The 57,671-nt window shown below is 43.6% G+C and carries 46 protein-coding genes and 1 tRNA gene (1 of these 47 running past the window's edge); 20 read left to right on the forward strand and 27 right to left on the reverse strand.

Annotated features, from left to right (window positions below):
• Window positions 1-423: 423 nt before the first annotated feature.
• The 3 genes from B9T16_RS00790 to mgtE form a co-directional block, all read right to left on the reverse strand.
• Window positions 424-511 (reverse strand) — tRNA-Leu (locus tag B9T16_RS00790).
• The gene (locus B9T16_RS00795; protein WP_410243897.1) at window positions 472-1,107 is read right to left on the reverse strand and encodes a hypothetical protein; all 636 of its coding nucleotides are present in this window, start codon (window positions 1,105-1,107) and stop codon (window positions 472-474) included. Before B9T16_RS00795 ends, B9T16_RS00790 begins: the two co-directional genes overlap by 40 nt.
• 4 nt (window positions 1,108-1,111) lie before the next feature.
• Window positions 1,112-2,488 carry a magnesium transporter gene (gene mgtE, locus B9T16_RS00800; protein ID WP_126277524.1) on the reverse strand — a complete coding sequence of 459 codons (1,377 nt, stop codon included), beginning with the start codon at window positions 2,486-2,488 and terminating at the stop codon, window positions 1,112-1,114.
• Window positions 2,489-2,956: 468 nt separating this feature from the next.
• Between mgtE and B9T16_RS00805 the strand changes: the two genes are divergently transcribed.
• The 7 genes from B9T16_RS00805 to B9T16_RS00835 all read left to right on the forward strand — a co-directional run bounded on the left by B9T16_RS00805 (window position 2,957) and on the right by B9T16_RS00835 (window position 10,634).
• Window positions 2,957-4,795: a putative bifunctional diguanylate cyclase/phosphodiesterase gene (locus tag B9T16_RS00805; protein WP_317269080.1), complete on the forward strand. Its 1,839-nt coding sequence runs from the start codon at window positions 2,957-2,959 to the stop codon at window positions 4,793-4,795.
• Window positions 4,795-6,918: a PAS domain-containing protein gene (locus tag B9T16_RS00810; RefSeq protein WP_410243898.1), complete on the forward strand. Its 2,124-nt coding sequence runs from the start codon at window positions 4,795-4,797 to the stop codon at window positions 6,916-6,918. Before B9T16_RS00805 ends, B9T16_RS00810 begins: the two co-directional genes overlap by 1 nt.
• 93 nt (window positions 6,919-7,011) lie before the next feature.
• Window positions 7,012-7,200: a hypothetical protein gene (locus B9T16_RS00815; protein WP_006619405.1), complete on the forward strand. Its 189-nt coding sequence runs from the start codon at window positions 7,012-7,014 to the stop codon at window positions 7,198-7,200.
• Between the two features lie 18 nt (window positions 7,201-7,218).
• Window positions 7,219-8,025 (forward strand): 2-succinyl-6-hydroxy-2,4-cyclohexadiene-1-carboxylate synthase, encoded by an 807-nt coding sequence (gene menH, locus B9T16_RS00820; RefSeq protein ID WP_410243899.1) that lies wholly within the window; start codon window positions 7,219-7,221, stop codon window positions 8,023-8,025.
• Window positions 8,026-8,062: 37 nt separating this feature from the next.
• Window positions 8,063-8,920 (forward strand): ParA family protein, encoded by an 858-nt coding sequence (locus B9T16_RS00825; protein ID WP_152088447.1) that lies wholly within the window; start codon window positions 8,063-8,065, stop codon window positions 8,918-8,920.
• A 3-nt stretch (window positions 8,921-8,923) separates the two neighbouring features.
• Complete coding sequence (locus B9T16_RS00830) at window positions 8,924-9,682, forward strand: hypothetical protein (RefSeq protein ID WP_410243900.1); 759 nt, start codon at window positions 8,924-8,926, stop codon at window positions 9,680-9,682.
• Between the two features lie 10 nt (window positions 9,683-9,692).
• A complete protein-coding gene (locus tag B9T16_RS00835; protein ID WP_410243901.1) occupies window positions 9,693-10,634 on the forward strand; it encodes an o-succinylbenzoate synthase in 942 nt (313 codons plus the stop codon).
• 36 nt (window positions 10,635-10,670) lie between these two features.
• Here B9T16_RS00835 and B9T16_RS00840 read toward each other — a convergent pair whose 3' ends face one another.
• The 6 genes from B9T16_RS00840 to B9T16_RS00865 all read right to left on the reverse strand — a co-directional run bounded on the left by B9T16_RS00840 (window position 10,671) and on the right by B9T16_RS00865 (window position 19,079).
• Window positions 10,671-11,144 carry a HEPN domain-containing protein gene (locus B9T16_RS00840; RefSeq protein WP_410243902.1) on the reverse strand — a complete coding sequence of 158 codons (474 nt, stop codon included), beginning with the start codon at window positions 11,142-11,144 and terminating at the stop codon, window positions 10,671-10,673.
• Complete coding sequence (locus B9T16_RS00845) at window positions 11,141-12,214, reverse strand: DUF262 domain-containing protein (protein ID WP_410243903.1); 1,074 nt, start codon at window positions 12,212-12,214, stop codon at window positions 11,141-11,143. The genes B9T16_RS00840 and B9T16_RS00845 overlap by 4 nt, the downstream gene beginning before the upstream one ends.
• A gap of 44 nt (window positions 12,215-12,258) precedes the next feature.
• Window positions 12,259-14,769, reverse strand: a complete 2,511-nt coding sequence (locus tag B9T16_RS00850) for a sigma 54-interacting transcriptional regulator (protein ID WP_006619399.1) — start codon at window positions 14,767-14,769, stop codon at window positions 12,259-12,261.
• A gap of 290 nt (window positions 14,770-15,059) precedes the next feature.
• Window positions 15,060-16,958, reverse strand: coding sequence for a ribonuclease J (locus tag B9T16_RS00855; protein ID WP_410243904.1), 1,899 nt, complete (start codon window positions 16,956-16,958; stop codon window positions 15,060-15,062).
• A gap of 141 nt (window positions 16,959-17,099) precedes the next feature.
• Window positions 17,100-17,993, reverse strand: coding sequence for a 4-hydroxy-tetrahydrodipicolinate synthase (gene dapA, locus B9T16_RS00860; protein WP_014276358.1), 894 nt, complete (start codon window positions 17,991-17,993; stop codon window positions 17,100-17,102).
• A gap of 69 nt (window positions 17,994-18,062) precedes the next feature.
• Window positions 18,063-19,079, reverse strand: a complete 1,017-nt coding sequence (locus B9T16_RS00865; RefSeq protein ID WP_410243905.1) for an aspartate-semialdehyde dehydrogenase — start codon at window positions 19,077-19,079, stop codon at window positions 18,063-18,065.
• 356 nt (window positions 19,080-19,435) lie between these two features.
• Between B9T16_RS00865 and tig the strand changes: the two genes are divergently transcribed.
• The 4 genes from tig (at window position 19,436) to B9T16_RS00885 (ending at window position 24,283) form a co-directional block, all read left to right on the forward strand.
• Window positions 19,436-20,836, forward strand: a complete 1,401-nt coding sequence (gene tig / locus B9T16_RS00870; protein ID WP_006619395.1) for a trigger factor — start codon at window positions 19,436-19,438, stop codon at window positions 20,834-20,836.
• A 192-nt stretch (window positions 20,837-21,028) separates the two neighbouring features.
• Complete coding sequence (gene clpP / locus B9T16_RS00875) at window positions 21,029-21,742, forward strand: ATP-dependent Clp endopeptidase proteolytic subunit ClpP (RefSeq protein WP_006619394.1); 714 nt, start codon at window positions 21,029-21,031, stop codon at window positions 21,740-21,742.
• A 12-nt stretch (window positions 21,743-21,754) separates the two neighbouring features.
• A complete protein-coding gene (gene clpX / locus B9T16_RS00880) occupies window positions 21,755-23,092 on the forward strand; it encodes an ATP-dependent protease ATP-binding subunit ClpX (RefSeq protein ID WP_006619393.1) in 1,338 nt (445 codons plus the stop codon).
• A 468-nt stretch (window positions 23,093-23,560) separates the two neighbouring features.
• The gene (locus tag B9T16_RS00885) at window positions 23,561-24,283 is read left to right on the forward strand and encodes a hypothetical protein (RefSeq protein WP_410243906.1); all 723 of its coding nucleotides are present in this window, start codon (window positions 23,561-23,563) and stop codon (window positions 24,281-24,283) included.
• A gap of 108 nt (window positions 24,284-24,391) precedes the next feature.
• Here the strand turns inward: B9T16_RS00885 and gyrB are convergent, their stop codons facing one another.
• The gene (gene gyrB, locus B9T16_RS00890; protein ID WP_410243907.1) at window positions 24,392-26,329 is read right to left on the reverse strand and encodes a DNA topoisomerase (ATP-hydrolyzing) subunit B; all 1,938 of its coding nucleotides are present in this window, start codon (window positions 26,327-26,329) and stop codon (window positions 24,392-24,394) included.
• A gap of 121 nt (window positions 26,330-26,450) precedes the next feature.
• Between gyrB and miaA the strand changes: the two genes are divergently transcribed.
• Window positions 26,451-27,416, forward strand: coding sequence for a tRNA (adenosine(37)-N6)-dimethylallyltransferase MiaA (gene miaA / locus B9T16_RS00895; protein ID WP_152088451.1), 966 nt, complete (start codon window positions 26,451-26,453; stop codon window positions 27,414-27,416).
• Window positions 27,417-27,573: 157 nt separating this feature from the next.
• Here miaA and B9T16_RS00900 read toward each other — a convergent pair whose 3' ends face one another.
• The 3 genes from B9T16_RS00900 to B9T16_RS00910 form a co-directional block, all read right to left on the reverse strand.
• Complete coding sequence (locus B9T16_RS00900; RefSeq protein WP_410243908.1) at window positions 27,574-28,023, reverse strand: hypothetical protein; 450 nt, start codon at window positions 28,021-28,023, stop codon at window positions 27,574-27,576.
• Between the two features lie 386 nt (window positions 28,024-28,409).
• On the reverse strand, window positions 28,410-30,536 hold the full coding sequence (locus tag B9T16_RS00905; protein ID WP_410243909.1) for an FUSC family protein: 2,127 nt from the start codon (window positions 30,534-30,536) through the stop codon (window positions 28,410-28,412).
• Window positions 30,520-33,549, reverse strand: coding sequence for an EAL domain-containing protein (locus B9T16_RS00910; protein ID WP_410243910.1), 3,030 nt, complete (start codon window positions 33,547-33,549; stop codon window positions 30,520-30,522). Before B9T16_RS00910 ends, B9T16_RS00905 begins: the two co-directional genes overlap by 17 nt.
• Before the next feature lie 185 nt (window positions 33,550-33,734).
• Here B9T16_RS00910 and B9T16_RS00915 point away from each other — a divergent pair, with 185 nt between their 5' ends.
• The 3 genes from B9T16_RS00915 (at window position 33,735) to B9T16_RS00925 (ending at window position 36,604) form a co-directional block, all read left to right on the forward strand.
• On the forward strand, window positions 33,735-34,412 hold the full coding sequence (locus B9T16_RS00915; RefSeq protein ID WP_410243911.1) for an ATP-binding cassette domain-containing protein: 678 nt from the start codon (window positions 33,735-33,737) through the stop codon (window positions 34,410-34,412).
• Window positions 34,402-35,208, forward strand: a complete 807-nt coding sequence (locus B9T16_RS00920; RefSeq protein ID WP_410243912.1) for an ABC transporter permease — start codon at window positions 34,402-34,404, stop codon at window positions 35,206-35,208. The genes B9T16_RS00915 and B9T16_RS00920 overlap by 11 nt, the downstream gene beginning before the upstream one ends.
• Window positions 35,209-35,311: 103 nt before the next feature.
• Complete coding sequence (locus B9T16_RS00925; protein WP_410243913.1) at window positions 35,312-36,604, forward strand: M16 family metallopeptidase; 1,293 nt, start codon at window positions 35,312-35,314, stop codon at window positions 36,602-36,604.
• 406 nt (window positions 36,605-37,010) lie between these two features.
• Here the strand turns inward: B9T16_RS00925 and B9T16_RS00930 are convergent, their stop codons facing one another.
• Together B9T16_RS00930 and topA are read right to left on the reverse strand one after the other, a co-directional pair.
• A complete protein-coding gene (locus B9T16_RS00930) occupies window positions 37,011-37,280 on the reverse strand; it encodes a hypothetical protein (RefSeq protein ID WP_410243914.1) in 270 nt (89 codons plus the stop codon).
• 127 nt (window positions 37,281-37,407) lie between these two features.
• Complete coding sequence (gene topA, locus B9T16_RS00935; protein WP_410243915.1) at window positions 37,408-40,161, reverse strand: type I DNA topoisomerase; 2,754 nt, start codon at window positions 40,159-40,161, stop codon at window positions 37,408-37,410.
• Window positions 40,162-40,367: 206 nt separating this feature from the next.
• Here topA and rpmB point away from each other — a divergent pair, with 206 nt between their 5' ends.
• A complete protein-coding gene (gene rpmB / locus B9T16_RS00940) occupies window positions 40,368-40,604 on the forward strand; it encodes a 50S ribosomal protein L28 (protein ID WP_006619330.1) in 237 nt (78 codons plus the stop codon).
• A 116-nt stretch (window positions 40,605-40,720) separates the two neighbouring features.
• On the opposite strand, the gene egtD is transcribed toward rpmB, so the two are convergent.
• Window positions 40,721-41,767: an L-histidine N(alpha)-methyltransferase gene (egtD, locus tag B9T16_RS00945; protein ID WP_014276351.1), complete on the reverse strand. Its 1,047-nt coding sequence runs from the start codon at window positions 41,765-41,767 to the stop codon at window positions 40,721-40,723.
• Between the two features lie 115 nt (window positions 41,768-41,882).
• Here egtD and cas6 point away from each other — a divergent pair, with 115 nt between their 5' ends.
• A complete protein-coding gene (gene cas6, locus B9T16_RS00950) occupies window positions 41,883-43,010 on the forward strand; it encodes a CRISPR-associated endoribonuclease Cas6 (RefSeq protein ID WP_410243932.1) in 1,128 nt (375 codons plus the stop codon).
• A gap of 12 nt (window positions 43,011-43,022) precedes the next feature.
• Window positions 43,023-44,705, forward strand: coding sequence for an ABC transporter substrate-binding protein (locus tag B9T16_RS00955; protein ID WP_410243916.1), 1,683 nt, complete (start codon window positions 43,023-43,025; stop codon window positions 44,703-44,705).
• A gap of 117 nt (window positions 44,706-44,822) precedes the next feature.
• Here B9T16_RS00955 and fni read toward each other — a convergent pair whose 3' ends face one another.
• From fni to B9T16_RS00975, 4 genes are all read right to left on the reverse strand, one after another.
• Window positions 44,823-45,854, reverse strand: a complete 1,032-nt coding sequence (gene fni / locus B9T16_RS00960) for a type 2 isopentenyl-diphosphate Delta-isomerase (RefSeq protein ID WP_410243917.1) — start codon at window positions 45,852-45,854, stop codon at window positions 44,823-44,825.
• Between the two features lie 45 nt (window positions 45,855-45,899).
• Complete coding sequence (gene pyrR / locus B9T16_RS00965) at window positions 45,900-46,433, reverse strand: bifunctional pyr operon transcriptional regulator/uracil phosphoribosyltransferase PyrR (protein WP_410243918.1); 534 nt, start codon at window positions 46,431-46,433, stop codon at window positions 45,900-45,902.
• A 95-nt stretch (window positions 46,434-46,528) separates the two neighbouring features.
• Window positions 46,529-47,530 carry an adenosylcobinamide-phosphate synthase CbiB gene (gene cbiB, locus B9T16_RS00970; protein WP_410243919.1) on the reverse strand — a complete coding sequence of 334 codons (1,002 nt, stop codon included), beginning with the start codon at window positions 47,528-47,530 and terminating at the stop codon, window positions 46,529-46,531.
• 39 nt (window positions 47,531-47,569) lie between these two features.
• Window positions 47,570-48,013, reverse strand: a complete 444-nt coding sequence (locus tag B9T16_RS00975; protein ID WP_006619337.1) for an Rrf2 family transcriptional regulator — start codon at window positions 48,011-48,013, stop codon at window positions 47,570-47,572.
• Between the two features lie 405 nt (window positions 48,014-48,418).
• Here B9T16_RS00975 and B9T16_RS00980 point away from each other — a divergent pair, with 405 nt between their 5' ends.
• On the forward strand, window positions 48,419-48,811 hold the full coding sequence (locus B9T16_RS00980; protein WP_006619338.1) for an AbrB family transcriptional regulator: 393 nt from the start codon (window positions 48,419-48,421) through the stop codon (window positions 48,809-48,811).
• Window positions 48,812-49,030: 219 nt separating this feature from the next.
• On the opposite strand, the gene B9T16_RS00985 is transcribed toward B9T16_RS00980, so the two are convergent.
• On the reverse strand, window positions 49,031-49,942 hold the full coding sequence (locus tag B9T16_RS00985) for an AAA family ATPase (protein ID WP_006619339.1): 912 nt from the start codon (window positions 49,940-49,942) through the stop codon (window positions 49,031-49,033).
• Window positions 49,943-50,455: 513 nt separating this feature from the next.
• Between B9T16_RS00985 and B9T16_RS00990 the strand changes: the two genes are divergently transcribed.
• Window positions 50,456-50,917, forward strand: a complete 462-nt coding sequence (locus B9T16_RS00990) for a helix-turn-helix domain-containing protein (protein WP_071941263.1) — start codon at window positions 50,456-50,458, stop codon at window positions 50,915-50,917.
• Window positions 50,918-50,957: 40 nt separating this feature from the next.
• On the opposite strand, the gene B9T16_RS00995 is transcribed toward B9T16_RS00990, so the two are convergent.
• The 6 genes from B9T16_RS00995 to ltrA all read right to left on the reverse strand — a co-directional run.
• On the reverse strand, window positions 50,958-51,980 hold the full coding sequence (locus tag B9T16_RS00995; protein ID WP_006619341.1) for a bifunctional riboflavin kinase/FAD synthetase: 1,023 nt from the start codon (window positions 51,978-51,980) through the stop codon (window positions 50,958-50,960).
• 74 nt (window positions 51,981-52,054) lie between these two features.
• A complete protein-coding gene (locus B9T16_RS01000; RefSeq protein ID WP_317266535.1) occupies window positions 52,055-52,897 on the reverse strand; it encodes an ABC transporter permease in 843 nt (280 codons plus the stop codon).
• 87 nt (window positions 52,898-52,984) lie between these two features.
• Entirely contained in the window at window positions 52,985-53,902 is a 918-nt protein-coding gene (locus B9T16_RS01005) for an ABC transporter permease (RefSeq protein WP_410243920.1), read from the reverse strand.
• A 56-nt stretch (window positions 53,903-53,958) separates the two neighbouring features.
• A complete protein-coding gene (locus B9T16_RS01010; protein ID WP_006619344.1) occupies window positions 53,959-55,050 on the reverse strand; it encodes a PotD/PotF family extracellular solute-binding protein in 1,092 nt (363 codons plus the stop codon).
• An 88-nt stretch (window positions 55,051-55,138) separates the two neighbouring features.
• Window positions 55,139-56,284 carry an ABC transporter ATP-binding protein gene (locus B9T16_RS01015; protein WP_410243921.1) on the reverse strand — a complete coding sequence of 382 codons (1,146 nt, stop codon included), beginning with the start codon at window positions 56,282-56,284 and terminating at the stop codon, window positions 55,139-55,141.
• A 125-nt stretch (window positions 56,285-56,409) separates the two neighbouring features.
• Window positions 56,410-57,671, reverse strand: the 3' portion of a protein-coding gene (ltrA, locus tag B9T16_RS01020; RefSeq protein WP_410243922.1) for a group II intron reverse transcriptase/maturase. The gene runs 505 nt beyond the window's last position; the window shows 1,262 of its 1,767 coding nt (coding positions 506-1,767); its start codon lies off the right edge, out of view — the gene reads right to left on this strand; the stop codon is at window positions 56,410-56,412.

Raw genomic sequence — 57,671 nt, forward strand, 5'->3', positions numbered from 1 at the left:
AGCCATAGATAAATCCCACTGCGATCGCACTCATACCTTTCTATGGTTAGCACTGGTAGCTTTAGGCAATATCCTGCAAAATTGAACCCATACCCTCCCCCTAACCGAAACAAACACTCTTGGGGGTGCGACCGACGTGATAGCAGTCAATGGTGAGGAACGAACCGATAGGCTTGCCATTGACGGGTATCACAAGGGAGTTACCCTGTCTGTGTTTGGTTAGGGKGAGATAGTAGGCATTTGACAGATTGATTAAGTTGTGCTTATTGATTAACCCGTCAATAATTAAGATTTGTTGCTAAGGGATATACACTAATCGTCCCGTGTGCTAAGACTGAATGGAGTGCATATTAAGTGTAACGGTACGACTATCGGGTTAGTTAATTTCCTCCTATCGCAATAATGATAAGGGTTTAAGTTAAACGGAGAGGGTGGGATTTGAACCCACGGAAACTTTCGGTTTGTTCGATTCTAAGTCGAATTATCTAAGCGATCGCTGATGGCTACTTCCACCTGTCGAGGTAAATCAGCGATCGCCACAGAAACTTTGTCCTGTAACTCATTTAACTGTTGCTGTTGGAGGGCTCCCCATTGGGGTAGTTGATTGATAAACTGCTGTAAATCGACAATCACATGGGTTAAACTCTCGACTTGTTCTAACTCAGGTCGCTGCTGGAACTTTCGCACCACCAATTCCAACTCTCCCTGAATGGCATCGATCGCCTGTTCGAGGGCGTTTTGGCGCTCTAAAATATTCTGGAGAGTACCATTAAGGGTAGTTAAGTTATCGGTGAGCGCCGCCATGTCTAAATTAGCGGTAGATTTTAGGGTGTTGATATTAGCAGAAACAGCATTAGCCTCAGCAATATGATGTAACTGTTCGATCGCCTGAGTGTTCAAGTCAACATTAGCTTTGACATTGAAAGTAAGCGATCGCATATATTGCTTTAACAGATAGCGGTTAACTAGACCAATAGCTAGGAAAATCAATAGGGGAATGCCGCCATATAATAGCGATCGGCCGGTGAAAGTTGCCACAGTTCCCACCACAGTCACGGCTAAACCGACATATTCAGCTATTTCTAGTAGATTACGGTAATTCAACATTCTGTTAATTGAGACTATTACTTTGCAAAATCATCCGAGCTAAATTCAAATATATTAACACCCCCAACACATCAACGGCGGTGGTAATAAACGGCGCAGACATCAAAGTTGGGTCTAATTTGAGCGACCGGAACAAAAAAGGCAAAGCCGAACCGGCTACAGAAGCCAACATGGAAATCGCCAATAAACTCATACCAACTGCGATCGCCACTGCTATTTGACCGGGGACAATAAATACACTAGCCCATATAGTCGCCAAAGTCCCCAAAACTAGACCCAGTAAAGCACCCGCCATAGCCTCCCGCCGAATTACCTGGAAAGATCCCAAAGACCAAATTTCATCGGTATTCATCCCCCGAATTACCACAGTGGAAGACTGAGCGCCGACATTTCCCCCGGTTCCGGTCAATAGGGGGATAAAAAACGATAAGGCCACCACGTCTTGGAGAATATCTCTCTGGGTCTTGAGAATAGAGGCGGTAATACTATTGGTCACTAACAATACTAACAGCCAGACCACCCGGCGGCGGGCTACTGTGAGTAAACTTACCTGAAAATAGTTATCTCCGTCCGCCTGTAAGCCACCCAAGGCGTAGATATCTTTGGTGGTTTCCTTCTCGAGGATATCCAAGATATCATCCACGGTGATAATTCCCACGAGTCGCTTTTCACTATCGACCACAGGAACTGCTAGGAAATCATATCGCTTAATGATGCGCGCGACTTCTTCTTGGTCTGTATCGGTTTGTACAGAGACAAAATCTCGGCTGAGGATTTCACCCACGGTTTGATTTAACTGAGCGGTTACTAAGTCCCGCAGGGAGAGAATACCAATTAAATGGCGATCGGAGTCGGTAACATACAAAGAATAGACGGTTTCGGTAACATGGGCTAAACTGCGAATACGCTCCAAACTCTCACCTACGGTGTACTCTTCCTTGAGGGAAATGTATTCAGGGGTCATAATTCGCCCGGCTGTGTCAGCCTCATAACCTAGTAACAAGGCTGTGGCTTGGCGTTCAGATAGACTCAGTTCGGCAACTAAGCGACGCACTACGGCGGCGGGTAATTCGTCAAATAGCCTAGCGCGATCGTCCGGGGACATTTTATCGACAATATCTATCACTTCCTGGCGTTTGAATTTTTCGCACAATGACTGCTGAACGCTAGAGTCGAGTTGCTCATAAACCTTGATCGCCTCATCTTTCGATAATAGGCGAAAGGCAATGACCTGCATGGTTTCGGGTAATCCCTCAATGGCTTCGGCAATGTCTGCTGGTTGGACTGGAACTAAAATAGCCTTGGCAGTTTGCAGATCTCGGCGTTCTAACAATACTTGTAGTTGCGATCGGACTAATTCCCTCAGTTCTTTACGCGACATGGTAGACAGGGGAACGGATGGTTGAGGGTTTTCAGTCAAGGGATGATCTCCAAAACTGCTACTGAATCTTAACTTAATTCTCCTATTGTCTGTTAGAAACAGCTTTACATACAAGTTGTCTGATCTCAAAGGGCTAATCCCATGGTTCCCCCCATTTTTGATATCTTAATCACTGCCACATCCTGAAAGTCTGTCTTTGGGTATACAGTGCCATGGAAATTTGGGTATACAATTTTATCAAAAACTGAGTGCCATAATGCGGCTGTGCCCATATCACATAAATAATTCGGAAACCCAAATCTTAGTATTTTTTTAACATTTGGTGTACAATCGCCAAGAGTAGCTTCTCATACACCTATTGCATCTCGGAATCTGACTCATCCTAGGGGTCTGCTGATTGGGTCTAGCTGAACCGAGAAACGTTACAGGGTTCGGTCAGTCGTCGTTTACGGAACAAAATTAGTGGCTATGAATGATTTGGATGCCTATAGGGGGCAGTTAGTTCCTCAACTCCATATTGATGAGAGTGTTGTGGCTGGGGGTGGTTCTTGTGGTGAGCATGATTCTGCACAGAATTTGAGCTTACCGATGATAGAACACTTAAAGTTATTGGCGACAGCGGTTTGCTCTGCTGAGGACTCTGTGGTGATTACTAGCGCCAATCTGGAATTTCCTGGACCTGAAATTGTGTTTGTCAATAAAGCATTTACCAGAATGACTGGTTATGGTCCCACAGAGGCGATCGGTCAAACTCCCAGAATTTTGCAAGGAGAAAAAACAGATCGCACGATTTTGGAAAGGATGAAACTGGATCTGAAAGCTGGAGGGGTCTTTTATGGTCAGACAATTAACTATCGCAAGGATGGAAGGGAATTTGTCAATGAGTGGCATATTGAACCTATATATAACGATCGCCAAGAGATAACCCACTATTTAGCTATTCAAAGAGATGTGACTGAACGACAAAATCAACAGAATCGCCTCATCTACGAGGCTAACCATGATAGCCTAACGGGTCTATATAACCGAGGCTACTTTAGAACTGAACTTCAGAAAGCCATAGACCGCACACAAGACTGTCAAGACTATTTGTTTGGTCTGTTGTTTATGGATCTTGATCGCTTTAAATTGATTAATGATAGCTTTGGACATCAAGCGGGAGATCAACTACTGATTGAAATTGGCGATCGTCTACAAAGCTGTATCCGTCCCCAAGATATTCTATCTCGGTGGGGAGGAGATGAATTTGCGATTCTGATTGATGATATCCAAGACCTATCTGAAATTTCTCAACTCACTCATAAAATTCAACAGACAATCAAAAAACCTATTCTGCTCGGGGAAGAGAACCTCGAAACTGTTACCAGTCTTAGTATTGGTATCGCTCTGAGTAGTATGGGGTATAATTGCAGCGAGGATATGCTCCGAGATGCTGATACGGCTTTATATAGAGCGAAAGAGCGAGGGAAGGGAAGTTATGCAATTTTTACCCAAGCTATGCACCACCAAGTCCGACAGCAACTACAGCTAGAAACGGATTTGCGTTATGCTCTCAAACGTCAGGAATTGATACTCAACTATCAGCCAATTATCTCGATGACAACTAATCGGATTGTGGGTTGTGAAGCCTTGCTTAGGTGGGAACATAAAACTTTGGGCTGGGTTTCTCCGGCTAAATTTATTCCTATTGCTGAAGAAACTGGGTTAATTTGTCCCCTGGGAGATTGGGTAATTGAACAGGCTTGTATTCAAGCTAAACAATGGGAATCTATTTATCAAGATTTACCACCATTTATTAGTGTTAATCTGGCGACTAAACAACTAACACAGCCGGGAATTGTCGAGAAAATTCAGGAAATATTAGAAGCGACTAAATGCTCTCCTGAATTGATTAAGTTTGAACTGACAGAAACGGCGATCGCTGAATCGACAGAAGTGGCGGTTACTACTCTCCGAAAAATTAAAGATTTAGGGATTAGATTATGTATAGATGACTTCGGAACCGGACATTCCTCCCTCAGTCGCCTCTCATGTTTTCCTATTGATACCCTGAAAATAGACCGCTCTTTTATTAAGGGTATCAATGCTTCGGAACATCAAACTAAAATTGCCTATGCTATTGTGAAGCTGGCTCAATCCCTAGGAATGGAAACTATTGCTGAAGGGATTGAAAACTTGGAACAATTTTGTCAACTAAAATCTTGGGGATGCGAACTGGCTCAAGGGTTTTTGATGGCTGAACCTATAGCCTCAGAAACTTTCCAAGAAGTTCTTAACCAAAACTTGATTTACCCCATGGAGTGCTAATGACCGCTGAACTAATTGTTAATAACTATCCTGAAGATTTATTCAACGCCTATCAAACGGCGATCGCTGAGTTACGTTTACTTAAAAATGAACTTCGTCAAACTCAGCAAGAATATGCGGAACTGCAAAATATTATCGATCGCACTAACCCGGTTAGTATGATTGATAAACATGGGACGGTTTTAGATGCTAACCTACCTTTTATTGAGATGTGGGGTAAGTCTTGGGAACAGGTGATTAATCACCCTCACCCTTTGTTTGAATCCCCTTATTATTCCCCTACTTTTTGGGAAGAATTATGGTCAGTGGTTAATCAAGGTAATATTTGGGAAGGAGAAATTCAACATCATATTGCTAACGGACAACACATTTGGGTAAAAACAACTATTGTTCCTGTGGAAGCATCATCGGGATTATGTCCTTATCGCTATTGGGTAATTACCAATAAAGATGACACTCAACCGCAGATAGAACAACAACTGCTACAGTTATCCTGGGTTGCTACTCAGACTGATAATGCTGTAATTATTTGTGATTGTGATGGTTATATTGAGTGGGTTAATACCGGATTTGTAACTATTACTGGATATTTCTTTGATGAGGTACAAGGTCGCAAGCCTGGTTCGTTTTTGCCGGGTGCTGACACTAACCCAGATACTATCTTGGAGATTGCTAAAGCACTCAAACAACATCAACCTTATCAAGGGGAAATTCTGAACTATAGACGCGATGGAGAAGCCTATTGGCTGTCTATAAGTATTACTCCTGTTTTTGATAAATGGGGAAATTTGACTAAGTTTATTGCTGTGGAAAGTGATATCACTGAACGCCAAAAAATTGCCTCGGCTTGGAGAGAAAGTGAGGTGAGAAATCGCAGCCTGATTGAGGCTATTCCTGATTTGATATTTAGGATAAATTCTCAGGGAGTAATTCTTGACTACTTCCCGGCTAAAAATTCCCCTAATCCCGGTTTACCACCAAATATTGTGGGACAGACAATTGATGCCGTTTTTTCTCAAGATTTGGCTGAATGGACGCGCCATTATTTAACTCAAACCCTCAATACTAGACAAATTCAGCAGGGGGAATATGTGCTATCGGTTTCGGGTAGCTATCACCATTATGAAGCGCGTTATGTCCCTAGTGGTGATGATCAGGTCTTGGCGATTGTTAGGGATATTAGCGATCGCAAAGCTATGGAAGTTAGCCTCAGACTTGAACAGATACAACAACGCCATAAAGCGATCGAGTTATCCCAAACTATACAAGAATTAAAACGCACCCAAACACAATTAATTCAGGCTGAGAAAATGTCCGGCTTAGGACAAATGGTGGCAGGGGTGGCCCATGAAATTAATAATCCTTTGGGGTTTATACATGGGAATTTGATGCACCTAGAAACCTGCACTCAAGATTTAATTGAACTGGTGAAATTATATCATAAAAACTACCCTCAACCTGTTGAGGAAATTATTAATTTTGCCCAAGAAATTGATTTGCAATTTATGCTTGATGATTTACCTCATGCTTTGGATTCAATGAAGTTGGGAACTACTCGGATTCAAGATATTGTTGTCTCTTTAAGAAACTTTTCTCGCCTCGATGAAGCTACCCGCAAGGCTGTAGATTTACATGAGGGTATCGAAAGCACTTTACTGATTTTACAAGGTCGCATCAAAATGCACCCAGGTTCGGAAATTCAAATTCTTAAAGATTATGGCGCATTACCTAAGTTGGAATGCTATCCTAGTCAATTGAATCAGGTATTTATGAATATATTGGCTAATGCGATCGATGCTTTAGCAACTCAACCAGATCCTGGTATAATTACCATCAAAACTACAGTGGAAAAAGCTAATTCTCCCGACCAACTAGACTCTATTGTTATTAAAATTGCTGATAATGGTCCGGGAATTTCTGAATCTATCCAAAGACAGATTTTTAATCCATTTTTTACGACTAAGCCTGTGGGTCAAGGGACGGGTTTGGGATTGTCTATTTCTCATCAAATTGTAGTCGAAAATCACGGCGGAAAATTAGAGTGCAATTCGCAGGTAGGTAGCGGTACAGAATTTGTGATTACCCTCAGCATACCTGAACAGCAAAAATCTGTTACTCATTAATTTCTAGGAAATACTAAATTTTTGTGAAATTTCAGGGAATTGACCATAATTTTCCTATAATGGATAATTAGACTTTTTAGACCTGATTTGGTTATGCAATATTACTTCACTGGCTTTATTGTTATTTTCTTCCTGGTTTGCTATGGCTACAGTTACGTTATTGTGAAATTGGCTAAGGATCGCGGCGACCAATTTTTGCTTTATGGAATGCTGGGGGGTTTATTTGGGTTTATGGCTTTTTGTGCGGCGGCGGTTCCCTTTTTGCATTGGATATTTGACTAACAAATAGGAGTCGATTAAATGCCACAATGGCAGGTGGGGTGTTATAGTTTTTATGGTGAATTACACGGCGATCGCACTCAGCCTATAATTTTGCTATTACATGGCTTTATGGGAAATTGCCGAGACTTTGACCCGGCTATACCCTCCCTTTCTCAGCATTTCTCCTGCTTAACTATTGATTTACCAGGACAAGGAAAAACTCAGGTATTAGCAGGAGATGAAGCCTATCAAATACCAGCGATCGCCTCCGGTTTAATTGGTCTTTTGGATTACCTGAAAATTGATAATTGTGTCCTGATTGGATATTCTATGGGAGGTCGTTTAGGACTCTATTTGATTTTACACTATCCCACACGATTTAAGCAAGCAATTCTGGAATCAGCATCACCGGGACTGAAAACGGAAATTGAGCGATCGCAGCGGCGTTTATCAGATAATCAAATAGCCAATAAACTACAAAATAGTAACTTTCAAGACTTCCTCAACTGGTGGTATAGTTTACCCCTATTTACATCCTTTAAAAACTCGCCCAATTTTGATAAAATTATAGGCGATCGTCTCAAAAATAACCCTACAGAATTAGCGAAAATCCTCATAAATTCGGGAACCGGAACCCAGCCACCACTCTGGGATAAGTTATCTCAAAATCAGATACCTTTACTATTATTAGTGGGAGAATTTGACCATAAATTTCAACAAATTAACCGAGAAATTACGGATTTATGTACCTTCGCAACCATAAAAATAGTTCCCGGCTGTGGTCATAACATCCACGGCGAAAATCCCCAAATTTGGGTAGACTTAATCCTTGACTTTATTTCCTAAATATGACAATCTTTAACAAACCCTTAAATAACCAGGTATGAAAACTATTGCTGTTTACCATAATAAAGGTGGAGTAGGTAAAACCACCATAGCCATTAACCTAGCCGCCTGTTTACAAAAACAAGGTCACAAAATACTACTTATCGATTTAGACTCTCAAGCCAACTCCACCTTTGCGACTGGCTTAATGAAATTTTTATTTGTGGAAGATGATGATTTAAGAGATCGCAATGTTTCCCATGTTATCGAATCAGGTGATTATCACTTTATTCCTGATGTCGTCAGAAAAACCGACGGATTTAATCAACCCGAAATTGATGTAATACCCTCCCATATTAACTTAATTGAAAAGCAATATAAACTCAACCAAGTTGCATCTAATAAAACCCGTTTAGTCACCAAGCTAAGGCGAGTTAAAGAAGATTATGATATCGTGATTATTGATACTCCTCCCTCGCGGGATATTTATGCAGAAATTGCCTTAATTGCGGCGGATTATTTAATAATCCCATCAGACCTGAAACCCTTTGCTAATCAAGGATTACCTACAGTTTTAGAATTTATTGGTCAAATTGATGAATTTCGTGCCTTAATTGGTAAAAATGATTTGGCAATTTTGGGGATATTGCCATCTAAAATATCCACCAATTCGCGATTTTTTAATTATGTCTTCCCCAAGCAAAAAGAATCCCTGTTAAATTCCCATAATGTACCGATTATGAATAGCATAATCTTTGAAAGAACAGTTTTGTCTCAATGTACCAACCAGACTATAACTATGGGAGATTTAGAGATACCGGACCCCCAATCTGTGCTAGAATTTGCGCCAGATTCACCAGCAGCGATGGAATTTGTACAGTTGACAGAGGAAGTTTTAGAAAAGTTAGGTAAATAAATCATGATCAGATTTTCTTTGGTGGATGTTAAAAGCATTAATTCTCATGTACCTCGGTCTAATTTTTCCGAATCTGAATTAGAGGAGTTAGCCGATAATATTTTAGAATGTGGGGAAATTATTAAACCCTTAATCCTGAAAATGCAAGGGTTAGAAAATTATCAAGTTATTTCAGGTAATTTAGAATATTATGCGGCGGTGAAAGCTAGGGAAAAAGACCCCCGCAAAGCTGAGATGGTTAATGCTTTTGTGATTGCTGACAAACATGAAGCTAAGGTATTAAAACAGGTGGAGTTAATTGAGCGTTTTACGGTAACTCCTAGCTTGGTAAATAATCAGATAGGGGAAACTGTAACATTAACGACATCTCCATCTCCTCATTTAGAGTCTCGGTTAAATAATCTTGAACAACGACTAGAAACCTATGTGAGTCAAATTCAGCAGGAATTGAGGGATTATCAACAACAAAATGAACGGCGATTTAAAGCTATAGAATCTCCCCAACCTTCCCCAATGAGAGAGTCAGAGTCGCCAAATCAACCCATTATTAACCCTCTCGATTTATTCAATAGTTTGACTCAGGAGGAGTTATTGAGGCGATTAAATCGGGCTAATATTAGTAATTCTAAAAACTTAGCTAAAGGTATTTGTGAAGCGAGGGAAAAACTGGGTAAATTTATCAATTATCAACAAGTGATTGCTAATGTTAAGGGTTTAGCAGACAAAACTATGATTAAAATTATTGATGCTTGGTCTAGTTAAATGCAATTCAATGACTATCAAATTTAAGTTTAATAAATACTCCCGTAGATTTAAACAGCCTTTAAAAACTCATCACGGACTCTGGGGGGTTAGGGAAGGGATTATTATTGAGTTAATGGACGAAAAGGGTAAAGTTGGCTGGGGAGAAATTGCGCCTCTTAGTTGGTTTGGGTCGGAAACTCTCAGGGAGGCTATGGATTTTTGTGAAAGTCTACCTGGGATAATTACAGAAAATCTGATTTTTTCGATTCCTATGAGTCTCCCAGCTTGTCAGTTTGGCTTGGAGTCGGCTTTAACTCAATTACAGGGAAATGATGAGGAAATACCTAAGCTAGAAAATAGCGGACTGCTTCCTACAGGAAAAGCGGGTTTATCTGCTTGGAAAGATTTAGTTAATAGGGGATATACAACTCTCAAGTGGAAAATCGGGGTTGATAGCATTGATAATKAGTTGAATTGGTTGGAGATATTAGCCAGCCAAATGAGTGAAATTCAAGGGTTATCGCTGCGACTCGATGCGAATGGTGGGTTAAATTTTGCGGAAAGCGATCGCTTGTTAGATATTTGTGATAGAATCAACCTGCGAGATACTAGCTTTAAAATAGAGTTTTTAGAGCAACCTCTAGGTGTTAATGAGTTAGAGGGAATGTTAGCCTTAACTAAAGGTCATTTAACCTCCATAGCCTTAGATGAATCTGTCGCGACCCTCACCCAAATCAATCAATGTTATCAACAAGGTTGGCGAGGTATTTTTGTGATAAAACCTGCTATAGTAGGTTCCCCAAAGCAGTTAAGGAAATTATATCATACCCTAGGGATTGATGGGGTATTTTCTTCGGTATTTGAAACCGAAATCGGTCAAAAAGCGTCACTACAATTAGCCGCAGAATTATGTCAATCTCATCGCGCGGTAGGATTTGGTATTAATCACTGGTTTGTCGATACTGACTAACTAAAAAATAATTAATCATCCCATAATTATCACATTTTAAACAGATTTACCCTCACACAATTCCTCAAGCATATCAACAAGTTTAACTGCATTTTGATAGTAGGCTTTAATTCGTACATAAGTGATTCCCACATTGTCACCATGAGCAATTTTATTTCTATTAACAACAATACTATTAATAGCATCTTGAATTTCACCTTGGACAAACTTACCAAGTTCATCTGACCATTCAGGGTTAAAAGAACCAGCAATATTCAAAATTTTTTGCATATTAGGATTTTGAAAGCCTGATAGTTGCTTTTCTATATAATTGGCGACAAAAGGTGATGCTTTATCCTTAGCATATTGGCTATAGATAGAACGGACAGAAACCTCTAAAAACCCTGATACACGAATACACAAATACCTAGACCAATGGGACTGCATTTCCGTATCCTCTGGAAGTTGAGATATCTTTTTAAATAAGTTATCAAGCTGCTGTTTGTAACGCACAACTGTTACATTTTTCATTGTACATTTTCAAAAGCATCGATAGCTTGACTGAGACGAATTTGTACAGTTGATTTCTCGGTAGTACGGGAACTGTTGACAGTTACATCCAAGAAATTTTGACTTGTTAAAAGATTTTGATAATTAGTATCGAGTGATTCTTTATCCTTAATAGAACCCTTTTCTAATCGGCGAGCCAAACCCACCATAATACAGTCAAAAACTGCTGCATTAATCTGATTTTTAGGTTTAAAAGCTCGAACCCCCCAAATGTCATAAGCAGTTTCAATGGTGTGAATAAAAGCTAGTTGAATTTCTGATTTATCATACCTATGAAGATGGCGATTTTTACCAATAAAATTATTTAAGAAACCTTTCATCGGTTTTTGATAGTTATCACCCTCAAAATAGAGAGCCAGAAAACGCAAAATCATTTCCTGATCTCGCATACGTTTATCAGGTTTTGGGGAACCATATATATCTCGCCAATACTGATGATAATTAAGTTCTGCTAATAAATTATTAAACTCTCCGTGATAGATACAGGCGCGAATTTCTTGAGGTTTTAATTGTTGACCACCAGTATTAAGTCGCTCAAAAATATAGTAAATACTGCTATTATCATCTGAGGGTTCATCCTGTTTAACAATGGTAGCAGGTATAATGGAATCATCGAGTCTACGTCTATCCTCTTCCGAGAGAGTTTGATAAGTTAATCCGTCAAACTTATGAGCTACTTTGGTTAAGGAAAATTCCTTTTGATTAGGTTCAAAAACACCATCATAAAAGTATTGAATAGTCTTTAACCTTTGTTGACCATCAATAACTAGAAGTTTTTGAGTATCTTGTTCTTTAGCGAGAAAAATTCCCGGTACTGGTAGACCCAATAACAGGGACTCAATAAAACGAGATGCTTCTCTATGGTCCCAGACATATCCTCGTTGAAATGTGGGTACATATATGCTGCCATTTTTCATCCGTTTAACTAAACTATCAACGGGATAATCAGCACCATAACTGGTTATTGAATACTTAAAGGTAAGTAGTTCTTCGTCACTATCTTCTAAATTGTGGCTGGGATTTTTTGGCATATCTAATTAGCGATATATTGGGTATAGTAGCAGTTCTTACTATCCTAAAACCCTACAACAATTTGCCATGATATGAAGCCTAAAATAAGGGTGGCTAAATGTTGAGGTAATAGGGTTTTGATGGGTTGGCGGGCAATTTTTTGAGTTAGTAAAATGGCGATTAATATCCCGGATAATAAGGTGGTTCCCTGCAAAAATTCAATGACTGCTGGGTGAGCAACCCAAACGGGGAGACTGGAACCATCTAAGCCAAAAGTAGCAAGGGTAACTGGTAAAATTCTGCCACCTTCTGCTAACCCTAACCGTAGATAATGAGCTAAATTAATGGCTAACGCAAAGGGAAGTAAACCATAAGCTAACTCGATAAATTTCCGAGGCTTTCTTGGGGAAATTAACCGATAAATAAGATGAGCAAAACCGGGAATTATAGCAGGTAAAGCTAAGACTACGGTTGCAACTCCTAAATGTATCCAGAAATTATCTAAATTTAGGGTAAAATTAAAATACTGTTGTAATTGGGGTAAATGATGTAAAAAGACGGCATCTAATAATAAAAACAGTAAGGCTACTTCATAGGTGCGAGGTATATGAGTAGTCCATAATTCAATTCCTGGGGGTCGCAAATTGACCTCAACTGAACGATGGGGACAGGCTTTTAAACAGGTCATACACAATACACAATCTCGATTATCTTCTAATTGTGCAGGGTGAGAATATAAAGGACATCCGGCTGTTTCCATTCCTTCGCCTTTTTGGGGTCCTCCTTTATAGCATTGGTAGGTGTTGCATTCGGCGGAACAGGTTCCCTGCTGTGCGCGTAATTCGGTGATGGCTAATTTGGCAAACATCCCATTCATACCGCCAATGGGACACAGATAACGACACCAAAAACGCCGTTCAAAAATAGCTGAAAAAATCATGGCTCCGGCGGTAATGAGTAGCAATAAACAAGCTGATAAATAGGCGGTATTTGGTAAATCCCACAATTCTTCCCAGAGTAAAATTAGGGCGAATAAACCGAATAAAAACCACCCTCCCCACTTTTCGGCTGACTGTCTCGGCCATTTTTTTAATTGACGCGGAAACAGCCAGAGAGATAGTTTTTGGGTGATTTCTCCGTAAATCATAAAGGGACAAACTGCACACCATACGCGACCTAAAAATGGGAAGATTAACAAAACTAATGGCCACCACCAGGCCCAAAATAGGTTGAGAGCGAAATTTTGCGATCGCGTTTGAGGACCGAGGAATAAAATCGCCACCACGGCGGCAAAAACAGCTACAGTAAAGCCATAATTAATCCGATCCGGCCACCAGGGACTTCTGAGAAATTTGCGGAATTTCGGATAGGTATTTAATAAATTAACTCGGAATTGCTGCTTTTTAGTTTGAGACGGCCAAATAATTTCTTCGGTGATTTCTGCACAGCCTTGGAGTTGAACGATCGCCCTTTCGACCAGGTTTCGTAATTCCCGCAAATTATTGGGAAAATCATAGGCTTGTAGTCGTCGCAAGGCTTCCGGGGTCATCTGGACTCGGTTAATACCTTTATTCCGACAAATTAGGCTAATATTATAATTAACCCAATCGCCAATATCAGATTTTCTTACCCTCAAAGGTGGCACTTTAATCACGGTTTCGACTAAGGTTTCAATCTTAGCCACCATCTTTTCTGATATAATGATAATCCGAGCTTGAGAAACTTTAGCATTGACGGTTTCCGCGCCACCTTTACTGACCGGAATATAAGTTCCTAGTTCTAATAAATTTGAGATGGCGGGGATTAATTCTGGGGGTAATTCTTGGATATTATTAAATATTAAAGTTCCCTTTCCCAAGGCTTCAATTAACCCAGATTTTCCCCCTGTCCGTCCAAATAAATCTGCGCCACTGGTTTGGAGTTTAGAACAATTTACTTGAATGACTGGTTCTCGGCGGTCATCAGACCCAAAATGAATCAAAGCCGCTAAGTTGTCTTTTTCGATTCCTGGTTCCCCAAAAATTAGGACGGATTTACGATTTTTAGAAGCCTCTTTAATTTGCGATCGCAACCTCACCGCATAACGACTTTTTCCGACAATTCCTCGCCGCGCTCTCGGAATTAAATAGGGTTGTAAAATGGCTAACCTTTCCTGCTCATAAACCAATTGAGCGGAAAGTTCCTCGACTTCTTCGGCTAGTTGCTGAGAAAAGGCTTGATTAATTTCGGGATGGGCTTCTACAAACTTGTGAAATTCTCCCGCCTTCATCACCCAAAATTGACAATCTGTTCGGGTAATTAATGTTTGTTGAACTGGATTATTTAACAGTAATGATTGCAGATTAATGGCGATTCCAGGTAAATACTTATCCGCCTTGGGTGCGTCTGGGTTTTCCCAATCACCCGATCGCAAAATATAAAGCCGATCTGGGGAAGTTCCTTTAGTCACCACGACGGTATTTATAGGAATGGTGCGTTCTTCCAGTTGAGGTGCGATCGCCTGCAATATTTCATCATCAAGGAGGCTCAGTGCAGTTCTTTCCTGCAACCATTTCACCAGATCAGTTTGATTCATGGTTTCCCCCTAGATAACTTTCACCGAAAAAGTTACCCTATATTATAACACACATTAAGACAGGAATCACAATTCCGATAAAATCATGTCAACTAATACGCCTATTTTATCTCTGTTAGTTCCCCTCGCATTACTAGGGTTAATTATTCTGGCTGCCGTATTTTTCAGCCAGCAAAAAAACTAACACACTTGAGAGTCTGACGGTTAAGCAAAGCCGGAGCGGGATAGCAGCGACCAGTGTTAAACTGAAGCTGCTAAACCCGCTCACTCATGGCGACCTTTACAGTCAATTAGGAAGCGACACGAGCTGCTGTGCGAGGTCTTCTCCGTCCGGTAGTTGGCTGGGGAGTTTCCGAAGAAGAAGAAGCACTAGAATCAGGACTTTCTTCGGGAGTTTGCATCAACACCACTAACAGAGGATTGCTTTGTAATTCACGCCGCAACAAACGAGCGATCGCTCTTTCAATCTCGGTGCGTACCCCCACCCAATCAATTTGATTACCTTCGCCATTACCAAAGGACCGACTCAACTCTGACCAGCGATCGCTTAAAGTCGCCTCAATCACCTTAACAATCTGTTGTTTAAACGCAGCCTGATCAGCAGTCATCACCACCCCTTTCAGGTGAGTTTCAGGAATCGCCAAAAGTTTACCCTCATCACTAACAGCCACCGCTACAGTAATTAAACCATCCTCAGCTAACTGCTGGCGTTCTTTCAGGACATCATCACGCACAAACCCAGTGCGAGAGGAATCGACAGGCTCAATACCAGAAGGAACTTTACCACCAACGCGAATGGAATTTTCGGTCAACTCCACCACATCGCCGTTATTGATAATCACCATATTTTCTGGTGGAATACCCATACTTTTAGCAGTTTTGCTGTGTTGTACTAACATCCGATGTTCACCATGTACAGGAACAAAAAACTTAGGACGAGTCAACGCCAACATCAATTTATGGTCTTCCTGACAACCATGACCGGAAACATGAATACCATGATGGCGGCCATAAATCACATTAGCACCCTGCATCATCAGTTTATCAATAGTATTGACAACCGCAATGGTATTTCCGGGAATCGGGTTAGCAGAAAAGACAATTGTATCCCCTTGTTTAATGCTAATTTGTCGGTGAGCGCCATTAGCAATTCGGGTCATCGCCGCCAAGGGTTCACCCTGGGAACCTGTGGTTAAAATCAACACCTTTTCATCAGGTAAACTGCGAATCGCATTGAGGGGAATAAACAGATTATCAGGACATTTTATATAACCCAAATTCCGAGAATGAGCAATCACATTTAACATCGATCGCCCTACCACAGCCACAGAACGCCCCAATTTTTGAGCAATACTCAGAATAATATTGACCCGGTGAACCGATGAAGCGAAAGTAGTGACCAACACCCGTCCCGAAGCAGTCGCAATAATTCTTTCCAGATTCGGATAAACGGAAGCCTCCGAGGGAGTAAAGCCAGGAACTTCAGCGTTAGTCGAATCACTCAGCAGACAGTGAACCCCTTTTTCCCCATACTCAGCCAACCGCTGAAAATCGAAAAATTCGCCATCCACCGGAGTATGATCTACCTTAAAGTCACCACTATGGATAACTACTCCCACGGGGGTATTAATTGCTACGGTAAAACTATCAGCGATTGAGTGAGTATTGCGGATATATTCCACCAGGAAGTTTTTGCCAATCCGCACTATATCGCGAGGTCTGACCGTTCTTAATTCGGTGCGATCGCTCACCCCCGCCTCTTCTAGTTTACCATGAAGCAGAGCCATGGCTAATCTCGGACCATAAATCACCGGAATATCAAACTGTTTCAGGTGAAAAGCAATGCCACCAATATGGTCTTCGTGACCGTGGGTGACAATCATACCCTTAATTTTATCCCGATTTTCCCGCAGGTAGGTAACATCTGGTAAAACTATATTTACGCCGTGCATTCCATCGGTCGGGAAGGCTAAACCAGCATCTAGGATGATGATTTCATCTTCATATTCAAATACACAGGTATTTTTGCCAATTTCGTGGAGTCCACCCAGGGGAATTATTTTCAATTTCGGAGAGTTATCTTCCGGGGTTTGTTCCCTGTTTTTGGGTACATTATCCAACTTTTTGGTGATTTTCACTGACCTAGCAGAAGGTCTAGTTCTGGTGTAAGATTTGCCGTTACTTGACATAATAAAACCTCATTAACTTAGTTTTCCATGGTTGATTTTTCCCGGTTTAAACAGCTATCTATAAGTTTGAATTAAGCAGTCATCAAAACCTAGGAATAATCACAACTATTCAATTGTCTGAAACCCGGATTTTTATTGAATTTACCGAGTTTCAATCAAACCCAATTCGCCCAAAACTCCCTTGACCTTTTCAATCACTTCCGGGGAAGGTTCACACATGGGAGACCGACTCAGACCCACATTCCAGCCCAACAATTTCAGAGCCGCTTTAATCGGAATAGGATTAGTAGTGATAAACAACGTTTTAAACAAACTGAAGAGTTTGATATGAATTTCCGTTGCTTCCTGCACCCGACCCGCTTCAAACATCTGGATCATATCTTGAATTTGCTTCCCTACCAGGTGACTCGCTACACTCACCACCCCAGTTCCACCCACTGCTAACAGTGGTAAAGTCAGGGAATCATCCCCAGAATATATCTGAAACTCTTTAGGTGTCAACTGCCTGATTTGACTAGCTTGGTCTAGGCTGCCACTAGCTTCTTTGATGGCGACAATATTAGGAACCGATGCCAAACGTGCAACGGTTTCGGGTTGGAGATTTTGTCCTGTACGCCCAGGAATATTATATAACACAATCGGCAAATCTGCACAAGCTGAGGCGATCGCCAAAAAGTGTTGATACAATCCCTCTTGGGGAGGCTTGTTGTAATAGGGAACCACCTGCAAAGAACCATCCACCCCCAGTTTAGCGGCTTTCTGAGTGGCGGCGATCGCCTCTTGGGTAGAATTTGACCCCGTACCAGCAATCACCTTAGCCTTACCCGCCACAGCCTGCTGAACCACCTTAAACAACTCATGCTCCTCATCCCAAGTCAGAGTCGGAGACTCTCCAGTAGTGCCACACACCACCAGAGTATCACTGCCATTATCCGCCAAGTGAGCCGCCAGTCGCTCTGCTTCTGGATAGTTAATGCTACCATCTTCCCAAAACGGCGTTACCATTGCCGTCATTACTCTGCCAAAACTTACCATTTCTTTTGTGTCAATTGTGCCGTATAGTTAGCCGTCTTGTTATCATTCATTCCCCCCAACACGGGGGACTTACAGAAGGTCTTTACTTACCAATAATTCAGCAATTTGGACAGCATTTAAAGCCGCTCCCTTGCGAACTTGATCGCCGCATAGCCATAATTCCAACCCACAGGGATGAGAAAGATCCTGGCGGATACGACCCACCAAAACCGGATCGCAGCCCGTTGCATCAATAGGCATGGGGAAATAATTAGCCTGCCAGTCTTCCACCAACTTGACCCCTGGGGCTTGACTCAGGACATCCCGCGCCTTAGCCACATCAAAAGGCTGCTCAAACTCTAAGTTAATCGCCTCCGAGTGGGCACGCAGTACCGGAACCCGTACACAAGTCGCGGAAACTCTCAACTTTTCATCACCAAAAATTTTCCGCGTCTCATTAATCATTTTCACCTCTTCCTCACAATAGCCTAAATCATTGATAGGCGAGTTGTGGGGAAACAGATTAAAAGCCAAGGGGTAGGGGAATATTTCCGCCTGGGGAGTTTCTCCCTGCAAAATCGCCCTGGCTTGGGTTTTCACCTCCTCCATAGCCCTGGCTCCCGCACCACTAGCGGATTGATAAGTAGATACTACTATACGCCGCAGGGGTTGTACCTGATACAGTGGCCAAACCGCCACATTCATCAAAATAGTGGTGCAGTTAGGATTAGCAATAATCCCCTGATGATTAACTACTGCTTCTGGGTTCACTTCTGGCACCACCAGGGGAACTTGGGGGTCCATGCGGAAGGCACTGGAGTTGTCCACTACCACCGCCCCTGCTGCTACGGCTTGGTGAGCCCATTGCTTAGAAGTAGAGCCTCCGGCGGAAGCTAATACCAAATCTACCCCATCAAAACTGCGATCGCCAACGGCTTCTACTGTGAGTTGCTCTCCTCGAAAACGGAGACTATTTCCGGCCGAACGGGGAGAAGCCAATAGCTTCAACTCCGACAGAGGAAAATCGCGACTTTCCAGCAATTCCAGCAACTCGGTTCCCACGGCCCCGGTCGCACCCAAAATAGCAACTCTATAGGATTTTGACAAATTCACTTCCTCCCGGAACTTTAGACAATCGATAATCTGAGAATCAATCAGAAATTTTAATAATATATAAGGCTAATCAGTCTTGTATCTATACTAAAGGCTATTATATCGGTAACTGTGACAGTTGATGTGACAGTCAATGGCGATCGCTACCCATTTCGAGCCATCTACTGATAGCATCAAATATTGGCTAGTCTATCAATTATAGTTCTCCAGAGTTAAAATTGTGGTACAGAAACAATGACACTACCATACCACGAACTGTCAGCATCTGGAACCAAATAGTCTGGGCCTACAACCCAGACAGCAGTTTAGATAGCTCCCTTTCCTTAGTCCGCGCTTAAACAAGGTACATCATGAAAGTCACCCAGGAAAAACTTCCCGCCAGCCAGATTGGACTGGATATCGAAATTTCTCCAGAAATCTCCAAAAATGCCTATGAGAAGGTAATTAACCAATATGCTCGTTCTGCCAATATTCCTGGGTTCCGAAAAGGCAAAGTCCCCCGCCATATCCTAGTCCAGCGACTAGGAGCCTCTAGGATTAAAGCAGCGGCTCTCGATGATTTGATGCAGGAATATTTCCCCAAAATCGTTGAAGAAGAAAAAATCCCGGCCATTGGCAGTTTTGAAGTAGTTGGCAATATTGAAGAACTCATCGAACAGTACGAACCTGGCCAACCCATCACCATCAAAGCGGCTGTAGATGTGGAACCAGAAGTTAAACTCAACAAGTACCAGGATTTTCAGGTCCAAGCTGAAGAGGTCAAATTTGATCCGCAGCAAGTTGATGAGATCCTCGAACGTGAACGGGTGAAAATGGCAACCCTAGTCCCCGTAGAAAAACGACCCGCTCAAAAAGGTGATACCGCCTATGTGGACTTTAAGGGATACTTTACCCCCAAAGGAGCAACGGAACCCGAAGAAATTGAAGGGGGACAAGGTGATAACTACCAAGTGGAACTCACCGAAGGTCAGTTTATCCCCGGTTTTACCGAAGGCATTGAAGGCATGAGTCCTGGGGAAACTAAAGAGCTAAACATTGAGTTTCCGGCTGACTATGGTAAACCGGAATTAGCTGGCTGTCCGGCCACCTTTACGATTACTCTACTCGAACTCAAAGAAAAAGAGTTGCCAGAGTTGGATGATGATTTTGCGGCTGAAGTGAGCGAGTTTGAGACTTTGGCGGAACTACGCGAGTCCCTAGAAAAGCGTTTTCAGGAAGAAAAGGCCGAACAAACTACCTCTAATAAACACAAGGCTTTGGCTGAGGCTTTAGTGGCAGAAATGGAAGTGGAATTGCCGGAAACCCTGGTTAAGGAAGAAGTAGACCGCCTCTTGACTCAGCAGGCTATGCAGTTGAGTAATATGGGCATTGACCTTAAACAACTGTTTAACAGTGAAACTGTACCACGGATGCGAGAACATCTCCGCCCTGATGCGATCGCTCAACTCAAGGAAACTTTGGCTATCAAAGAAGTTGCTAAACAACAATCGATCACTGTCACCGAAGAGGAAATTCAGGCTAAGTGTGAAGAAATGATGGAGCAACTTCAAGGCCAAGAGGTGAACCCAGAGCGCCTACGCATGGTGGTTACTGATGACCTGATTAGCAAAAAGACTTATCAGTGGATTGAAGAACATTCCACCATTGAATTAGTCCCTGAAGGTACTTTAACCCCAGAGGAAGAAGAACCAGAAGATTCAGAAGATTCAGAAGAAGTGGTCGTCGCTGAAGCTGAAGTCGTTACCGACTAGCTATTTGACCACCAGTGGGATCGGGTGTCAAAATTTCCAAAAAGCGCTAACATGGAGTGGGGGAAAGAAAGGCGATCGCACTAATTTTAAGTCGGTTGATCTGTTCTTCTCCCCCAACAATTGCCCTGGCGTTTCCCTAACATTTCCAATTAACTGTAGAAACAACCATAAGATTAAACTACCATCGGCTTTATGATGATCTCTGAGTATTCCCGCGATTCCATTGGCAGCACCCGTAACAGCCATATAATTAGTGGTTCACAACCAGTTACTATTAACTCATCCGCTGCGGGTGTCATTCCCATGGTAGTTGAACAGTCGGGAATGGGAGAAAGGGCTTTTGACCTATATTCCCGTCTCCTACGCGATCGCATTATTTTTCTGGGAACACCCATTGACGATGAAGTAGCCAATGCCGTAAGCGCCCAAATGTTGTTTTTGGAATCAGAAGATCCCGAAAAAGATATCCAACTTTACATCAACTCCCCTGGCGGTTCAGTCACTGCAGGTATGGGAATTTACGACACCATGCAACAAATTCGCCCCGATGTGGTGACTATATGTTATGGATTGGCGGCAAGTATGGGTGCATTTCTCCTCGCTTCCGGTACCGCTGGCAAGCGAATGTCCTTACCTAGTTCTCGAATTATGATTCACCAACCCCTAGGCGGCGCTCAAGGACAGGCAATAGACATAGAAATTCAAGCCAAAGAAATTCTCTATCACAAGCACACCCTTAATACACTCTTAGCCCAACATACAGGGCAACCCATAGAGCGCATTAATGCTGATACCGAAAGAGACTTTTTTATGTCCGCCGCCGAAGCTCAAGAATATGGTCTAATAGATCAAGTGATCCTAAAACAGAATCTTCCGGTTCCCGGAGAATCTGTTAGCGCAACATAAAACGAGGCAATTATGTCCAAGTACGACTCCCATTTGAAGTGTTCCTTCTGTGGCAAGTCCCAGGAGCAGGTTCGCAAGTTAATTGCCGGGCCAGGAGTCTACATCTGCGATGAATGCGTGGAACTGTGTAACGAAATTTTGGACGAGGAGCTATTTGATACCAATTCAGCTCCTCCTACACCCCAGGCCAAGCGCCCCCAAGCAGCCCCCACCTCTAAACGTCGCAACACTCCCAGCCGAGTCGCCTTAAATCAAATTCCTAAACCTAGGGAAATTAAGGCCTACCTAGATCATCATGTCATTGGTCAGGATGATGCCAAAAAAGTGCTATCAGTGGCTGTTTACAACCACTACAAGCGTCTAGGCTTTATCCCAGGTCATAGACAGGGTGATGATCAGATCGAACTGCAAAAATCCAATATTTTGCTAATTGGTCCCACTGGGTGCGGTAAAACTCTATTGGCGGAAACTCTGGCTAAAATGCTTGATGTTCCCTTTGCGGTCGCTGACGCTACCACCCTCACTGAGGCGGGCTATGTTGGGGAAGATGTAGAAAATATCCTCCTGCGACTCCTACAAGTGGCTGATTTTGATGTGGAAGAAGCACAGCGCGGCATTGTCTACATCGATGAGATTGATAAAATTGCCCGTAAGAGCGAAAATCCCTCCATTACTAGAGATGTCTCCGGTGAAGGTGTCCAGCAAGCCTTATTAAAAATGCTGGAGGGAACTACTGCTAATGTTCCTCCCCAAGGCGGTCGTAAGCATCCTTATCAAGATTGCATTCAGATTGATACTAGCAACATCCTATTTGTTTGTGGCGGCGCTTTTGTGGGCCTGGAAAAAATTATTGAGCAAAGAAGCGGTAAAAAGTCCATGGGCTTTGTCCGCTCCGGCGAAGAAGTGACCCCAGAACAAAAAGACACAGAAGCTCTCAAGGGTATTGAACCTAATGATTTGGTCAAGTTTGGCTTAATTCCAGAGTTGATCGGTCGTATTCCTATGGTGGCGGTTCTCGATCCTCTCGATGAGAAAACTTTGATGTCAATTCTCACCGAACCTCGCAGCGCTTTGGTCAAACAATACCAAAAATTGCTGCGTATGGATAATGTGCATCTGGAGTTTGAACCTGACGCTATTCAGGCGATCGCCAGAGAAGCCTTCCGCCGTAAAACTGGCGCTCGTGCTTTGCGCGGTATCGTGGAAGAGTTGATGCTAGATGTTATGTATGAACTGCCTTCGCGTAAAGATGTCAAACGATGTCTGGTTACTCAGGCAATGGTTGAGAAGCGATCGACTGCTGAGTTGCTCGTTCATCCTTCCTCATTACCTAAGCCCGAATCGGCTTAATCTCCCTCTCTGGTTTAAGGAAGATCAAAAAATGAGTTCTTTAACCTAACTCGAATTGGCTTCCTTACAGGGTGTCCCTACCCTAATTTCCGGCTTGGGATAAGTTTTGCTAATCTTTACCCCCGCAACAGTTTTCAAATTCCAAAGATTGTTAAGAATTATTACAATTTTATTGCTAATTACTTGCAAAAGGTTGACGAAATTATAGGGGTTGTAGTACCATCAGAGAAATAGCACCCAAGGCGTTGTTGTGTCTACTGCCAAAAATAGAGGCTAAAACCCCCATTGCGTGGCAGATTCGATTATTTGCTGAGGAGATTTTAAAACTGGCGATGCACGAGTTTTCAGTGATTTAGGGTCCGTCCCAGTTTACCATCTTGACAAAAAACCCAATTTGTGCATAGACTCAGACAGCCATAATCCCCAAAATTTAGTTAGCACTCCCCAAACCTATAATTTTTAGCACTGATGAATATTAACTACCTTGATAGTTTACGCGACGAAATATTACAGGCAGTTGATGGGTATGACTCAAATACAAATCCGGTGTTTCATGAAACCATGAGGAAGCATTTTCCGGGCAGTTTACCGATGAAAGATTATATAAAAAAGACCTATATTGAACTGAAAAATTATGGCTTTGAAACCGGAAAAACCATTGGTATGGTCGCGATTTTTCGGGATGAAATCACCGATATTTTAATGGATGAAGTCATCAAATATTGGGGTAAAACCTTTTTTGATAATATTCGGCGATTTACATTTTATGCAATGCCACATATTGCTATTTCCAAAAATGGAGAAATCGGCAAAGTTTATCGGTCGGGAATAGATAAGGCTTCCCATGCTTGTGGTGCTTTAGAAGCAATTGTTAAGGAGTTAGAATCTGGTTGTCTGCAATTAATGACTGATATGCAGGATATTGAGCAATCTATCATCCGTCAAAAAATCATTTCGGCGCTGAAATATGGCGACAAACCGAATCTAGTAGAAATGACGCAGTTAGCCAGTAAAATCATTTCAGAAGATGTAGATAAGTTGTTATCTTCGGTGGATAATTCCCTGTTTAACTATGCGGTGATGACTGGGATTCAGATTCATGGTCCCATGGATACTCATTGGATTTACCCCCAAGATTTTTATGTGGTGAGTTCCCAGTTACCAGGAGGCAAGAAAAACCTATCTTTATAGGATTATAGCAGAACGGTTAACGCACCGATTAACTGGAAAGAACTGATGCGATCGCTTTTAAAAACCAATTTAAAAACTCAGCACATCAGTTCTCAGGTAGCGCCAAAATTAGATATCCAAATCAGTGATATCCAAACGAGGAGCATGATCCTCAATAAACTGGCGACGAGGCGCAACCCGATCGCCCATTAACACAGTAAAGATGTGATCAGCCTCCGCCGCATCCTCAATTTCCACCCGTTTAATGCTGCGAGTTTCCGGGTTCATAGTTGTATCCCAGAGTTGATTGGGCATCATTTCCCCCAACCCCTTAAACCGTTGGATGGTGTAATTAGCATTATCGGGGAACTCAGCCAATTGTTGCTGCAATTGTTGCTCATTATAGCAATAGTAGTGATTGCGTCCCCGTTCCACCTTATAAAGAGGCGGACAGGCGATATAAATAAAACCCTGAGCAACCAACTCTCGCTGATAGCGATAGAAAAAGGTTAACAGCAAAGTCCGAATATGAGCCCCATCAACATCAGCATCAGTCATAATGATGACCTTGTGATAGCGCAACTGAGACGAGTCAAACTCTTCGCCCTTAATACCCAATCCCAAAGCCGTAATTAGTGATTGAATCTCATTATTTTTATAGATTTTCGCATCATCAGTTTTCTCAATGTTCAGAATCTTACCACGCAGGGGTAAAATCGCTTGAGTACGGCGATCGCGTCCTTGTTTAGCGCTACCACCCGCACTATCTCCCTCAACCAAAAAGATTTCCGACTCTTCCGGGTCACGGCTGCTACAGTCTGCCAACTTTCCTGGTAACGGAGAAGATTCTAACACCGATTTGCGGCGTACCAAATCCCGCGCGCGCCGTGCTGCTTCCGCCGCCTTAAAAGCCTGAATAGCTTTTTCTAAAATGGCATCAGCCACATTAGGGTTAAAATCGAGAAACTCAGTCAGAACCTCTCCCACCAGGGAATCGACAATTCCGCGAACTTCGGTATTTCCCAGCTTGGTTTTAGTTTGTCCCTCAAATTCCGGGTCAGGAACCTTAACAGAAATCACCCCAGTCAAACCTTCCCGGACATTTTCCCCCCCCAGGTTAGGCTCATTATCCTTTATTTTATTGCGCTTACGAGCGATCGCATTCATGGTGCGAGTCAGCACAGTTTTCAGCCCTTCCAAATGGGTACCACCATCAACGGTGCGGATATTGTTAGCAAAACCCAAAATCGTATCGCTGTAGGCATCAACACACCACTGTAGAGCCACTTCCACCTGAACATTATTGCGTTCACCAGACACATAAATAGTATCATCGTGGAGAGCCTGCTTTTCCCGGTTCATGTAGGTAACATATTCCTTAATGCCCCCCTCGTAACAGTAACTCTCAACCTTAGCCTCTTCCCGTTTGAGTAACTCCAGCCTGTTATCCGTGAGAGTAATGCGTACTCCTGCATTCAGATAAGCCAGTTCCCTTAAACGGCTGGCAATGGTATCATATTCAAACTCTATCCCCGTGGTGAAAATCTTGGTATCGGGTTTAAAACAGACAGAAGTTCCCGTTTGGCTTTCTTTGCTAGAGTGTTCCTCTAGTTCTGTCACCGGAACCCCTCGCTCATAACGTTGAACGTATCGTTTGTGGTCTCGTAATACTGTTACTTCCACCCATTCCGATAAAGCGTTCACAACGGAGATACCCACCCCGTGTAAGCCGCCTGATACCTTATAGCCACCACCGCCGAACTTTCCTCCGGCATGGAGAACAGTCATTACGGTTTCTAGGGCTGATCTGCCAGTTTTAGAGTGGGTGTCAATGGGGATACCTCGGCCATCGTCAGTTACTCTGACGGAGTTATCTGGGTTGATATCAACTTCGATGTGGGTGCAATAGCCAGCTAACGCCTCATCAACGGAGTTATCAACAACCTCATAAACTAAGTGGTGAAGGCCGCGCGGTCCGGTAGAACCAATATACATCCCCGGACGTTTGCGGACTGCTTCAAGACCTTCAAGAACTTGGATCTGGTCTGCTGAGTACGTGCTGGTCATCTAAAAACTGCTCCAATAATGGCGCTGAAGCCCTGGGGCCTCAAAAATGATAAATATAGCCAAAATTGTAACACAAAAGGGTTATAGACGAGATTAGGGTAGGCTAAATTGAAGTTTTGATATGGGATGGACAAATACTAGAATCGATGATGATCAACTTTTCACTCCTCCAACTGGGGTGATTGTGGTTTGTGGTGCGACAGCCACCGGAAAATCCGGGTTAGCCCTAACCTTGGCTAAACGCCTGGAAACAGTGATTATCAGCGCCGACTCACGCCAAGTATACCGGGAGTTTGACATCGGAACTGCTAAACCTACTTTAGCAGAAAGGGAACAAGTCCCCCATTATCTGATTGATATCTGCGATCCGACCGAAACCCTAACTTTAGCAGATTATCAGGATCGGGCTAATCAGTTAATCAGCCAATCCGATATATTAGCGGGACCGGGTAAGCCTTTACTTCTGGTGGGAGGAACAGGGTTATATATTAAGGCGATCGCCGCTGGTTTGAAAATTCCCAGAGTTCCACCACACCCCCAATTGCGATCGCAACTCACAGCTTTGGGTCAACCTTTCGCATACAGTATGTTACAGCAGGTTGATCCTATCGCCGCCCAAAAAATTCACCCCAATGATGCTGTACGCACCCTCAGAGGTTTAGAAGTTTATTATGTCACCGGACAAACCATCTCAGCCCAACAAGGGGAAAACCCGCCTAATTACCCGATTTTGCAGTTAGGTCTAACCTGTCAAGACCCACTCACCCTCACCCGGCGGATCTGCGATCGCACTGAGGCTATGATAGAATCCGGCTTGGTGGCGGAAGTGCAAAGTTTAGGCGATCGCTACGGTCAAGATTTACCCCTATTGAAAACTTTAGGCTATCAGGAGATTAGTCAATACCTAGCTGGCGATATTACCCTCGCCGCCGCCAAAGAATTGACAGTTTTGCATACTCGCCAATTTGCTAAACGACAAAACACCTGGTTTAAGGCTATTCCTCAAATTCACTGGTTTGATGCTGATAGTAACAACTTAGTAGACCAAGTTTGGGAAACCATTAACCGTTTTTTAATCGTTTTTTAACTCATCATTAACCTACACAGATTAAATCTCCCCACTGACCCTAACTGGAGGATAAATGAGGAGTAACTTGGAAAACAAGGAGAGAATCATGTCCCGCCCTTATTTTATCACAAGTTAGTTAGTTTAGTGTCGGGCAGACAGATTACCCACTCACCAATTAGCTATCCGCTGCATCAGAAACATCCTCAATAGTCCGTTGTGCAGACTTCTTAGCCTCTCCTACTTTTTCCTTAACTACATCAGCAGTATCTTCTAACTGTCGTTTAGCTTCCTTAGCCATATCTCCACCTTCCTGCTTAACTACATCAGCAGTATCTTCTAACTGTCGTTTAGCTTCCTTAGTCATATTTCCACCTTCTTCCTTAACTATACCCGTAGCCTCTTCCACCTTAGTCTGTACTTCCGCACCCAGGTCTTCAAGTTCCTGACGAAAATCACTCAAATTTTCAGCTACATTTTCCTGAGACTTACCCGCCTCTGAATTATCGTAACTAGCAGTTTCCGTGGTGCCGCAAGCTGCTGTCACCAATAGTAAAGTCACCGCCATTAACACCGTCACCAAATGACCCAATCTCAGAGACTTCATAAAATCAGACAATCGTTTCATCAAAAAACTCCTTAAATTAACTGCAATTGTAGACAAAAAATAAATTTATCTATCATTTATCATCACAAATTATGGGCTATTTGGTATCTATCATAAGGTAGAAATCTGGTGATTTTCCCGGTATTTATACCCGCGATTTTTCTGATACCTGGCTGGACAATATAACTATGTCAACCCCTCCCATGGCTACGCGCGATCGCCATTAAAGTTGAGCAACTGCTTGATATATACCCTGTAGATAATCTGCAATATCCTCTATTTCTAAAGCCAAAATACTATAGTCTAGTAAAACTTGACGGGTGGGGGTTTCATCTTCCTGGTTAGCAAATTCGACTAAGCGTTTTTGTGGTAGACCCTTGAGGTCAACCTAAAACTATTGCGATCGCCTAACTGTATCGGGAATAGGGAGGGAAGGGTTTTTGTGGTAGACCCTTGAGGTCAACCTGAAACTMTTGCGATGGCGTAACTGTATCGGGAATAGGGGGGAGGGGACTTTGATATTTTAGGGAAGTTTCCAACTGTGACAACCCCAAATCAATGCGACTAACAAAGGTTGCTAATGCTGGGTGAGGGTCTGTACCACTAAAATCATTTAATTGGTCAATTAAAACAGTGATAGATCGACTGAACCGAGTTAGGTTAGTCATTAGAGTTAAAGCTATTTCAATTTGAAGTTGGGAAGTTTGCGGGTCATCAATCAGTTTTTGTAGAGAAATTTGGGCGTTAAATTGAGCGAGTCTATTCTGATGACGTTGTTTACTGATAGCATGATAATCAGCAGATTGATTATTAGATAAGTAATAATTGATGACTATCTGGAAATAATCCCGACTACAACTAATAGCATCAGTGGCTAGTCTCCAAAATTGTGGTTCCTGGCGATCGCGAAATAGAAAGAATGCCGCCATAAAAGCTAATCCCGAACCAATTAAAGTAGCAATTACTCGCAGAGTCGCGACCCAAGCATTCTCAAAAGTTAGGCTGTGTTCGAGAGTCACAGCATATACAGTAATGAAAAAAACGGCGACTCCATAGTTAAACCTGAGCAAAGAAAAAGCCACGGAAACCGACATAATAGCAATGGCTTCTAAGCCAGCTTGGGTGTAAATAAACACAGTTAAAACCGGAGTGATTAACGCGCCTAAAACTGTCCCTAAAATTCTTTGAAAAAAACGGCGAAATGTGCTACCAAAATCATGCTGTAAAACCAATAAGACAGTTAAACTAATCCAGAAGCCTCTGGGGATAGATTCAATAGTAGCGATCGCCACAGCTACCGATGTAGCAATAGCCAGTCGGAGTCCATGACGGAAGATAGCAGAATCGAAACTGAAGTTATCTAACAGAGGTTGAAACCAAGGTTGCTCAAGTTTTTCCAACAATATAGTTATTTCTGACAATTCCGAGTTATTTTCTCCCCCAATGGTAGTGGGTTTCATTTCCTGTACAACTAAAAAGGTTCTTTCCAGTAGAGAAATCAATCTATTTAGCACTTCTATCAACCGGACTAGAGCAATTAAACTCACATAAGCATCTACCTGATTACCAATAGTTTGACGTTGAAAAGATTGTTGTTCATCCAAGGCTTGGGTAATTTGTTTAAGGCGGTCACAGTTAACTTGAGCGGGTTGATTGCGGATTGTCTGGACTAGATTTTCCAAATTAAAAACTATTTCTTTAAAAGCCTCATTTAACAAGATTTTAACGGTCATATTTTCCGGCTGGTCTCGATGAATACCTGATAACTTAATTAAGGTAGAGATAGCCGTCATCAAGTATTCAATATCTTGAATCAAAATCACTGCCGCTTGTCCGATTTCGGAAGTCCCTCGGCGACCTTGGCGGTTGATGACTAAAGCATCCTTAGCCAATTGTAATTTTTCTCGCCATCCTTTAACCTGCTGTAATTCCGAGACAGATAGACTGGTAGAATTATTTAAAACTACTTGTATATAATCAGCGATCGCCGCATAACAATCAGCTATGGCTTTTTTGAGGGGGAGATAAGGTTGTAGGGGCCAAAAAATGAACCATAAAGCGATCGCCCAAATTCCTCCCACCAAAGCAATAAACATCCTTTCTCCCGCGACTATGATATCTCCTGGGGGAGTATGAATAGTAAACAGAAATAAAATCCCCGCGACAATTCCCGTCATTACCCCAGGATGTCCATAAACCGCAGCATATCCTACCCCAAACATCCATAAAAAAGTTATCAGTAATTTTAGCCAAATAATATGGGATATCAAAGTTCCCAAACCTATAGCTAAAAGACCTGCTAACAGGGTGGCGATCGCTGTTTTAGCCCGAATTTTATAAGGACCACCCACCGCACCCAAAATAAAAAATACCCCCGTTAAACCTATATAAAATCCCGTCTCTGGATAACCCATTAACCGACCGATTACCAAAGGAACCGCTAAAGCTATACCTGCGCGAATACCTCGGTATGCTTCGATGGTCTTTTCAAATTGCAACAAAAAATTAAACAGGTGATTATTTGCTAAATTCATCCGAATATTTACTCTCAGGAATACACAAGAATTGTTGAGATAATAACTCCGTGATTTCACTAGCCGGAACAGGTCGAGAAAATAAATAACCTTGGGCGGCTTCACAACCGAGTTTTTTTAACCAGTAGAATTGTTCCGGTGTTTCCACACCTTCAGCAATTACATGAAGTTTCAGTAATTTACTTAAAGCTATAATTGATTTCGCAATCACCTGGTGGCGGTCACTCAAATTTTCTGGACTCACAAAAGAACGGTCAATTTTGAGACTATTAACAGGTAATTGGTGCAAATAACTAAGGGAAGAATAACCAGTCCCAAAGTCATCAATACTTAAACCAATACCTTTGGCTTGAATTTGGCTGAGTAAATCACAGGTTTTTTGAACATTCGCTACCAACATACTCTCGGTAATTTCCAGAACTAAACTATTATGGTTCAGATTATAACTATTTAACACTTCGTCAAGTTGTTCTAGTAAAAAACCTTCTAATTGTTTAACTGAAAGGTTGACACTCATTTTTAAACAATGACTGGGAAATTGATTTTTCCACTCTTCTAATTGTTGACAAGCCTTGTGTAATAACCATTTACCTATAGGTATAATTAAACCCGTGTTTTCCGCAATTTCAATAAAGTGACCAGGGGATAAAAGACCCCTTTCGGGATGCTGCCAACGCACCAGTGCTTCTAATCCCTGAATCTTCTGAGTTTTGATATTAACAATAGGTTGATAATATAAAACTAACTCATTGTTTTCTATGGCTTTTCGTAGGTCATTCTCTAGGTGCATTTGTTGCACAGCGTGGAAGTGCATCAACGGGTCAAATATGGCATATCTCCCTCGTCCTTCATGTTTGGCTCGATACATGGCTAAATCGGCATCCCTGAGTAAATCTTCGGCTTTTTCGTGGCGGTTTGTTCGCGCTACTATGCCAATACTACTATTAACAAATACCTCTCTTTCACCTATTTGTAAAGGTGATGTCCGCAGACTTTCTAAAATTCGCTCGGCTACCCGTATTGCTTCATGTATCACCTCTAAATATTCTAAGACAATCACAAATTCATCCCCTCCTAGGTGCGCCAATAAATCAGTATCTCTGACAAAGTTTTTGATAATTTTTGCCACTAATGAAAGCATTTTATCACCAATTAAATGACCTAAACTATCATTGACAACCTTAAAATTATCTAAGTCTAAAAACAGGATAGCTAACTGCAAATTTTCATTATTTTGGGCTCGTTTTAAAGCCATATCTAGCTGTGCCATTAGGTGGGTACGGTTAGGGAGTCCGGTTAAACTATCGTGAAGAGCATCATATTTTAACTGTTCTTCTGCTTTAATGCGATCGCTAACATCCCTAGATGCACTCTGTAAATGTCTCACCTCTCCCTGGTTATCTAAAATTACTTTGGTGAGAGTTTCCAACCAGATATATTCTCCATTTTTTTTGCGGATTTGATAAATTATTGGACGAGATATTCCCGGTAAAATACTGAGGGAATATTCCATACATACCTGATATAATTCCTGGGATTGGAAAATATCAGTTGGTTTTTTACCCATCAGTTCTTCTGGGGTATATCCTAGCAATATTTCACTAGAGGGAGTCACATATAAATAACTGCTATCAGGGGCGTGTAAACATACTAAATCACTCATATTTTCAGTGACTAAACGCAGACGTTCTTCACTTTCAGCTAAGGCAATTTCTATCTGTTTGCGATCGCTAATATCCATAATTAGGGTATCCCATATAATATCCCCATTATCATGGCGTTCTGGCTGTCCTGCTGATTGCAACCATTTCAATTTTCCCGAAGGAGTAGTAATCCGCCATTGCCAAAACCATGGAGCTAGATTATTAGCTGAAATCAGTACAGATTCATACATTGACTCTCGATCATCTGAATGCACCATATCCCACAAAATCTTAGCATCTTTAACAACAGTGTCCGCCCTAACTTCCCACAATTCATAACAGCCTTCACTCATATATAAAACCTGATCAGAACCGTCTGGGTGCAGCACATATTGAAAAATTGCCCCAGGTACATTAGCCGCCATCTTTTGAAAACGCTGTTCACTTTTCATCAGGGCTTTTTCAACTTGATTACGGCGCTTAATTTCTACACCCAATAAACGATTCCACACCAATAAAACCACTACCCCAGCAATGGTTGTATATATCCCTAAATTGATTAAAATTTCCTTCATTTGTTGCCGGCCAAATTTAGCCGGTGGTTGTAGCCAGCGTCTGTAGGCTTGATAATAAGCAGAATTAGCATCCCTTTTCATCTCTAATATTTGCTGGTCAAGGGCGGCTAAAATAGCATAATTTTCACCTCTTGCCGTGACAAAATGTAGTCGAGAAGGGTTAATTAAAATATGGGTTCTCGCTAAATTATAGACCGATGAAGCCTCCCAACCATAGAGATGATTTACCACACCCGCATCAACTTCTCCATTGGCAACTAGCTCAAAAATCTCCTGAAAACTAGAGGCTTCCACTAATTCCGGTTGAACGGCAAAAGCCTCGGCTTTTTCTATCAATAATGACTGTTGAATACTACCAGCTAATACAGCTACTCGTTTTTGATGTAAGTCGATAATCGAGTTAATAGAAATTCCCGGTCTTCCATAAATCTCCGACCAACTTACCAGGACAACTTCTTGGTTAAAATCAAAACGGCGATCGCGTTCTTCCGAGTGAGCCACATCTACCATTAAATCAAGCTGTCCTTCCTCCAATAATTCTAAGCATTGATTCCACTCACAGGGGATATACTGCAACTGCCAATTTTCCCTCCTCGCCATAGGCTTCAGTATATCTACCCAGAACCCGGTAGGTTTACCATTTTCATCAATAAAAACCTTGGGTTTATTTTCGTATACACCAACCCTAACTATATCGACTGTACCTTGAACGGGCGCAGCATCTACCCCTAAGTACATAGATATAATCAAGCAACTACTAAACGCTGCGACAAAATTCATTTTATGATGATTCATTTTAATTCAGTCTATCATATAATAGATAGTAGCAACCCCATACTAAAATCCGCCCAATCTTCTGCTTATAGAGCAGTAGTTGACAGTTTCCCCATCCCCAGGAATAATCAGTAAGTATCTATTCCCTCTGGTTACATCTGTTGAACCCAACAGACAGCCAGAGACTACCTTGTTGATGTTAATCAATGGCAATTATCGAAGGCATCAAAATCGGCTGTCAAAAAATACAACCCTCCCTAACCCCAGAAGAAGCAGCCAGGTGGCTATGGCGTGATTTATCCTTTAACTTAGAACCTGGCATACAATTAGGCTTAGTTGGTGCCACCGGAACCGGAAAAAGTTTATTATTGAGAGCGATCGCCTGCCTTGACCCCCTAGATGAAGGAGAAATCAGATATTTAGATCGGCCCCTGAGCGCCTGGAATTTGCCCTTGTACCGCTCACAAGTCATTTACCTACATCAACGCCCCATCATGTTCGAGGGTAGCGTAGAAGCCAATCTAAAGGCAGTCTATCAACTCGCCATTAACTCCCACCGTCGCTATGACCCTCACCAAGTCCGAGACCTACTGGAAACCTTTGACCGCCACCCTGATTTTCTCCACCAACCAGCCACCAACCTATCAGGGGGAGAAAGTCAACTTGTGGCAATTATCCGAGCCCTACAACTAGAACCAATGGTTTTGTTATTAGATGAATGTACAGCATCTTTAGACCCAGAAACCACCCACAAAGTCGAAGAGGCGATCGCCTTCTGGCTGTCTGCTAACCCCCAACGTGCTTGCATTTGGACTAGCCACGACCCCCAGCAAATTAAACGAGTGACCAACCAACAGCTTATGCTTTCTCCCTATGTCGGATAATTACCTTTCCCTCAGTTATGGACAACTAGGCGCATCAGTTTTATTAATTATAATCAACGTCGCCCTATCCCTACAATTACGCCTAGGTTTAGAACGCTCCCTCGCCATAGCATCACTGCGGTGCGTAGTACAATTATTGTTAGTCGGCTATATCCTAGAATGGTTATTCGCCCTGGATAACCCCTGGGTAGTATTAGCGATCGCTCTATTAATGGCAGCCATAGCCGGAATATCAGCAGTAAACCGAACATCGCGCCGTTTTGCGGGAATCTATTGGCGGAGTTTACTGTCAGTATTAGTATCAGCCTTTTTAATCACCAACCTATCAGTCATCGGCATCATTCAAGTACAACCTTGGTACAATCCCCAATATTTAATCCCTCTGTTGGGAATGATCCTCGGAAACACATTAAACGGAATTTCTTTAGGCTTAGACAGGTTTATGGAAGGAGTCGTCAGTAACCGTAATGGCATTGAAACCCTACTCGCCCTAGGTGCTACCAGGTGGGAAGCCAGCCATAAACAAATTCAGACCGCAGTCCGAACCGGGATGATACCCATCATTAACTCTATGATGGTTATGGGTGTAGTTAGTTTACCCGGTATGATGACTGGTCAAATTTTAGCCGGAGCCAGTCCCCTTGATGCTGTACGCTATCAGATTATAATTGTGTTTGCGATCGCTTCCGCGAGCGCCCTCGGAACTCTCGGAGTCGTCATACTAGCCTGGGGGGCCCTATTCAGTCCCAGTCACCAACTCCTAAGCGATCGCCTCCATCACATCACCAAAAACTGAGTTGTTATCATGGAACGACTATCACCACTCCTGAAATATCCTAATTTTGTGTTACAAAGGATCCTGGCATCAACTGCGATCGCATTTCATCATATAGGCAGCCGTGACTCAAACCCTAACCCCATCATTCTCAGACACCCAGAACGTTCATCGCTATGTTTTAGATAACGGCATTACCCTGTTAGTCACCGAAAACCCGGCGGCGGACATTATCGCCACCCGTTTATTTTTGAGAACCGGAACCCGTTGGGAGCCACCACACCAAGCCGGACTCTCTCACCTCCTCGCCGCCGTCATGACCAAAGGGACAGAAAACCTCTCATCCCTAGAAATTGCCGAAAGAGTCGAGTCAGTAGGGGCGAGAGTTAGCGCCGACACCTCCTCCGACTATTTCCTCGTTGGTGTCAAAACAGTTTCTGGGGACTTCGAGAATATTTTGGAGTTAGTCGCCCAACTTTTGCGCGCCCCATCTTTTCCCGAAGCGGAAATAGAACTCGAACGTCGCATCACCATTCAAGGTATTAGGTCTCACAAAGAACAGCCATTTTCCATCGCTTTCGACTTTCTGCGACGGGGAATGTACCAAAACCATCCCTATGCCATTTCCACCCTCGGGACTGAAGAAACCGTAAGCCAAATTACCCGCGCCGACCTACAAGAATTTCATCAGACCTATTTTCGCCCAGATAATCTGATTATTTCCCTAGCCGGACGCATTAGCTTAGATAAAGCCCTAAGCCACATACAAAAAACCTTTGGAGACTGGAAAGCCGACCGGACTCCCCTCCCCAAACTGACACTACCACAAATCATCTCCAACCCTCACCAGGCGATCGCACCCCAGGAAACCCAGCAATCTGTCATTATGCTAGGATACCTCGCCGCCTCCGTCTATGATCACGATTATGCCGCCCTCAAAGTCATTAACACCTATCTGGGGAATGGTCTATCCAGTCGCCTCTTTGTCGAATTACGCGAAAAGCGCGGACTAGCCTATGATGTATCGGCTTTTTATCCCACCCGCCTAGATGCTTCCCAATTTGTAGTGTATATGGGAACTGCTCCTAATAATACCGCGATCGCTATTGACGGACTACGCACCGAAGTAGAACGACTCACCACCACCCCCCTCACACAAGAAGAACTCCAGGTCGCTAAAAATAAGCTCCTAGGACAATATGCCCTCGGAAAGCAAACTAACAGCCAACTCGCCCAAATTTACGGATGGTATGAAACCCTGGAATTGGGCATTGACTTTGACCAGCAATTTCAAATTGATGTCGCTTCCGTCACAGTTCCACAAGTCCAAGCCATATCTCAAAAATACTTCGGTCAACCTTACCTCGTCTTAGTCGGTCCAGAGGCGATCGTCAGCCCATTTTCCCACTCCCACTAACATACTCTCCGCCATACTACTACACAAACTCACCATTTTGTCAATAGGTATAAAAACAGAGATCCTCATTCACCCTCAAAACTCGTGTATCGCCAGCTTCAGATTTTCGTCAAAAAATCACTTTAATCGCCATATAATCAGGGTTTCAGCCTTTATTTTTGCATAAAGACACAACAAGCCCTTGGTATCGGTTTCCTCAATGCTACCACAACCCCGATAATCTCGTCAACTTGTTGCCACTTTTGATCACCAAAAATGTATCAAATCTTAACAGTCTTTGAAAAATCCCATATATTTGAGCCGTATCAATTAGCCAAACTTATTTTTGGGTCAGGCAACAAATCACCCTGTGGGGTCAACCTGAATCGACCCCTTAATTGATGGTTTCCGATTTGAGACGGTCTATTTAACTGGGTTTACTGACGCTTTTACAGTGGCTGCTGTCAACAATATGCGATCGTAGGGTAGCCGGTTGGGTGAGTGATTCATGAGCCGGTACAGGTTCCCCTATCGGGTGAAAAATCACCTGTTTACAGACCAATTGACTACTACCGCTATAGGCATAATCCCAAATATAGGATTCTGTATCATTAATCGTCGCCGCAGCCGGAGACCAAAACGAACTCAGCAAGACCAATTCTAAAGCCACTAAGGCCGTGATGATATATTTCCACATAATAATCCCCATTCCCATCAACTCACAGGGTCATAGGCGAGTTTCCGCAGCATCCCTATTGGCGATCGCCAGTCGATACAACCCGCCCATTCTCCCATTATATCAGCCCATTCCGGGATGTCAAAACCTATTCCGTTTCGCCCTTAGTGCTGGACTTTTTGGCGGTCGTGGACTTTTTGGCGGTCGTGGACTTTTTGGCAGTCGTGGACTTTTTGGCAGTCGTGGACTTTTTGGCGGTCGTGGACTTTTTGGCAGTCGTGGACTTTTTGGCAGTGGTACTGCTAGTAGACTTCGACTTCGACTTGGACTTGGAGCCAGAAGCCGCCTTAGCCTTTAATAGTTCCAAAGCCTGTTCCAGGGTAAAAGTTTCGATCGCCTGGTCTTTAGGCAAAGAAGCATTAATTTTGCCATGCTTAATATAGGGACCATAGCGACCATCATAGATATTGAGAGGTTCTCCATCTTCCGGGTGTTCTCCCAACTCTCGCAGGGGAGTAAGAGTTTTTTTAGTTCCCCTGCGTCCCACCTTAGGTTGAGCCAGAAGTTCCAAAGCCCGCTCAAAAGTGATAGTCAACACATCATCAGGAGCCTTAATAGAGCGATAATCCTTAGCCTCCTTACTTTCATGAACCACATAAGGACCAAAGCGACCAATAGCAGCCTTAACCTTAGCCCCCGTTTCGGGATGCAGTCCCAAAAGGCGAGGTAAAGACAAAAGCGACACCGCCACATCCAAAGTCACAGCATCCTTTTCCAGCCCCTTGGGAAGAGAAACCCGTTTCGGCTTCTTATTAGTTTCCGACTCTTCCCCCAACTGCACATAGGGACCATAGGGACCAATTAACATAAAAATCGGTTCTCCTGCTTCGGGATGGACTCCCAGCTTTTCCGGTCCCTCCGTCTTTTGTCCAATCAACTCCTGAATTAACTCAGGAGTCAGGTCAGCAGGAGTCAGGTCTTGAGGAATAGAAGCAGTAATAATCTCCTCATCCTTCTGTGCCTCGATATAAGGCCCAAAGCGACCCAAACACAAACGGTAAGTCATGCCATCAGTAGCATCACCCAAATTTTCCAATTCAATAGTGCGGGCTACCTTAGCATCAATTTGGCTTTCCTGTTCCTTAACCTGATTTTCCAGCCCCCCGTCACCGGAATAGAACTTTTGCAGATAAGGTAACTGGTCCGCCTGTCCAGTGGCTATCTCATCAAGAGTATTCTCCATGCGAGCGGTGAAACCGATATCCACCAAATCGGGAAAATGTTTTTCCAGCAGGCTATTAACCGCAAAAGCCGTAAAAGTAGGAATCAGAGCATTACCCTTAATTTGAGCATAACCGCGATCGATAATCGTACCAATCACACTCGCGTAGGTACTCGGACGACCTACCCCCTCACTTTCGAGAGTTTTAACCAAAGATGCTTCTGTAAAGCGCGCCGGAGGTTGGGTTTCATGTCCGATCGCCTCCAAATCCTTACAATCAGGATGTTGACCTACTTTTAAAGGTGGTAGAGGTACTTCTTGATTTTCCAAAGCCGCATCAGGATCATCAGACCCCTCTACATAAGCCCGCAAAAACCCAGGGAAATCAATACGTTTCCCGGTCGCCCGAAAACCCGCATCTTCCACTTGTAAGTCAACAGAGATATTAGTTTGGCGAGAGTCAGCCATCTGAGAAGCAACCGTCCGCTTCCAAATTAAGTCATACAGTTTCAAGTCATTACCACTTAACTCAGTTTCCTGGGGAGTACGGAAATAATTTCCAGCCGGGCGGATAGCTTCGTGGGCTTCTTGAGCCCCCTTACTTTTGGTCGTGTACTGGCGCGGTTTCGGACTCAGGTACTCTTTGCCATATTTCTGCTCAACGCAGTTTCTAGCAGCTACTATGGCTTGCTCTGATAAATGCACAGAGTCAGTCCGCATATAGGTAATATAACCCCGCTCATAGAGTCCCTGAGCCACCTGCATAGTTTGGCGGGCGCTAAGTCTGAGTTTCCGGTTAGCCTCCTGTTGGAGAGTCGATGTGGTAAATGGCGGCGCGGGTTTGCGAGTAACTGAGCGTTCGTCAATATTCCTCACAGACCAGAGTTTCTCCCTCAGTCTCTCCTTGAGGGCTTGGGCTTGGTCTGAGTTTAGTAGGACTACATTACGCCCCTGGGCGATTTGACCAGTGCTTTCGTCGAAGTCGCTACCTGTGGCTACCTTTACCCCATTCAGGGTAATTAGTTTCGCCTCAAACTCGGTTTTACCTTGTTCGAGCAAGGCTTTGAGATCCCAATATCCCCCCTGTCGGAAGGCGCGACGCTCCCTCTCTCGGTTTACTATCAATCTTACGGCTACAGACTGCACCCGACCTGCTGACAAGCCTCTGGCGATTTTTTTCCACAGCAGTGGTGACAGGGTATAACCATAGAGGCGATCGAGTATCCGCCGGGTTTCCTGGGCGTGAACCAGTTGTTCATCTAAGTCTCGGCAATGTTGTAGGGCTTGGAGTATGGCTTCGGAGGTAATTTCATGGAACACCATACGCCGGGTGGGAATTTTCGGTTTTAGCACCTGCAACAAGTGCCAGCTAATACTTTCCCCTTCTCGGTCTTCGTCGGTCGCTAGAACTAATTCTGTCGCTTGTTTGAGCGCTTTCTTGAGTTCTTTGACCACTTTCTGCTTATCTTTGGGGATTACATAAATAGGCTCAAAATTCCCTTCCACGTTTACCCCTAGCCCTGCCCATGTTTTCCCCTTGTACTCTTCGGGAATTTCATCAGCAGAGGGTGGTAAATCTCGGATATGGCCCATTGAGGCTTCTACCTGATAGTCTTTCGGTAAGAAGTTACGAATAGTCCGGGCTTTGGTCGGTGATTCAACGATAACTAAAGTTGACATAGCAGCTTTTTCGTATAGCAGCAAACTGGACTTGGGGGTCTAGCCCTGGTTCGGGGGAGACCATAATTTCTCTTTTTCTCTTGTCGGACTGTTTAGGCAACACCAGCACTCTCTAGCCTAACCCAACATTTCCAACTATCTCACTTTATTTAGCCCCCGATCGCTTATAATAAGGGTTTGCGTTTAATTTTCAACTGGAGGGTACTATGTCTCGTGTCTGTCAGCTTACAGGAAAACGGGCTAATAACGGAATGGCTGTCTCTCACTCCCACCGTCGTAGCCATAAACTACAACAAGCCAATTTGCAGTGGAAACGGATATGGTGGCCCCAAGGTAAGCGCTGGGTACGTCTGAGACTTTCCACTAAGGCTATTAAAACTATTGAGAAGAAAGGGTTACAAGCTATGGCTAAAGAGGCTGGCATCGATCTCAATAAATTTTAACTTTTCCAGCCATATACCACCCATATCTATTGATCATGGAACTCCCTCTCCTTCTGGGAGAGGGCGAGAGGTCTGGGATAATTAATTAATTGTCCCAGACATACTTCCTATCCTACCTAAGTCAATTTAGCCAGAATTAGACCAAACCAATTGTTACTATCAGTCCAAGTCTTGACGGGTTGTAAACCTTGCTGGTTAAGATAATTCTGCATATTTTCTAGTTCAAATTTGCGGGAGATTTCGGTGCGGACTGTTTCCTGGGCGCTAAAATTGACGGTCAAGTTTAAACTTTTTAGGCGTACAGTTTGCTGACAGAGACTGCGTAGGTGCATCTCAATTTGATGTTCTTCTAGGTTATAAAAAGCCCAATGTTCAAAGTTTTTGATATCAAAATCACCATCAAAACGATGGTTTAAATGTGACAGCATATTTAAATTAAAAGCAGCCGTTACCCCCTGACTGTCATTATAAGCGGCTTCTACAATATCGGTGGGTTTATGTAAATCAACTCCTAATAGGAAATATTCCCCCGGTAATAAAGCGGCTGTAATTTGTGCAAAAAAGCGATCGCACTCAGTGGGGGTTAAATTTCCCAAGGTGCTACCCAGAAAGCAAATCATCCGACTGGGAAGGGGTGCGGGTTCTAATTTTGCTAAAGCCTGTTCATAGGTGGCTACAATTCCATGAACTTGTAAAGATGGATAATCTTCTAATAATTGATAGGCGCTATTTTCCAAAATACCGCCACTAATATCAATGGGAAGATAACGCAGAGGATAGCCTAAACTTTGGTAAGCATCTAATAAAATCCGAGTTTTAGTAGAACTACCACTCCCTAACTCTACCAATTCCGTCGGACCAGTTAAAGTGGCAATTTCCGACGCAAAATCCCTTAAAATAGCCGTTTCTGTGCGGGTCGGATAATATTCGGGTAATTCGCAGATTTTTTCAAACAATAGAGAACCCTGATCATCATAAAAATACTTAGGGGACAGAGTTTTCGGCTGGTAGGGGGTTGCTAGACTCTCGATTATATCATAACCCGTGGCGGGTTCATTGGCTGGGGTCTGATTTGCATTAACTAGAGATTCAATCCTGATTCGTTGCTGGAGTAGGGAGCGATCGCTCGTTTCTGTAGTAGTCTGGGGGTGGGAGATATACATTATGGCTAAAGTATACACAGCAATGGCATCAAAAAAAACTGCTGCCATTATGTATTGTCCCATACCATTGTCAACAAAAGGTTATGTTAACCGAACTCAAAAACCATCAACTGTTATGGCTTACCMCAATAAACGTAACCGTGAGCATCCCTCGGTAAATTCCCATTGGTCTACCCAAGKCGAATTGGTAGGTTTAGAMTTTGAACTCACACCCACCGACAATCATATCCTTTACCCTCAATATACCATTGGTCTACACGCCTGGTTTCTCGACCAAGTGCGTAACACTAACCCAGAACTTTCCCAATATCTCCATGATGGACAATCGGAAAAACCCTTTACCATTTCAGGGTTGTCCGGTTCCCTAATCAGTTCTGGAAAAAATCTGCAACTACAAGGCGATCGCCTCTACCGTTGGTATGTCACCGGGTTATCTCGTCCAGTAGTTCAGTGGCTAGGGAAATGGACCCAAAACCTACCCCCCCGCATTGAACTCAGAAACGCCCCCCTAACCATCAATTCCTGTAAAGTCTTCCTGGAAGCCAAGACCTATCAGCAACTGTGGGAACAGCAGTCTCCCAAAACCTCTAACCTGAAATTAAGTTTTCTCTCTCCCACCAGTTTTCGTCACAAAGGACATCATCTCCCCCTACCAATTCCAGTTAACCTATTTCATAGCTACCTGCGGCGATGGCATGATTTTTCGGAGATTAAATGCGATCGCGACCTATTTTTAGAATGGGTCGATGAGTTTGTCATCCTCCAACGTCATTATCTACAGTCCGTCAAAGTCGCCGCCGGAAAACGGGGAATGGTAACCGGGTTCACCGGAGCCATTGAATTAGCCAGATCCCAGAAAAGCAAAACCCAGTTTTCTGGAAATATCCAACAGCAGCAACAGCTATTTTACGCCCTAGGACAACTCGCCCCCTACTGTGGAACGGGACATAAAACCCCCTTTGGCTTAGGACAAACCCGCTTAGGCTGGTTAGTAGACGATATCCAGAATGTGTCTACTATTCAACAAATACTAGCCGATCGCATTCTGGAATTAACCGACATTTTCCGTTCCCAAAGACAGCGCACCGGGGGAAACCGCGCCACCGACATAGCCGAAACCTGGGCGACTATTCTGGCGCGTCGGGAGTTGGGAGAATCTCTAGTGGCGATCGCTACTGATTTAGAAATGCCATATCAGACAGTAAAAACCTATGCTAAACTAGCACGGCGCGCCTTAAATTAAAACATTCATCAGATGCACACAAAATACCAGATGCTGTTATCTAACTTGGTTAGGGGTAGTCGGCGGCGGTTCCGAGTCCTATGGCAATTTTTAGGACTGTTTGGCTTGGTTAGCTTCCTCATTATCAGTTGCGCTCAACCCAATAATCAAACCACTACTACCCCAGGGTCTAGCAACGGCGACGAACGGATTATTATTGGTACTACCCAAACTCTCCGCACTATCGATCCAGCCGATGCTTATGAGGTGATTTCTGGCAATCTTCTGTATAATTTAGGCGATCGCCTCTACGCCTATGAAGTGGGAACTACCCAACTCAAGCCTCAACTAGCTACCGATTTTCCTACCATTAGCGACGATAGGCTAACCTATACTATCCCCCTACGCCAGGGGGTGCTTTTCCATGATGACACGCCTTTTAATGCTGAGGCGATGGCTTTTTCCCTGCGCCGATTTATTGAAAACGGCGGACCCCCTTCCTCTTTACTCTCCGATATTGTTGAGGAGATTACCACCACCGGCGAATATGAATTAACTATTAAACTCAAGCGTCCCTTTGCCGCTTTCCCCTCCCTATTAGCATTTTCGGGAGCTTGTGCGGTTTCCCCTAGTGCTTATGAAATTGGGGCGGGTAAATTTAAGCCTAATTCTTTTGTCGGAACCGGACCTTATGTTTTAACAGAATATGCTGTTGATCTGATTCGCCTCCATCCTTTTGACCAATATTGGGGGGATAAACCAGCTAATCAAGGTGTGGATTTACAACGTTTTTCTAGTCCTGCTAATTTGTTTAATGCTTTCCGCACTAATGCTGTCGATGTCGCTTATATATCCCTTGAGCCTGACCAAATTGCCAATTTATTAGAAGGTGCAGAACAGGGAAGATGGCAAGCAATTAGTGCTGATGGAAATACTATTAATTACATAGTATTAAATGTGAACAGCGAACCCTTAGATCGGGTGGAAGTTCGACAGGCGATCGCCTCTTTAGTCGATAGAAATTTAATTAATGAAAGGGTTCTCCGAGGACAAGCCGAACCTCTTTATAGTCTCATTCCTACTACTTTTGAAAGTCACCTTCCCGTATTTAAGGAAGCCTACGGAGATGCTAATTTTGAGAAGGCTAAACAACTGTTAACAGAGGCGGGATTTACTCCCGAAAACCCCGCTGTGGTTGAACTTTGGTATGGCGCGAACTCCCAGAAACGTCAAGAGTTGGCGGCTACTCTCAAGGCTTTATCTGATAATAATTTGGGGGGTATTTTACAGTTACAACCTCAAAGTGTAGACACAACTACGGCTTTTCAAAATTTGGATAAGGGAATTTATCCGACTTTTATTCTGGATTGGTATGCCGATTTCTTGGACCCTGATAACTATATACACCCCTTTCTTGATTGTGCTAATGGTTCCCCCCAAACTGGATGCATCGAAGGTGCTAGTCAATATCATGGGTCTTTCTACTATAGCGATCGCATGAATCAGTTAATTCGCCAACAGCGCACTGAGGCTAACCCTGCGACTCGCCAAGCTATCTTTCAGGAAATTCAACAAATTCTGGCTGAGGATGTGCCTTTTATTCCCCTATGGCAAGACAAAATCCATGTTTTCGCCCAAAACAACATTCAAGGCGTTAACCTCCAGGCTAATCAACAGTTCCCTTTCTGGCCTTTGGCTAAATTCACTCCCCAATAACTCATAGATGGGACAGGGGGCTATGCCCTACTGTCCTGTTTTTTTGCCCCCGGTTTACCAACAAACCCCTATTACCCAAACCCTCCCCTACCTAGTAGGCGGCGAGTGTTTCTGTGGTCAATATATGGCTCTCAAAACTTGTGGTCGCTGAAGATCCTTCATGGTTCTACTTCCCGTGCAAAATAGCACCGTGGATATTTCGGCTATCAGAATCTCTACCAAGCTATCAACAGCAGCCTCTGACTCAGCCGCCGCCTGTAAAAAAGGCCACGCTAAACCGGCTAAATCAGCACCTAAAGCGATCGCATAAGCCACATCTAAACCATTGCGGAGTCCCCCAGAAGCAATCAAAGGAATATCAGGAGAATCTGCCCTAACCTCAGTGATACACTCAGCCGTCGGTAAACCCCAATCAGCGAAAGTTTCCCCCAAGCGTCGCTGACGAGGATCTGTAGCCCTCTGTCCTTCTATTCTCGCCCAAGACGTACCGCCCGCACCAGCCACATCAATGGCAGCTACTCCCGCATCTATCAGCTTTTTAGCCATAGCAGCCGATATGCCGTTACCGACTTCTTTGGCAATCACCGGAACTGGCAGCTTATAGCATAAATCGGCAATTTTGTCAAGTAGTCCTCGGAAATTAGTATCGCCTTCCGTTTGAATGCACTCCTGGAGAGGATTGAGATGCAAAATTAGGGCATCGGCTTCCAGAATATCAATTACCCGCTGACATTGCTCTAAGCCATAGCTATAGTTTAGTTGAACTGCGCCCAAATTAGCAAATAGCACAATATCAGGAGCGAGCGATCGCACTGCGAAAGTAGGGGCTAATTCTGGCTTTTCCACCGCCACCCTTTGGGAACCCACCCCCATAGCAATTTGATGTCTGGCAGCCGCCCTAGCTAGGCGGGTGTTAATTAGTTTAGCCTGTTCTGTGCCACCAGTCATCGAGGAAATTAACAACGGCGCACCCAGGGACTTACCCAGAAACTCTGTAGAGACCTCTACCTCCCCAAGATTAATTTCCGGTAGACAGCAATGGGTAAACCGATAGCGATCGAAACCATTGGTTTTTTGGCGAAATTGTACATCAGACTCTAAACAAATTCGCAGATGATCAGCCTTGCGGCTTTCCGTGGAAAATTCCATTTTTCACAGTTCCCAATTTCTATGGATACCTTTAACTTATTCTGATTATTCGGACTTTAATTCTATGCGATCGTATCCATCTACCTCCTCCAGATATACTCGCACCTCTTCATCTCTAGCCGTCGGGAGTTCTTTGCCAATAAAATCCGCTTGAATGGGTAGTTGTCTATGACCGCGATCGACTAAAACCGCCAATTGGATAGTCTCCGGTCTTCCATATTCAATTACCGCATTCAAAGCCGCCCTAATAGTACGTCCACTATAAATCACATCATCCACCAAAACCACTTTTTTACCTGCCAAGTCAAAAGGAATTTTAGTTTGTGCCGGAGTTCGCATCCCCACCTTATCTAAATCATCCCGATAGAAAGTAATATCCAAAGCGCCACGAGGAACCGTCAACTGTTCCAGCAAGTTAATTTGGTTCCCTAACCTTTCCGACAGCGGAACCCCCCGCGTATATATTCCCAATAATACCAGGTTAGATAAATCTCCCCCACTTTCCACAATTTGGGATGCTAAACGGTTCAAAGTTCGCCGCATTTCTTCAGCCGATAGGATTTCGACAATTTTACTCATGATTCAAGTTGATTGCTTCACAAAATTACTGGTTTAGATATCTGCCAAATATCTATATTTACTGCCGACATTATTGGCTAAATAACGCCTTATTTTTATTGCCAAAATATTGCCCTAATTATAAATATAATAAAAGTCGCGACTAACCATAGAAAAATTGAGTTGCGGGTGATAGCCAGCGCCCCCTCAATAGTTTCTGACGTAATCGGGTCAATAGGATCTCCTAAAGTAGGTTTATGTTTAACTTTTCCTCGGTATTGATTCACTCCCCCCAATTGTACCCCCAAAGCCACCGCATAGGCGCATTCACTCCAACCCGCATTAGGGCTAGGATCATTAATAGCATCTCGGCGACATATCTGCCAAACCCGTCTAGGTTGACCCGACAATATAGCAACCGTAATTACACTGAGACGGCAAGGAAGCCAAGTCAGAACATCCTCTAATTTAGCACTAAACCATCCTATATGAGTATAAGGTGCTTCACGATAACCAATCATTGAATCCAGAGTGCTGGCAGCTTTATAAGCCCAAGCCAGAGGAACACTTCCCACTGCTGGTATCAGCAAACCAATAATCCCATAGAATAGGGGAGCCATCATACCATCGATCGCATTTTCGGTAATAGTTTCCACAATAGCCCGCTCAATTTCAGGTTTCGATAAATGTTCCGTATCTCGACCCACATACTGACTTAATCGCTGGCGGCTTGTTGGCAAATCCCCCCGTTGCAGAGGCTCTTGTACATCCTCAGCGGCCGCTCGCAAACTCCGAGCAGCAAAGCAACTAGCTAAAAGAATACTTTGTAAGCCTACAAAGATAATACCATGAAAGGGTAATTGCTCTGACCAGACTTTAACTGCTGCCACCATCAGCCAACTGACCAATCCACTACCAATCACCAAAATCAACCCCACCAAAATTCCCGCCAGCTTTTGAGATAAAGGACTCTTGAAATATCTCAGAACTGGTTGAGTCAATTTGGTAATCACCCAACCCATAACTTGAACTGGATGCAGCCAATTCCACGGATCACCGATAGCATAATCCAAGCCCGCCGCTATTGCCAAAATTACTATTGTCTGGAAATCGCTCATTTCTTAACTGCCATGTAATCCTTAACCGCCAGCATATAATTAAACCACAAAACTAGCGGACTCTCCCTGAGCCGCCTGCCAACTGAGGGCATCATAATAAAGGTCTTCTAGGGAGATGCTATACAGAGCCTCCTTTAATTTTTCATGGAGACGATTCCAGAGAGTAAATGTTACCCAATCCTCTATTTGTTCAGCATCAGGTTGATGGTTAGATAAAGGTTCTATGGTCTCACCAACGGCTTCCAGAATTTGCCCCAGAGAAATTTGAGCAGGTGGATATGCCAACTTATATCCCCCCTGAGAGCCTCTTACGGAAATTACTAACCCCCTGCGCCGCATCTCAATTAGTAACTTTTCTAAATAGGGAGCTGGAATATTTTGCCGAGAGGCGATCGCTCGTACCGATACAGGACCACTGCTGCCCAGCATGGCTAAATCTAACAATGCTTTAACACTATAATGTCCGCGAGTAGTTAACTTCATTAATCCCTTTCAAATTAACAGTAATTTTTGTAGTTATTTGGTCTCTAGTTTCAGCCGTTGCTACCCACCTTAACCCAGATTACTCATCCGTATCTATCTAGTTGAATTTACGGATACATCATTGATTAACATCATTTGATCCATCCTTCCTAGATTCTAACTGAGTTTGACCTCAACTACCGACAGTAATAGATTAGGGAAACCACAAACAGGTAAGCCTTTACAGAATAATCAGCTATAGGATGATTACATCCGTTAAAAATGTTAATGATGGAGATGAATAATTCTGCGCTCTTAGTGTAAGATAGTATCCAGGTACCAGGTCATCGTGAACAGTTATGGTTGTCCGAGAGATAACCATAACTGGGGTGATGACATCATCTCGAATATGCAAGGGAAGACATCATGGCTAAGAAGAACAATTCCGACACTCAAGCACAACCGCTAACTGGTCAAGCACTTTTAGAAAAAGTCCGAAATCTCGGCCACATGAACAAAGAAGAGAAAGCCAGAGAATGCGGATACTATACCTTAACAAAAGGCGGTATAGAGCGAGTTAATATGATGAAATTCCTTAACGCCTTAATAGACGCTGAAGGAATCGAACTAGATGGTAAATCAGAAGGTAATGGACGTGGGGGACGTTCTGCAAGTTATAGAATTACGGTTCAATCTAATAACAACCTGTTGATTGGGTCAGCCTATACGAAGCAAATGGATCTGCAACCGGGAGATGAATTTGAGATTATTCTGGGACGTAAGCACATTTATCTGAAACAGGTAGGCTCGGAAGATTAGCTAAGTTGATGCAATGGTGAAAGTAGCATATTGTCTCGCCTTCATACTTGTATGATGATGAGAAACTAGGTTTTCTCAGTGATTAAAATGCGATCGCATACCTATCGTTAGCATCAGAGCAGCACAGCAAAACCCCTCAAAGCCATAGAAGGCAGAGGGGTATATTTTGCTCCGTCCTAATATATGTTGAGCCGGGGATTAATTAATAGTAGTACCAGCCTAGGATGGAATAGGTACAGATTGCAGTAAGGCTTCAATAACGGTCTTAGAACGGCGACCACCAGCAGTAATCAAGCGATGTGAAAGGACATGGGGAGCCAATAATTTAATATCATCAGGAACTGCGTAATCTCGTCCCGACAAAAAAGCGATCGCCTGGGTAGTACGATGAAGAGCGATCGCCCCCCTAGGACTCACGCCCAACATAATATCCTCATGCTCCCGTGTAGCGCGAACCAAATTAAGAATATACTGCTGTAAAGACCCATCCAACTGGACTCGCTGACATTCTTTTTGCAGAGTCAGAATATCCTGTAAACTGAGACAGGGTTTAAGTTCATCAACCTGTACTCCCTCACTCAAGCGTCGCAACATTTGCAACTCTTCGAGTTCACTGGGATATCCCAAAGTTAAAGACAACATAAACCGATCCATTTGCGCTTCTGGGAGAGGAAAAGTTCCCTGATACTCAATGGGGTTCTGAGTCGCAATCACAAAAAAAGGCATGGGAACCATGCGCGATACCCGATCAATGGTCACCTGTCTTTCCTCCATGACCTCCAACAAAGCCGACTGAGTGCGGGGTGTAGCTCGGTTAATTTCATCGGTAAGCAAAATATTAGCAAATACTGGCCCCGGCAAAAATTCAAACTCACCACTGCTAGGATTCCAAATATTAGTACCAGTAATATCGGTTGGTAATAAATCCGGTGTACATTGAATCCTCTGGAAAACCCCATCAATAGAACGAGCCAAGGATTTAGCCAGTAAAGTTTTACCTACTCCCGGTACATCTTCCAAAAGCACATGACCCCCCGCCAGCAGCGCCACCAAGGTTAGGCGAATTGACTCTTCTTTACCAACTATAGTCCGACCTAAATTTTGCTTTAATCGTTCAATACGTTCTCTCATTCAATTCTCCGGTGATTCAACCCTCTGAGTGAGAGGATACAGCATTTTGACCGTTGCACAGCTACCCGCAGACTATCTGTACAGATATTTTCTAACACCATCTACTCAGAGCCGCTTTCCGCCACGATTTCTGATGGCTGCTCGCGCCAGGGAAGCGATCGCTTTCACATCCTCATTCACTGAGTTGTGATCGAGTTCGGAGAGCTATTTTTCCCCATCTGTCAACTACAATTAGGGGAGATTTATCAGGTGTAATTATTCTCAACTTCTGCCACAACTGGACTCCGCCGCCCCCCTGCCCATCTAAATATTGATTGTCTTGGGTGATCACTAATTATTGGCCATAGAGCCCGAAAGCGGAAGATGCCAATGTTTGACTGAAGGGCGATCGCTCTTGAGCCCGCCAATTCTTGCCCACCAAGAATTCCCAGACCTCACCAGACAGCAGTTTCGACCAACCAGAGATCATCTGCTATAATTTCTCTTATACTATCGTAATAGTTTTTGCCGATGATGTTCATAGGTACTTCTCAAGCCGCAAAAATGATGGGTGTAAGCACCACCAGAGTTAGGCAGCTTTTGTATAGTGGTAGAATTCCCGGAGCTTACCGAATTGGCAGGATGTGGGTGATTCCCCTAACTGGCGAAATGCCTGAAATCACACCTGGGGGGCGGGGTCCGAAGCCTACCTGGGAATGTAGCCGTCCTAAGAATAAGCCCACGTATATTCACATCAACAAGAAAGTCATTGGTAACAACAACCGCATACTCAGGGAAACCCAAGGAAAGATAGGCGACATCCAAAAATTGCTAAACCCACCAATTATTTTGAACAAAGGCAATAAAACCTTGTATTCTTCGGAAATAATAATTGATGGACCCTGCCGCCTACTATATCAACCTTTCCAAAAGCTATGTTCTGGGGCGCAGGTGTGGATTGAAACTTTATTCCCGACGAGAACTATAGCCCGATAAAATAGAATAGTTAAAAATCAACATTAGTCAGGCAACTAGATTAATCCAGTAGGGGTAGATTTTTCCTAGCCTGGAGATAGGTTCGCGCGTGGGTACAATCCCTTTGAATTTGGGCCTTGAGTTGTTCAAGGGATGCAAATTTTTGTTCTGGTCGCAAAAACCCCTCTAAACTGACAGTCAAACTCTGACCATATAAATCCCCATGCCAATCTAATAGATGAACCTCAACGGTAGGATTGTCTCCAGCTACAGTAGGACGACAACCAATATTCATCACTCCTAACTGAGGGGCAATAGTTGTTTGTTCCCCGAAAGCAAATCCCGTAACCAGGACTGCATAAACACCGTATTGGGGTAAAAACTTGTCTGGTGGCAGTTGTAAATTAGCTGTAGGAAATCCCAGAGTCCGGCCTAATTGTTGACCCTGTACAACTTGACCGACGAGGGTATAAGCACGTCCTAATAGTTGATTAGCACGGTTAAGATGACCTTCTGTGAGGGATTCTCGGATGATGGAACTACTGATGCGATCGCCATAAGCACTCTTAAAGCGAGAAACTATTTCGACATCAATACCATACTGAGAGGCGATCGCCTTTAAATCCTCGGTACTACCCATGCGATGGCGACCGAAGCGAAAATCAAAACCGACACTCACGCGAGTAGCTTGTAAATACTCCACCAAAATCTGCTCAACGAACTGAGCTGGGGTGAGACTAGCCAAATCTTTGTCAAAAGGCAAAAGCACCAACTGCTGAACCCCAAACCTCCGTAGAATGTCAATTTTTTCGGGTAAGGGAGTTAACAGTTTTTTAGTTTGACCCGTAAAAAATTCCTGGGGGTGAGGATTAAAAGTCACCACTGTTCCATAGCCAGAAATAGCTACTGGGGGCGTTTTCTCATCCGTCTTTATAAACCCTACCTTCTGGGAATCTACCGCGACCTCATTGGGGTTGAGAATGGGTCGGACTACCTGTTGATGTCCTCGATGAAATCCATCGAAGTTCCCCAAGGCAACAGCAGTCGGAGTTAGAACCGTATCTTTTGATGATGTTATCCACACAGGTTAAATTGCCACGTTCATGGCGAACAGCAAGACAAACAGTTTACCCCGTATAGGGGAACCAAGACAATTTTTCAGTTCTTCTGATTTTGATTTCTGAGAAACTCTCCCGCAAATGCTAACAACCCCGAACCTATAATCAAAATGACGCTGAGGGCGTTAATATCGGGTTTAACTCCGGTTCTAATGCGGCTAAAAATTTCCATTGGCAGAGTAGTTGCGCCACTTCCGGCGGTGAAACTGGCAATCAAAAAATCATCCATACTCAGGACAAAAGCCAGTAAACAGCCAGAAATGATACCGGGCATGAGTTGGGGTAGCAAGACTTTGATAAAGGCTTGATCTGGTGTTGCCCCTAGGTCTAGTGCAGCTTCTTCTAAGTGGGGGTCTAGGTCAGCCAGGCGAGTGGATACCACCAGGGCGACATAGGCGAGACAGAAGACTACATGAGCGCCTATGATAGTTGATAAACTCAGGGGAATGGCTAAGGCTGCCAAAAATACTAGGGTGGAAACGGCGATCGCAATGTCGGGGACAATTAAAGGCAAGTAAGATATGCCCAGATAAATACCTTTTCCGGGAAAGCGAAACCTGGATAATCCCACAGCCATCAGGGTTCCAATGACGGATGATATGGCTACGGCACTCAAGCCAACGGTAAGGCTATTTTTGAGAGCGCTAAGGATGCGGGTATCCTGAAAAAGTTTGACATACCACTGTAGGGTAAATCCCTGCCATCCTGCACTATAGCGGGATTCATTAAAGCTATAAAAGGTGAGAACCAAGATAGGCAGATACATATACAGGAACATCAGGCCAACAAATATGATCTGCCAAGATACCCGAAATCTAATTTTAGGCTTTTGCATTTCTTGAGGAATGTCTGACTGATGATTGTGATTGTTAATATCCTGCATGGAATTTTAAGTTTGGTAAGGACGGGTGCTAGAGTGAGCCCCAACTAAGGGTCGAACTTTATACAACCGCCTGAGTCCGCCGCCTGTTTATTTTGAGGGTCTGCCATCACCGTAGCGGATTAAAAGAGCGATCGCTATACTCACCCCAAAAATTAGCACCATACTTAGGGCTGAACCAAAACCCCAGTTTTGAGTTGCGCCTAAAAACTGATTGTAAATCAGCCGAGATACGGTCATACTAGAAGCGCCGCCTAACAGTTCTGGATCGACAAAATCTCCTAGGGAACTAATAAATACTAATAGTGAGCCGGCGATAATTCCGGTTTTAGCTTGGGGAACTGTAATTTTCCAGAAGGTTTCGGGGGGCACAGCTCCTAAATCAGCGGAAGCCTCCAACAGACGGCGATCTAGTTTTTCAAGGGAGGCATACAGCACGGTTACCATATAGGGTAAATAGCTATAGGTCATGCCAATTAAAACGGCTGGACTACTATTAAGTAGTGCTAAGGTAGGTAATCCCAATAACCCTAGAAATGAGTTTAGCACTCCTGTGGGTCGTAAAATGGTAATCCAGGCATAGGAGCGCAGCAAGGAAGATGTCCATAGAGGCAGAACAAACCCTAATAGTAGAAGGTTCCGCGACTTGGGGGGAGCCATAATGGCTATCCAATAAGCGACGGGAAACCCTAACAGCAAACAAAAAACTGTGGTTCCGATCGCAAAATTAACGGATCTGGCGATTACTCGCAAATTTATCGTTTCAAATACCCGCAGGTAGTTACCCAGACCATCAGGAATTACCACGTCCCCAGGGCGAATATTCTCCACTAAGCTGAGTTGAAAAATCACCAGAGTGGGAAACACCAGCAATAGTAGCAACCACACCCCAGCCGGTCCGAGCATAATTAGGGGTCCAGCTAACTTAGACCAAATCTCAGAGAAGCCATTTTTAGCAGGTGTGGTGGGAGGTTCATAAGGGGTCTTGGGGGGGGTAGATACAGCCATAATAGAGTTTGAGCATTTTTTTAAGGTTTAATCTGTAAAAGCACCCGATGTTCACATTAACCACTGGTGAGTCTAGTCCAATACCGATCAAAAAGGGCGGTTATCTCTGGTGGTAGGGGCGAAACAGTTTCGCTGTTAGCAATGACGCTTTCTGGGGGAAATAGGGCTGGGTCTTCCCGGAGTTCTTGGGGAAGTTGGCGATAGGCGACGAGGGAGGGGGTAGCAAAGCTGAGGCGTTCGACAATTTGGGTGGCGATGTCTGGTCGCAGCATAAAATTAATCCACTGATAAGCACCTTCTGGGTTGGGTGCGCTTTTGGGAATTACCAGGGTATCAATCCACAGGGAAGAACCACTAACGGGGGTGATGTATTCTAAATCTTCGTTTTCGGGCATAACTTCGGCCGCATCGGAAGAATAGCACATCGCCAGGAGTAAGTCTCCTACAATCATCTGAGGTCGCCAAGCATCGGTGGTAAAAGATGCGATCGCCCCTCGCAGCTTGACCAATTCCTGATAGGCTTGATTAATCTCCCTAGGATTGGTGCTGTTGTAGGAGTAGCCTAAACGCCGCAAACTGGCTCCCATCACTTCCCGTACATCATTAAGTAGGGTTAGCCTCCGGTTGAGTTGGTCTTGATAGGTCCATAAATCTTCCCAGTCTTCGGGAGAGCTTGATAATAGTCTGCTGTTGTAAATTAAACCTGTAGTTCCCCAACTCAGAGGGACGCTATAAGTGGAGTTGGGGTCATAATCGGGATTTTGGAATTTGGGAAATAGATCTTCTAACCCCACGATTAAGGTATGGTCTAATTCAGCTAATAGCCCTAGTGCTACCATCTTCTGTACCATGTATTCCGAGGGGTAGATGATACTATATGCTCCAGCTCCTCCCGCCTGTATACGGGCTAACATAGCCTCATTAGAATCGAATACATCTGCCACTACTCTCAGCCCGGTTTCCTGGGTAAAGCGTTCTAGCAGATCGCGATCGGTGTATCCAGCCCAAGTATATATATACAGGGTATCTGATGAGAAGCGGGTGCTGGGGGTGGTTTTGATTTCGCCTAAAGTCCACCCACAGCCTGACGCAGAAGAGGCGATCGCCGCCGCCATAGTCGATTGCAGAAACCCGCGCCGGGTCTGCATCCGTTTATGAAACCCAAACGGGTGTAATTTCCTTGGGGGCACTTTTTTTTACCGTTGCCATCAAAACCATAATTTTACAACAAATATTTTAGCGGTGTTGAGGTTCCGGTAGGGCTAAACAATCTGTGGGTTTCCAACACACATAAATATCCCTATCATAATCTAGGTTTTCTCCTAAACTCTGAGACTGTCGCACCATTAGGGTTTCCCCTGTAGTCAGTTTCACAATGTACTGTAGATGAGTACCTAAATACATCTGATCGACTAATTTTCCGGCGAAACTATTTCCGGGAGTCTCTGGGGGTTCAGAGTGTAGGGTGATGTTTTCCGGTCTGATACTAACTACAGCCTTCGCCCCCCCTCGTAGTTGATGAGGCGATCGCTTGTTCATGGCTACGATAATCTGTAACCCTGTGTCCGTTAATACTTGTATAGCCTCCTTATTGGCTTGTTCAACTTGTCCCTTAAATAGGTTAGTGTCTCCAATAAAGTCAGCCACAAAGGGGGTCTGGGGATATTGGTAAATTTGGTTGGGGCTGCCAATTTGTTCAATGCGACCCTCGTGCATTACCGCTATGCGATCGGATAAACTCATCGCTTCTTCCTGGTCGTGAGTTACCATCACAAAGGTTAACCCCAAATTGCGATGCAAATTTGATAACTCCATCTGCATTTGTTTACGCAATTTCAGATCTAACGCTCCCAGGGGTTCGTCTAATAGTAGCACCGCTGGACGATTTACTAAAGCCCGCGCTAAGGCTACCCGCTGTTGTTGTCCCCCTGACATTTGGTTCGGATAACGGTTAGCAAACGATTCCATCTTTACCAATTGTAGGGCTTCTAGGACTTTGGCTTCAATTTCCGATTTCCCCAGGCGTTTTAATCTCAACCCAAAGGCGATGTTATCCCAGACATTCATGTGATTGAATAGGGCATAACTCTGGAAAACTGTATTCACCGGGCGCTGATAGGCTGGGGTTTGGTTCATTGACTGACCCCTAATTAGGATCTCCCCGGCTGAGGGGGTTTCAAATCCAGCAATTAACCGCAGTGTGGTAGTTTTACCACAGCCAGACGGTCCGAGAATGCTAAAAAATTCTCCCCGCTTTATCTCTAGGTCTACCGCCCTAACTGCGGTTTCGCCGTTGAATACTTTGAATACTTTACGGAGTTCTACATCGAATTTTGACTCGCTGTGAACTGCACCTGGGTTCTGGGCTGCGGTTTGTAGCATAATTTACTTTTCGCGCTTCAAGGGGATAATTAGGGGTCGAGAATGGAGTCACCCCCATCCCCTCCCATTCAGAACCGTACATGAAAGTTTCCCTTCATACGGCTCCTAGTTTGATAGTCTCTCTGTTACGAGTACAGCAACCTCTCTTCATCCAGAGCGGTTTTATCATCGTGACAGTGGCGGTGTAGCAATTGGAGGTTCTTGTGTTCATTCTTGCCACCTTGGCTTCGGGGCACGATATGGTCTACCTCCAATAAGTCTGATGGGGTAAAATATTGTCCACACCAGGCGCACCTGCCTTTCTGTTTCTTGAGTAGTTTGGCTACTCTCTTTGGCGTATCAATTGTTTGTCCTTTTCTGGTTGCCCAGTAAGTCCAATTTCCGTCGTATGGTGTTGCGTCCGGGCGCACTAGGGTATGTCTGACAATTGGTGTCCATTTGTGTTTGTATAGATGTATCCCATCTTTGGTTTGGAACATCCAAGCTTCTTGCCTTTCTCTCCCATTACTGAGTTTGACCTTTCCTGGTCTGAAGTAATTACTCAGCTTTTTGTAACTTGCCTTTCCGCATCTTGAAACTGTCCATGCCCGCAACATTTGCCAGATTACATCATCTAGCTTATTGAAGGTTTCCATCGAGACTACCCCTGAATAGTAGTTTGACCATCCCCGTATTATCGGGTTTAGCTTACTAATCAAGGCTGATTGAGGTGCTGTTTGGAGTTGTTTTATTGCACCTTTAATCACTTCTGTGTGAGCTTTAACTGCTTTATTACTGGGTTTGATGTGGGTTTTGTGACCGATTAACCGGCTTGCTACCCCACCTGTTTTCCCAGATTTATATTTTCCTACGGGATATTGCCTGATATTGAATCCTAGAAAATCGAACCCAGGTTCCTCAATCTTGCCGTTGTACTCAATAGGCTTGAGTGTGTGGCCTATTCGGGTCTTTTCAGGTTTAATCTCTAATCCTACAGGTTTTAGCCATTCAGAAATTGCAGTCTTGCACTGTTCAATGATTCCTAAGTCTCTTGAAATGACCACAAAATCATCGGCATATCTTATAAGGTTTACCTGAGTGGTTGTTCCTTTATTTGGATACATTTCTTTAACTAGCCTTTCCATACCCAACAGTGCGATGTTGGCTAGTAATGGGCTTATTACCCCTCCTTGTGGTGTCCCTGTTTCTGTATCCTCATATACACCGTTATCCAGAACGCCTGCTTTTAACCACTGTTTCAGGTCTCTTTTCAGACTACTTGGACAATGAATTTTGGACAGTAGGTAATCATGGTTTATTCGGTCAAAGCATTTTGCTATATCAGCATCTAGGACAAAGTATTGTTCCTGTTTTATGGCAGAATAAATTCTACCAATTGCATCTTGGG

This window comes from Arthrospira sp. PCC 8006 (assembly GCF_046480465.1).
GTDB lineage: Bacteria > Cyanobacteriota > Cyanobacteriia > Cyanobacteriales > Microcoleaceae > Limnospira > Limnospira platensis.

Bases quoted from the DNA above. Each gene is read 5' to 3' on its own strand.
- fni (WP_410243917.1), bottom strand. From the start codon at position 45,854: ATGGAATTTTCCACGGAAAGCCGCAAGGCTGATCATCTGCGAATTTGT.
- B9T16_RS00795 (WP_410243897.1), bottom strand. From the start codon at position 1,107: ATGTTGAATTACCGTAATCTACTAGAAATAGCTGAATATGTCGGTTTA.
- B9T16_RS00920 (WP_410243912.1), top strand. From the start codon at position 34,402: ATGTCGGATAATTACCTTTCCCTCAGTTATGGACAACTAGGCGCATCA.
- B9T16_RS00825 (WP_152088447.1), top strand. From the start codon at position 8,063: ATGAAAACTATTGCTGTTTACCATAATAAAGGTGGAGTAGGTAAAACC.
- tig (WP_006619395.1), top strand. From the start codon at position 19,436: ATGAAAGTCACCCAGGAAAAACTTCCCGCCAGCCAGATTGGACTGGAT.
- dapA (WP_014276358.1), bottom strand. From the start codon at position 17,993: ATGGTAAGTTTTGGCAGAGTAATGACGGCAATGGTAACGCCGTTTTGG.
- B9T16_RS00830 (WP_410243900.1), top strand. From the start codon at position 8,924: ATGATCAGATTTTCTTTGGTGGATGTTAAAAGCATTAATTCTCATGTA.
- B9T16_RS00840 (WP_410243902.1), bottom strand. From the start codon at position 11,144: ATGAAAAATGTAACAGTTGTGCGTTACAAACAGCAGCTTGATAACTTA.
- B9T16_RS00980 (WP_006619338.1), top strand. From the start codon at position 48,419: ATGGCTAAGAAGAACAATTCCGACACTCAAGCACAACCGCTAACTGGT.
- B9T16_RS00810 (WP_410243898.1), top strand. From the start codon at position 4,795: ATGACCGCTGAACTAATTGTTAATAACTATCCTGAAGATTTATTCAAC.
- B9T16_RS00805 (WP_317269080.1), top strand. From the start codon at position 2,957: ATGAATGATTTGGATGCCTATAGGGGGCAGTTAGTTCCTCAACTCCAT.
- B9T16_RS00915 (WP_410243911.1), top strand. From the start codon at position 33,735: ATGGCAATTATCGAAGGCATCAAAATCGGCTGTCAAAAAATACAACCC.
- B9T16_RS01000 (WP_317266535.1), bottom strand. From the start codon at position 52,897: ATGCAGGATATTAACAATCACAATCATCAGTCAGACATTCCTCAAGAA.
- mgtE (WP_126277524.1), bottom strand. From the start codon at position 2,488: ATGTCGCGTAAAGAACTGAGGGAATTAGTCCGATCGCAACTACAAGTA.
- rpmB (WP_006619330.1), top strand. From the start codon at position 40,368: ATGTCTCGTGTCTGTCAGCTTACAGGAAAACGGGCTAATAACGGAATG.
- B9T16_RS00845 (WP_410243903.1), bottom strand. From the start codon at position 12,214: ATGCCAAAAAATCCCAGCCACAATTTAGAAGATAGTGACGAAGAACTA.
- pyrR (WP_410243918.1), bottom strand. From the start codon at position 46,433: ATGAGTAAAATTGTCGAAATCCTATCGGCTGAAGAAATGCGGCGAACT.
- egtD (WP_014276351.1), bottom strand. From the start codon at position 41,767: ATGTATATCTCCCACCCCCAGACTACTACAGAAACGAGCGATCGCTCC.
- B9T16_RS00955 (WP_410243916.1), top strand. From the start codon at position 43,023: ATGCACACAAAATACCAGATGCTGTTATCTAACTTGGTTAGGGGTAGT.
- B9T16_RS00910 (WP_410243910.1), bottom strand. From the start codon at position 33,549: ATGAATCATCATAAAATGAATTTTGTCGCAGCGTTTAGTAGTTGCTTG.
- B9T16_RS00885 (WP_410243906.1), top strand. From the start codon at position 23,561: ATGAATATTAACTACCTTGATAGTTTACGCGACGAAATATTACAGGCA.
- cbiB (WP_410243919.1), bottom strand. From the start codon at position 47,530: ATGAGCGATTTCCAGACAATAGTAATTTTGGCAATAGCGGCGGGCTTG.
- B9T16_RS01015 (WP_410243921.1), bottom strand. From the start codon at position 56,284: ATGCTACAAACCGCAGCCCAGAACCCAGGTGCAGTTCACAGCGAGTCA.
- B9T16_RS00815 (WP_006619405.1), top strand. From the start codon at position 7,012: ATGCAATATTACTTCACTGGCTTTATTGTTATTTTCTTCCTGGTTTGC.
- B9T16_RS00975 (WP_006619337.1), bottom strand. From the start codon at position 48,013: ATGAAGTTAACTACTCGCGGACATTATAGTGTTAAAGCATTGTTAGAT.
- B9T16_RS00990 (WP_071941263.1), top strand. From the start codon at position 50,456: ATGTTCATAGGTACTTCTCAAGCCGCAAAAATGATGGGTGTAAGCACC.
- B9T16_RS00850 (WP_006619399.1), bottom strand. From the start codon at position 14,769: ATGAATCAAACTGATCTGGTGAAATGGTTGCAGGAAAGAACTGCACTG.
- B9T16_RS01005 (WP_410243920.1), bottom strand. From the start codon at position 53,902: ATGGCTGTATCTACCCCCCCCAAGACCCCTTATGAACCTCCCACCACA.
- clpX (WP_006619393.1), top strand. From the start codon at position 21,755: ATGTCCAAGTACGACTCCCATTTGAAGTGTTCCTTCTGTGGCAAGTCC.
- B9T16_RS01010 (WP_006619344.1), bottom strand. From the start codon at position 55,050: ATGCAGACCCGGCGCGGGTTTCTGCAATCGACTATGGCGGCGGCGATC.
- menH (WP_410243899.1), top strand. From the start codon at position 7,219: ATGCCACAATGGCAGGTGGGGTGTTATAGTTTTTATGGTGAATTACAC.
- B9T16_RS00900 (WP_410243908.1), bottom strand. From the start codon at position 28,023: ATGAAACGATTGTCTGATTTTATGAAGTCTCTGAGATTGGGTCATTTG.
- miaA (WP_152088451.1), top strand. From the start codon at position 26,451: ATGGGATGGACAAATACTAGAATCGATGATGATCAACTTTTCACTCCT.
- clpP (WP_006619394.1), top strand. From the start codon at position 21,029: ATGATGATCTCTGAGTATTCCCGCGATTCCATTGGCAGCACCCGTAAC.
- topA (WP_410243915.1), bottom strand. From the start codon at position 40,161: ATGTCAACTTTAGTTATCGTTGAATCACCGACCAAAGCCCGGACTATT.
- B9T16_RS00985 (WP_006619339.1), bottom strand. From the start codon at position 49,942: ATGAGAGAACGTATTGAACGATTAAAGCAAAATTTAGGTCGGACTATA.
- gyrB (WP_410243907.1), bottom strand. From the start codon at position 26,329: ATGACCAGCACGTACTCAGCAGACCAGATCCAAGTTCTTGAAGGTCTT.
- B9T16_RS00855 (WP_410243904.1), bottom strand. From the start codon at position 16,958: ATGTCAAGTAACGGCAAATCTTACACCAGAACTAGACCTTCTGCTAGG.
- B9T16_RS00930 (WP_410243914.1), bottom strand. From the start codon at position 37,280: ATGTGGAAATATATCATCACGGCCTTAGTGGCTTTAGAATTGGTCTTG.